Here is a 56,373-nt window from a genome sequence, read left to right as displayed (position 1 = left end):
CCTCGCCGTGCGTCGCGCGACCGACGTCGACCCAGCCCAGACCCTTGCCGTCGCCCTCCGTCACGTAGGGGCGCGTGTCGCTGAGCTGCCCGACCATGCCCCGGCCGATGCCTTCCTGACCGATCGCGGGTTCGCCCGCGGCGCCGAGGAAACGGTCGAAGTAGGCGCGCTCGCGGGCCAGATAGCCGGACTTCTTGACGTTGCCCTTCCAGTTCAGGATGTCGAGGGGGCGGTGCCCGACGTTGAGGTCACCGGTGACGAGCGCGAGGGCGCCGTCGGCGCCGAGCTGCGACATCCGCCGTTCCATCGCGTCGAGGAACTTCCACTTCTCGATCTGCTTCGGGGTATCGGCCTCGCCGGAGTGCACGTAGGCGCTGACGACGGTCAGCGGAACGCCGCCGAGGTCGAAGTCGGCCTCGAGCCAGCGGCCCGCCGAGTCGAAGTCGTCGGAGCCCAGCGCGGTGCGCGAGGCGACGGCCGGCTCGCGGCTGACGACCGCGACACCGGCGCGGCCCTTCGCGCTCGCGACGTCGTGCAGGATCGACCAGCCGGGGAAAGCCGCCTCGACGTGCTCGTCCTGCGCGCGCACCTCCTGCACCGTGAGGATGTCGACTCCGGCATCATCCAGCCAGCCGTGCATCCCGTTGCGGACGGCGGCACGGATGCCGTTGACATTGACCGAGGCGATACGCAGGTGAGGCATCCACCAAGCCTATCGACGGGGGCGGACATCCCCTTCCGCAGCGGCCGCCTCGCGCTTCGGCGCGGGGGAGAGGAAGCCCTTCTTCGGCGCGGGTGCTGGCGGCGCGGCCTCCTCCACCTGCTTGAGCTCCTCCTGCGCGTCGTGCAGAGCGCGGTCGGCCGCCCAGCGGCGGTACCAGGGTGCGCTCGCGCGCTCATCGACCGCGGTGCGCAGCCGCACCTGGGCGGCCAGCAGCAGCGCCGCATGCTCCTTGGCCAGCCGCTCGGCCTCGGTCTGCGGAATCAGCGCGACGTGGTCGTCGTGTGCGCCGACGGCGATCCAGGATGCAGCGACAAGCAGCACGATGCCGATCAGGCGGAACCACAGCAGCAGCACGATGAAGAAGATGAACGTGACCAGCAGCGTGTTCGTCGGGGTGTACCCGAGGAACAGGCCGAAGCCGAGCTGCAGCACAGTCGTCGCCGCGGCGCCCAGGAACGCACCGGGCAGGATGCGCCGGAACGTGAGCTTCGTGCCGGTGAGGAACCGGAACAGACCTGCCATCAGCGCCGTGTTCACCGCGTAGAGCACAGCGACGGTGACGAGCCACACAGCCACCTTGAACAGCACAGAGGAACTGCTCATGCCGATGAGGCCGAACAGGAAGTCCAGGGAGACCGTTCCCGCCGTTCCGAGCGCGGTGCCGATCAGCAGGCCGGCACCGAACGTGAGCGCCGCGAGCAGGTCGAGGGACTTCAGGAGGAAGTAGTTGCGTCGGTCCGGCGCGATGCCGAACACGCCTCGAACGGCGCGACGGGCGAACGAGATCGCTCCGATCGCAGTCCAGATAAGGGTGCCCAGCGCGATCGCACCGGTGATGCTGAGGGTCCCGGCGGAATCCGTCGCGATCTGGGTCACGTCCTCGACGCTGGCCAGGCCGTTCTCGCTGATCAGGTTCGGGACGTAATGGTTGATGACGTCGACGAGACCGTCGACGGCGTCCTGGTCGTTGCCGAGCCACAGACCGGCCAGAGCGAAGACCACGTACACCGCGGCGAAGGTCGCGAACAGCGTCTGGTAGCTGATGCCCGCGGCGAGCAGGAAGCCCTCGTGCTGCAGGAAGTTGCGCCACACCCGCACGGGGAACCACGCCAGCGTGCGCCGCGTGAGCTTCGTCGCGCGCGAGATCGGCTCGTCGAAGCGCTCGCGCAGACTCTCCTGAGTGGCCTCCCAGCGCTCACGCAGATGCTGCTCCTCGCGGACGGCCCGCGCAGCCGCCCCGCGCTTCGCGCGGGCGCTGGGCGCGGGCGTGTTCGAGGCCTCCGAGTCGGTCACGATCTCAGAGTAGCGAGGGGATCAGCGTCCGCCGCGCAGCACCGCCTGCTTGACCTCGGCGATGGCCTTGGTGACCTCGATGCCGCGGGGGCATGCCTCGGTGCAGTTGAAGGTCGTGCGGCAGCGCCACACACCCTCCTTGTCGTTGAGGATGTCGAGGCGCACGTCGGCGTTGTCGTCGCGCGAGTCGAAGATGAAGCGGTGCGCGTTGACGATCGCGGCGGGGCCGAAGTACTGGCCATCGGTCCAGAACACGGGGCACGACGAGGTGCACGCGGCGCACAGGATGCACTTGGTCGTGTCGTCGAAGATCGCGCGGTCGGCGATGGACTGGATGCGCTCCTTGCCCTTCTCGGGAGTGGAGTTCGCAACCAGGAACGGCTGCACCTCGCGGTAGGAGGCGAAGAACGGCTCCATGTCGACGATGAGGTCCTTCTCGAGCGGCAGACCCTTGATGGCCTCGACGTAGATCGGCTTCGAGATGTCGAGGTCCTTGATCAGCGTCTTGCAGGCCAGGCGGTTGCGTCCGTTGATGCGCATCGCGTCGGAGCCGCAGATGCCGTGCGCGCAGGAGCGGCGGAAGCTCAGCGAGCCGTCCACCTCCCACTTGATCTTGTGCAGGGCGTCGAGCACACGGTCGGTCGCGTACAGCTCGACGTCGTAGTCCACCCAGTGCGGCTCGGCGTCGGTCTCGGGGTCGAAACGACGGATGATGAACGTGACGAGGAACGACTGCACGCCGCTGTCTGCGGCCGCGTCCGCGGCTTCGGCCGCGGCGTCGAGCTCGGGTGCCACGAGAGCGTCGGACATCAGTACTTCCTCTCCATCGGCGGGTACCGCAACTCGCCGTCCTCGTTCTTGGTGAACACGACGGGCTTCCAATCCAGCCTGATGTGGTCGGCCGGCGTCGACGAGTGCGGGTCCCCGGTCAGGTACGCCATCGTGTGCTTCATGTAGTTCTCGTCGTCGCGCTTCGGGAAGTCGTCGCGCATGTGTCCGCCACGGCTCTCCTCGCGATTCTGCGCGGCGTAGACGACGACCTCGGCGATGTCGAGCAGGAAGCCCAGCTCGACGGCCTCGAGCAGGTCGGTGTTGAACCGCCGGCCCTTGTCATCGACGTGAACGTTCTTGTAGCGCTCGCGGAGCTCCTTGATGACGCCGAGGACGTGCTCGAGCGACTCGTGGGTGCGGAACACCTGCGCGCCCTTGTCCATCTCGTCCTGCAGCTTCTTGCGCAGCACGGCGATGCGCTCGGTGCCCGCGTTGTTGCGCAGGCCCTCGATCATGTCGCGCACGCCGTTCACCGCGTCATCCGGCAGCGGCACGAAGTCGGCGGTCTTGACGTACTCGACCGCGTTGCGGCCACTGCGCTTGCCGAACACGTTGATGTCCAGCAGCGAGTTGGTGCCCAGTCGGTTCGAGCCGTGCACCGACACGCACGCGCACTCGCCGGCAGCGTACAGGCCGGGGACGATCGTGTCGTTGTCGGCGAGGACTTCGCCGTTGTTGTTGGTCGGGATGCCGCCCATCGCGTAGTGCGCGGTCGGCATGACGGGCACGGGCTCGACGACCGGGTCGACGCCCAGATAGGTGCGCGCGAACTCGGTGATGTCGGGGAGCTTGGTCTCGAGCACCTCGGCGCCCAGGTGGGTGCAGTCCAGCAGCACGTAGTCCTTGTGCGGGCCGGCGCCGCGGCCCTCCGCGACCTCCTGCACCATGCTTCGGGCGACGATGTCGCGCGGCGCGAGGTCCTTGATCGTGGGGGCGTAGCGCTCCATGAAGCGCTCACCCGAGGCGTTGCGCAGGATCGCGCCCTCGCCGCGGGCTCCCTCGGTGAGAAGGATGCCGAGGCCGGCGAGACCCGTCGGGTGGAACTGGAAGAACTCGAGGTCCTCGAGCGGCAGGCCCTTGCGCCACACGATGCCGACGCCGTCACCGGTGAGAGTGTGCGCGTTCGAGGTGGTCTTGAAGATCTTGCCGAAGCCGCCGGTGGCGAAGATCACGGCCTTGGACTGGAAGACGTGGAGCTCACCGGTGGCGAGGTCGTAGGCGACGACACCCGCGATCTGGGTCTTCCCCTCTGCGTCCTTCACGGTGACCAGGTCGAGCACGTAGAACTCGTTGAAGAAGTTGATGCCGAGCTTCACGCAGTTCTGGAACAGCGTCTGCAGGATCATGTGACCGGTGCGGTCGGCGGCGTAGCAGGCGCGGCGCACCGGCGACTTGCCGTGCTCACGGGTGTGACCGCCGAACCGGCGCTGGTCGATCTTGCCCTCGGGGGTGCGGTTGAACGGCAGCCCCATGTTCTCGAGGTCGATGACCGCGTCGATCGCCTCCTTGGCGAGGATCTCGGCGGCGTCCTGGTCGACGAGGTAGTCACCGCCCTTGACGGTGTCGTAGGTGTGCCATTCCCAGTTGTCGTCCTCGACGTTCGCGAGGGCCGCCGCCATGCCGCCCTGCGCGGCACCGGTGTGCGAGCGCGTCGGGTACAGCTTGGAGATGACGGCCGTCTTCGCGCCGGGGCCGGCCTCGATGGCCGCCCGCATGCCGGCGCCGCCGGCGCCCACGATGACGATGTCGAACTGGTGGTAGTGCACACCGTCGCGGACGACGGAATCCTGGGTCTGCGCAGTCACTCGTATGCCTATCTCTTACGCTCTGATCAGTTGCCGACGGCCTGGCAGGTCTCCCACATGACGCCGTCCTGGAGGACGCCGTTGCAGGGGTCGAAGGTGAACACCACGAGGGTGCCCAGCACGATCAGCAGGGCGGCGGCGAGGCCGATCGCCCAGACGAGCGCCTTGCGGGCGCCCTCGTGCGTGACGTAGTCGTTGACGATCGTGCGCATGCCGTTGCCGCCGTGGATCAGGGCGAGCCAGAGCATCAGCACGTCCCACCACTGCCAGAACGGCGTGGCGTACTTGCCGGCGACGAAGCCGAAGTCGACGCCGTGGATTCCCTCACCGACCATGAGGTTGACGAACAGGTGGCCGAAGATCAGCACGATCAGGACGACACCGGAGAGGCGCATGAACAGCCATGCCCACTTCTCGATGTTGAATCCGCGGCGCGTGCGGGCCGGTGCGGGAGCTGCGGTGGTGGTCATCAGTTGCCTCCGAACGCGAGCATGAGGTGCCTCGGGACGAAGCCGGCCATCAGTACGACCCAGACGCCGAGGACGCCCCAGAACATCTGCCGCTGGTAGCGCGCGCCCTTCGACCAGAAGTCGATGAGGATGATGCGCAGGCCGTTCATGGCGTGGAAGACGATGCCCGCCACCAGGACGACCTCGCCGACCGCCATGACCGGGTTCTTGTAGGTGCCGATGACCGCGTCGTACGCCTCGGGCGAGACGCGGATCAGTGACGTGTCGAGCACGTGCACCAGAAGGAAGAAGAAGATGGCGACGCCGGTGATGCGGTGAAGCACCCAGGACCACATGCCTTCGCGGCCCCGATAGAGGGTTCCGCGCGGGGTCTTGGATGTCGTCTCCGAAATCGACGGTGTCAAGCGAGTGCTTGCGGACACGTTCGTCCTCCCTGATCGATCCTGATCGATGTGACTCGGGGCGCGCCACAGCGGGCACGCGTGGTCGACTCCATCCTATTCCTGTTCGTTCGCTGGGAGCGAGCAAGGCAGACCTAACTATCTTGATGTCAAGATTTCTCCTCGCCGGTAGCCTGGAGTGCATGAGAGAGCCCATCGAGGACTTCTACGCGGTGATCCCCGCCGGCGGCATCGGCAGCAGGCTGTGGCCGCTGTCCCGTGCGGATGCGCCGAAGTTCCTGCACGACCTGACCGGATCGGGGCACTCCCTGCTGCGCGACACCTGGGATCGGCTGGAGCCGCTCGCCGGCGCGGACCGCATCGCGGTGGTCACCGGGCGCGCGCACCGCGCCGCAGTGGAGGAGCAGCTGCCCGGCATCCCGGACCACAACGTGTTCCTCGAGTCCGAGCCGCGCGAGTCGGCGGCTGCCATCGGCCTTGCGGCCGCCATCCTGCACCGTCGCGACCCCGAGGTGATCATCGGGTCGTTCAGCGCTGATCACGTGATCCGCGGGTCGCGCGTGTTCGAGTTCGCCGTGCGGGATGCCGTGGAGGTGGCGCGCGAGGGGTACATCTGCACGATCGGCATCTCGCCCACCGAGCCGGCTGTCGGCTTCGGCTACATCAAGCGCGGGGCCGAGCTTCTCGTCGAGGGGGCCCGCGAGGCGGCTCTCGTCGAGCGCTTCGTGGAGAAGCCGGACCTCGAGACCGCCAAGGGCTACCTCGCCGAGCGCACCTACCTGTGGAACGCGGGCATGTTCATCGCCAAGGCGAGCGTGCTGCTCGACGAGCTCGCGCTGAACGAGCCCGAGCTGCACGCCGGGCTGATGGAGCTCGCAGAGGCGTGGGACGACCGCGAGCGGCGCGGCCCCGCCGTGGACCGCATCTGGCCGCGGCTGAAGAAGATCGCGATCGACTACGCGGTCGCGGAGCCCGCCGCAGAGCGCGGGCGACTCGCGGTGGTACCAGGCCACTTCGACTGGGACGACGTGGGGGACTTCGCCTCGCTCACCAAACTGATCACGAACGGCCGCAAGAACGACCTCGCGGTGCTCGGGCCCAAGGCCCGGGTGCTGAGCGATGCCGCCAGCGGCATCCTGGTCAGTCAGACCTCGCGCGTGATCAGCCTGGTCGGCGTGCAGGACATCGTCGTCGTGGACACCCCCGACGCGCTGCTGGTCACCACGGTGGAGCACGCGCAGCGGGTGAAGGGCGTCGTCGAATCGCTGAAGCTCACCGGCCGCGGCGACGTGCTCTAGTGGGGCCCGCCCAACGGATCGGGGCGGGCATCATCTCAGATTTGTAACCTTTCGCCACCCGATACCGTGGTGTGTTCGAAACAGTAGGTAACTTTGATCGATCCGCGATGGGCGCGGATCTTTCCCGGGAGGCTCGAGTGACCATCTCCACCACCAAGAAGCTCATCGGCGCTACCCTCGCCGCGGGCGTCGTCTTCGCACTGGCCGGCTGCGGCCAGGCGCCGGAGGACAAGCCGGCAGGCGACGGCGCGAAGAACAGCGACTTCGTCCCCTGCATCGTCTCCGACGCGGGCGGCTTCGACGACAAGTCCTTCAACCAGCTCTCCTACGAAGGTGCCAAGAAGGCCGCCGACGAACTGGGCGTCGAGCTGAAGAAGGCAGAGTCCAACGCCGAGACCGAGTACGGGCCGAACATCGACAACATGGTCTCGGCCGGCTGCAACGCGATCGTCTCGGTCGGCTTCGCGCTGTCGAAGGCCACCGTCGACGCCGCCAACGCCAACGCCGACATCGACTTCATCCTCGTCGACGACGCCGCCGACAACGACTTCGACGGCAAGAAGGACGCCGAGAACGTCAAGCCGCTGCTGTACGACACCGCACAGGCCGCGTTCCAGGCCGGCTACCTCGCCGCCGGCTACTCGAAGGCCGGCAAGGTCGGCACCTTCGGTGGCATGGAGTTCCCGACCGTGACGATCTTCATGGACGGCTTCAAGCAGGGCGTCGACTACTACAACAAGGAGAACGGCACCAACGTCGCCGTCGTCGGCTGGGACGGCAAGACCGGCTCCTTCACCGGCGGCTTCGAGGCCAACCAGGGCGCCAAGACCGTCGCGAAGAACATCATCGACCAGGGTGTCGACGTGATCCTCCCGGTCGGCGGCCCGATCTACCAGTCGGCCCTGCAGGCCATCAGCGAGTCCGGCCGCGACGTCGCGCTGATCGGCGCCGACGCCGACCTGTTCGTCACCGACCCCACCACCCAGGACGTCGTCCTCACGTCGATCCTCAAGGCGATGGACCTCTCGACCTACCAGGCCGTGATGTCGAGCGCCGAGGGCGAGTTCGACCCCGAGGCCTACATCGGCACGCTGGAGAACGAGGGCGTCGGCATCGCCCCGCTGCACAACTTCGAGAGCAAGGTCGACCCGGCCCTGGTCGAGAAGGTCGAGCAGATCAAGAAGGACATCATCGACGGCAAGATCACCGTCACCTCCTACCTCAGCAAGTAAGAGGACCCCGCAGACGGGGAGGCCGGCTCGCACCGGCCTCCCCGCTGTCGTCTGCCCGGGCGATCCCTGGGCGAGGCGGCAGGTGATGAATAGGATCGGACACATGAAGCTCGAGTTGCGCGGCATCACGAAGAGGTTCGGCGCGCTGACGGCCAACGACCATATCGATCTCACTGTCGAACCCGGTGAGATCCACTGTCTGCTCGGTGAGAACGGCGCGGGCAAATCCACCCTGATGAACGTGCTCTACGGCCTGTACCAGGCCGATGAGGGGCAGATTCTCATCGACGACGAGGTGCAGCGCTTCGCTGGCCCCGGTGACGCGATGAAGGCGGGCATCGGCATGGTGCACCAGCACTTCATGCTTGTGCCGGTGTTCACCGTCGCGGAGAACGTCATGCTCGGTCACGAGCAGACGCGATTCGGAGGGCGCCTGGACCTGGCCGCCGCACGCAAGCGCGTGCGGGAGATCTCCGATCGGTTCGGGTTCGACGTCGACCCGGATGCCGTCGTCGAGGACCTCCCGGTCGGTGTGCAGCAGCGCGTGGAGATCATCAAGGCGCTCTCGCGCGATGCCCACATCCTGGTGTTCGACGAGCCCACAGCGGTGCTCACGCCACAGGAGACCGACGAGCTGATGACGACGATGCGTCAGCTCAAGGAGCAGGGCACGGCGATCGTGTTCATCACCCACAAGCTGCGCGAGGTCCGCGAGGTCGCCGACCGCATCACGGTGATCCGGCTCGGCAAGGTGGTCGGCGAGGCGTCGCCCACCGCGTCCAACGCGGAGCTCGCTTCGCTGATGGTGGGCCGCGCCGTCGAGCTGACCGTGCACAAGGACGCGCCGCAGCTGCGCGACAACGCGCTCGTCGTCGAAGGCCTGACCGTGCGGGATGCCACAGGCACCGTGCTCGTTGACGACGCATCCTTCGAGGTGCACGGCGGTGAGGTCCTCGCGATCGCCGGTGTGCAGGGCAACGGCCAGACCGAGCTCACCGAGGCCCTGGTGGGCCTGCAGGACCATGTCCGCGGCAGCATCCGCCTGAACGGTGAGGAGCTCGTCGGCCGCAGTGTCAGGCAGATCCTCGACGCCGGCGTCGGGTTCGTGCCGGAGGACCGCGGCGTGGACGGCCTGGTCAAGGAGTTCTCGATCGCGGAGAACCTCATGCTGGACCGTTCGTCCGGTGCGCCGTTCGTGAAGGCCGGGGCACTGCAGCTCGCCGCGCTCGATGCCTTCGCGCGCGAGAAGATCAGCGAGTTCGACATCCGCACCCAGGGGCCGGCCCAGCCCGCGGGACGACTGTCCGGTGGCAACCAGCAGAAGGTCGTGCTGGCACGCGAGCTGAGCCGCGACCTGTCGCTGTTCGTGGCGGCCCAGCCGACCCGGGGCGTGGACGTGGGTTCGATCGAGTTCATCCACAAGCGCGTCGTGGAGACGCGGGATGCGGGAGTCCCCGTGATCGTCATCTCCACAGAACTCGACGAGGTCGCCGCTCTCGCCGACCGGATCCTCGTGATGTACCGGGGCCGGATCGTGGGCATCGTGCCCGGCGACACCCCCCGTGAAGAACTCGGCCTGATGATGGCAGGCGCCGTGAATGAAGGAGCCAGCGCATGACCGCCGCGCAGACCCTGCCGCCGGAGACCTCCGCCGCGCCGCCCGCGCCCTCGAAGTGGCATGAGGCCTGGCAGCGGGTCGTCACCGGCAACGCGATCATCTCGGTGCTCGCGGTCGTCGCCGCCGTCGTGGTCGGCTCGATCCTCATCGCGATCACCGACCCGGACGTGCAGGAGGCGGCGTCGTACTTCTTCGCACGGCCGATGGACACCATCGCCGCGATCTGGCAGTCCGTCGCCGGAGCCTACGCCGCGATGTTCCGCGGCGCGGTGTACAACTTCAACGCCGACTCGTTCGCAATCGGCATCCGCCCGTTGACCGAGACGCTGAAGTTCGCCACTCCGCTTATCGCGGCCGGTCTCGGCGTCGGCCTCGCGTTCCGCGCCGGCCTGTTCAACATCGGTGGCCAGGGACAGATGCTGATGGCCGCGGCCGCGGCGGGCTACGTCGCCACGGCCATGGACATGCCCTTCCCGCTGCACATGCTCGCCGCCGTCGTCGCCGGTGTCCTCGCGGGCGCGATCTGGGCGGGCATCGCCGGCTTCCTCAAGGCGCGCACTGGCGCGCACGAGGTGATCGTGACGATCATGCTGAACCACATCGCCGTGTACCTGCTGGCTTGGATGCTGGCGACGCAGGGCGTGCTGCAGCAGCCGGGCTCGAGCAACCCGAAGACCGCGCCGATGGCCGATTCCGCGGTGCTGCCTCCGATCCTCGGCCCGACGTACAAGCTGCACCTCGGCTTCATCCTCGCGCTGGTCGCGGTGGCGGTCACCTGGTGGCTGCTCGAGCGCTCCAGCCTCGGCTTCCGCTTCCGTGCCGTGGGTGAGAACCCCGCAGCCGCGCGCACCGCCGGCATCTCGGTCGGGCGGATGTACTTCCTGGTCATGGTCATCGCTGGTGGCCTGGTCGGCCTCGCCGGTGTCAGCCAGGTGCTCGGCACCGAGCCAGGCGGCTTCGCCGGCGGCATCGACGCCGGCATCGGATTCGACGCGATCACGGTCGCGCTGCTCGGCCGCTCGCGTCCGCTGGGCATCCTGTGGGCCGGCATCCTGTTCGGCGGCTTCAAGACCGGTGGATTCACGATGCAGGTGTCAGAGGGCATCCCGATCGAGATCGTGCTCGTCGTGCAGTCGCTGATCGTGCTCTTCATCGCGGCACCGCCGCTGGTGCGTGCCATGTTCGGCCTGCCGCAGCCCGGCAAGCCGAGCCGCAAGCAACGTCGTATAGAAGCGAAGCGACGTCCTGAGCCTGTCGAAGGGAAGGAGGTGTCGGCATGAGCACCACGATCGATGCTCCCGAGATCGGTGCACCGCGCACCGTGACCGTCGTCTCCTGGAAGACCCCGATCATCTTCGTCGTCATGACGGCGCTGTTCGCACTGCTTCCGCTGCTCGCCCCGCGCGAGGGCGACAGCACCTTCCGCTTCGGTTCCGGCCGCGATGCCATCGCCATCCCCGACCTGGTGGTTCCGGCCACGGCCACTGCGTGGGTGTGCGCCGTGATCATGGCCGCGATCACGGTCGTCGCCGTGCTGCTCGTGTCCCGCCGTCGTACGGTTCCGATGTGGCTCACCGCGATCTACGTGCTCGTGCTGATCTTCGGGTTCCTGGCCTGGGCGGCCGCCGGCAGCGGCAGCGTGCCGATGGTCGGCCTGCTCAGCGGCGCGCTGGCGCTGGCGACTCCGCTGATCTTCGGCGCCCTGGGCGGCGTGATCGGTGAGCGCGCCGGTGTCGTGAACATCGCGATCGAGGCGCAGCTGCTCGCCGGCGCGTTCTGCGCCGCGATCGTCGGCTCGGTCACCGGCAGCCCTTGGGCCGGGCTCGTGGCGGCCATGGCCGCCGGCCTGCTCGTGGCGCTGGTGCTCGGCGTCTTCGCCATCACCTACTACGTCGACCAGGTGATCGTCGGTGTCGTGCTGAACGTGCTGGTGGTGGGCGTGACCACGTTCCTGTTCCGGCAGGTTCTGGCGCCGAACCAGGCCACGATGAACACGGTCACGCCGTTCAAGGCAATCGCGATCCCGGGTCTCAGTGAGATCCCCGTGATCGGCCCGATCCTGTTCCGCCAGACGGTCGTCGTCTACCTGATGTACATCGTGGTCTTCGCAGTGTGGTTCGGCATGTACCGCACCCGCTGGGGCCTGCGCATGCGCGCCGTCGGCGAGCACCCGCAGGCCGCCGACACCGTGGGCATCAACGTCGCCCGCACGCGCTACATGAACGTGCTGATCGCAGGCGCGATCGCCGGCATGGGCGGCGCGTTCTACACGCTGGTGTCCGTGCCCCGGTTCAACCCCGAGATGACCGCCGGTGCGGGCTTCATCGCACTGGCCGCCGTGATCTTCGGAAAGTGGGATCCGATCCGCGCGACGCTGGCCGCACTGCTGTTCGGGTTCGCGACGAACCTGCAGGGCGTGCTGAGCGTCATCGGGTCTCCGGTGCCCAGCCAGTTCATGCTGATGCTGCCCTACGTCGTGACGATCTTCGCGGTCGCAGGGCTGGTCGGCCGATCGCGTCCGCCGGCAGCGGACGGCGATCCCTACATCAAGTCCTAGGAGGACGGAAAGACATGACCGACATCGACTGGGACGACCTGCGTCAGGTCGCGACCGAAGCGATGCAGAAGGCGTACGCGCCGTACTCGCGCTACAAGGTGGGTGCCGCGGCGCTGGTCGACGACGGCCGCGTGGTCGCCGGATGCAACGTCGAGAACGCCTCCTACGGCGTGACGCTGTGCGCGGAGTGCGCGATGGTCGGCGACCTGCACATGTCCGGCGGCGGCAAGCTGGTCGCGTTCGTGTGCGTGAATGTGGAGGGGAAGACGATCATGCCGTGCGGCCGCTGCCGTCAGCTGCTCTCCGAGCACGCCACACCGGGGATGCTGCTCGAGACGGTGTCCGGCATCCGCACGATCGACGAGGTGCTGCCCGACCGCTTCGGTCCCGCCGATCTGGAGGACGTCCGATGACCGCGGTCGAGCCGTTCGACGCCGTCGATGTCATCCGTGCGAAGCGCGACGGCGGCTCGGTCCCCGAGGACGCACTTCGCTGGATGGTGGACGCCTACACGCGCGGCTATGTCTCGGACGCGCAGATGGCGTCGTTCGCGATGGCCGTGTTCCAGCGCGGCATGGAGCGCGACGAGATCCGGGTTCTCACCGACGCGATGATCGCGACGGGAGAGCGGATGAGCTTCGCCTCGCTCGGGAAACGCACCGTCGACAAGCACTCCACCGGCGGCGTGGGCGACAAGATCACGTTGCCGCTCGCCCCGCTGGTCGCGGTGTTCGGCGTGGCGGTGCCGCAGCTCTCGGGCCGCGGCCTCGGCCACACCGGCGGCACGCTGGACAAGCTCGAGTCGATCCCCGGGTGGCGCGCGGCGCTCTCGAACGAGGAGATGTTCGCGCAGATGAAGTCCGACGTCGGCGCGGTGATCTGCGCCGCGGGCTCGGGGCTCGCCCCCGCGGACAAGAAGCTGTACGCGCTGCGCGACGTCACCGGCACGGTGGAGGCGATCCCGCTGATCGCGTCCAGCATCATGTCGAAGAAGATCGCGGAGGGCACCGACGCACTCGTGCTGGACGTGAAGTTCGGCTCCGGCGCGTTCATGCAGGACATCGACCGCGCTCGCGAACTGGCGCGCACGATGGTCGCACTCGGCACCGACTCCGGTGTCGCCACGACCGCGCTGCTCACCGACATGAACGTGCCGCTCGGTCGCGCCATCGGCAATGCCAATGAGGTGCGCGAGTCCGTCGAGGTGCTCGCCGGCGCCGGGCCCGCCGACATCCGCGAGCTCACCGTCGCGCTGGCGCGCGAGATGCTCGCATTGGCCGGGCAGCCGGACGCCGACGTCGAGGCGGCACTGGATGACGGCCGTGCGATGGATCAGTGGAACGCCATGATCCGCGCGCAGGACGGCGATCCGGATGCTGCGCTGCCGACCGCCCGCGAGACGCATGTCGTCACCGCGACGGAATCCGGCGTCGTGACCCGTATGGAGGCACTGCCCTTCGGTATCGCCGCCTGGCGCCTGGGCGCGGGACGCGCACGGGCGGAGGATCCGGTCATCCACGCTGCCGGCATCGACCTGCACGTCAAGCCCGGCGAGGCCGTGGCCGCCGGACAGCCGGTGTTCACGCTCTCCGCCGAGGATCCTGCACGGTTCGCCCGTGCCCTGGAGGCGCTGGAGGGCGCCTGGGCGGTCGGTGCCGAGGCCCCGGCGGCCGGCCCGCTGGTGCGCGAGCGCATCACCGCCTGAACCACGTCTCTCTGAACTGAACGCACACCTGGAGGACCGATGACCATCGACCAGAACGGCGACGTCCGCGTGCAGGGCGCTTCGCTGCGCGGCCTGCCCAAGGTCTCGCTGCACGACCACCTCGACGGTGGTGTGCGTCCGGAGACGATCCTCGAGCTGGCGGATGCGCACGGCGTGAACACTCCGGCATCCGATCCCGCCGCTCTGCGTCGCTGGATCGCGAAGCAGAGCGATTCCGGTTCGCTGCCGAAGTACCTCGAGACGTTCTCGCTGACGACCGCGGTCATGCAGAGCGCCGATGCGCTGGCGCGCGTGGCGCGCGAGTTCGTCGCCGACCTGGCGGCTGACGGTGTGATCTACGGTGAGGTGCGCTGGGCGCCGGAGCAGCACGTGGCCGGCGGCCTGTCCCTGAGCGACGCGGTCGACGCCGTGCAGCGCGGCATCGAGGAGGGCGAGGACGAGGCGGATGCCGCAGGCCGCAGCATCCGCGTCAGCCAGATCCTGTCTGCGATGCGCCACGACGATCGCACCCGCGAGATCGCCGAGCTGGCGGTGTCGTACCGCGGTCGCGGCGTCGTCGGTTTCGACATCGCCGGCCCTGAGGACGGCTTCCTGCCCGCCGCGCACCGTGAAGCCTTCGACTACCTGGCCGCCGAGTTCTTCCCGGTGACCGTGCATGCCGGCGAAGCGGCAGGCCCGGCATCGATCCGCTCCGCGCTGCTGGACGGGCGCGCCCTGCGTCTCGGGCACGGCGTGCGCATCGCCGAGGACCTGCAGATCATCGATCACGAGGGCGACGAGGTGCAGGTGCAGTTCGGCGATCTCGCGCGCTGGGTCCGCGATCGGGAGATCCCGCTCGAGCTGTCGCCGTCGTCGAACCTGCAGACCGGCGCCTCGGCGCTGTGGGGCGACGACCTCGCCGACCACCCGTTCGACCTGCTGTACCAGCTGGGCTTCGCAGTGACGGTGAACACCGACAACCGCACGATGAGCGGCACCTCCCTGACCCGGGAGCTGGCCCTGCTGGTGGACGCCTTCGGGTACGACCTGGAGGACCTGGAGACGTTCCAGTTCAACGCCGCCTCCGCAGCCTTCCTTCCGGTCGAGGAGCGCGAGGAGCTCGTCGAGATCATCGCGGAGGGCTTCGAGCGGTAGGAGCGAAAACCACCTCCACCAGGTCGCGCACGGCCCCGGTGACCTTCCGGTCACCGGGGCCGTGCGCTGTGGAAGCGGTCAGTCGTCCTGACCGGCGACGAACCTGACCGTCTTCGTCTCCGATCGGTTGCCGTACATGTCGACCGCCGTCACGTCCGCGATGTACTCGGTGCCCTTCGTGAGCGTCAGGAGCGGGGCATCCGCCTGCCGCCCGTTGCGGATCGCGAGCGGGATGTCGAGGACGCTCGGGCGCGGCGCCATCTGGAAGTCGGCGAGCACCTTGGCGCCGGCGCGGATCGGCAGGGCCGCCGCACCGGTGGCGGCGTCGCGCACGCGCACGTCGTAGCCGTAGACCGACTCGTCGTCAGTCGCCGCGGTGACGCGCAGCACGTCGCGGCCGCCCGTGTCGACCATGTGCTTCGGCTTCCGGGTGAGTACCGGCGCCACGGCGTCGCGGGCATCGGAGGTGTAGTCGAAGTTCGCACGCACTTCGTCCGCGGTGTCGCCCTCGAGGCGCACCGTCCATGTGGGGCCGGCGAGCGTGCCGGCGCTGACGAACGGGAACGCGGACTGGTACGTTCCCCACTTCCCGTTCGTGTACGTGCGCTCGTTCTCGGCGGCGAAGTCGATCCGCTCGATCTCGGTGCGGTCGCCGTAGACCTCGACGTGCAGTGCCTGCGCCGTGGGAATGGTGTACTCGTCCCACAGCGCGTCGCCGTAGATCTGATAGGCGTCGTGCGGGGTCTCGGTGTACGACATCGAGCCGTCGTTGACCGCGGTGAACGCGCCCTGCCAGATCGAGCGCTCGTCGTTCAGATTCAGGTGCGAGTGTCCCGAGAAGTACACGACCTGCGGGTGCCCTGCGAGGTCGGCGGTGAGCGTGGGGTTCGACGCCTGGGCGCCGTCGTGGACGGTGCTCGCGGTGGGACGGTGCCCGATCACGAAGACCGGCTCGGTCAGCGCGTCCGGGCGAGCCGACAACTCTGAGAGGCGGGTGCGCAGCCACTCGCGCTGTGCACCCGAATACCGCTCGGTGTCGATCACGAGGAAGGTGTGGTCGCCGATGGTGCGCTCGTAGTACCCGCCGGCGGAGTTGGGGAACCAGTCGCCGTAGTACCGTGCCATATCGGCGTTACCCACGTCGTGGTTGCCGTGCGACATGAGCACCGGGGTGTCTTCGATGCCGAGACGGGTCATGTTCTCGTCGAAGATCGTCTTCACGACCAGGTGGTCGGGTGCCGTGTTGCCGTAGTTGTCGTTGATCTGGTCGCCGTTGGAGATGATCAGGTCGGGATCGGGGTCGATCGCCGCGAGCGTGTCGAAGTGGCTCGCCCAGATTCCACGGTTCTTGTCGCTGAGCGACGAGGTGTGCACGTCGCTCATAACGAAGAACGACAGCAGCGGCTTCTCCTCGCTCTTGACGATGTATCCCTCGATCTCAGCGGGCGAGACGCGGTTGCCACGGAGCGTGACGGCGGCGAGGTCGGTCGTCTCGTCGATGACGATCGGCGCCCTGTACAGCGGGCTCTGGCGGGTGGGTGCCGAGCCATCGAGCGTGTAGCGGATCTGCGTTCCGGCCGGGGCGGTGAGTTCGACGGTGGTGGGTCCGGTGAACCGGCCGCCCTGCTGGCTGAACACGGGAGCCGGCAGGTCTTCGGCGCCGGTGACGCTCGCACCGGCGGCGCCGGGCAGAGCCACGGCCGTGGCGACGGCGGCCAGGGCGCACGCCCCGGCGATCTTTCGCTTCATCACTTCTCTCCAAGTTGTCTATCTATGTAGCCCGATACCAGGCGTGATAGGCACACTAGGCATCCGACGGGACCGAGCAGGGACGAAGAAGAGAACACCAGGAGAACAAGTCGTGCGGCCTGGCGCGATTGCGGGCGTGGAGTTGTGAAGACAAGGTGAACGACGGCACGTCAGTGACGGGTGCGCTGCGCGGATACGCCAGAATCGAGGGATGCATCACATCTCCGTCGTCGGCGCCGTCTCCTGGAACACCCTCGTGCTGCTCGATGAGCTGCCGGCTCCCGTGCCGCACATGCAGTACGCGCAGGACGACTGGCAGACCCTTGGCGGCACCAGCGCGGGCAAGGCGCTCGCGCTGGCGGCGCTGGGCGACCGGGTGCGGCTGCGTGCGGGCGTCGGGGATGACGCCGAGGGGGAACGGATCCGCATGGCGCTCACGGGCGTCGGCATCGACCCCTCCGACCTCGTGGTCGCTGACCGTTCGGAGCGCCACCTCAACCTGATGACTCTGGAGGGGGAACGGGTCTCGCTGTACCTCGCCAGTCCGGAGGCCCTCGCCGAGGCGGATCCTGCGGCTCTCGACGAGTTCTTCGACGGTGCCGAGGTACTCGTGGTGGATCTCTCGGCCGAGGGCCTCGCCGCGCTTCCCGCCGCGCAGCGCTCCGGCAGGCCGATCTGGGTGGACGTGCACGACTACGACGGCGAGGCGGAGTTCCACCGGCCGTTCCTGGCGACGGCGGATGCGGTGTTCTGCAACGCCGACCGGCTGGCGGACCCGGTCGCCTTTCTGCGCTCGCGTGTCGACGCGGGTGCGTCGTTCGCCGTCTGCACGCTCGGCGCCGAGGGTGCGGTCGCGGTGGATGTCGCCGGTGACGTGCACCGGGTCGCCGCTGTGCCCGTCGAGGTGCTCGACACCAACGGCGCCGGCGACGCGTTCCTCGCAGGCGTGCTGCACGCGCATCTTGACGGCGCGGTGCTCCCTGAAGCCCTGGCTGCGGGCGCACGCTCCGCATCATCGGTGCTGGGCACTCGTCACCTGCATCCGCTGCTGGACGACGTGCTCGGCTGAACACGAACGGCGTGAGCGCCGCTCAGCGCAGGGCGTCGACGAACGACCCGATGTGCTCGGTCAGCTGCGCGCGCATGTCCTCGTCCGAGATCGTCGGGGTGCCGTCGCCGGCCTGCGGACCGTAGTCACCGAACGACGCGTGCGAGGCACCGGGGATCTCCACCATCTCCGCGTCGGAGGGCAGCAGGTCCCGGGCATCCGCGATCTTCTGCGGCGTGGAGAGGCCGTCCTCACTGCCGGACAGGCTCAGCACCGGCAGGCCGGACTCCGCAAGTTCGTTCGCGCAGTACGAGGCGAACAGCACCAGCGCGTCGGCATCCTCCGCCAGCTGGCACGAGCGCACTCCGCCGAGCGAATGCCCGCCGACCATCCACGCGTCCACGTCGGGCGCGGCGGATGTGAAGGCATCCATTCCGCGCAGGTCGAAGAACGCCAGGTTCAACCAGGGACGGGTGATCACGACGGTGATGCCGTCCTCTGCGGCGAGGTCCTGCAGTTTCGCGATGTACGCCTCCGGTTGCACCTTCGCGCCGGGGATGAACACGAGGCCCACGTCCGAGCCGCCGTCCGCGGGGGAGAGCACGATGCCCTCGGGGGCGGCGTCGTCAATCGTCAGACCGGGGTTCTGCTCGGCTTCCGCGAGCGGTCCCGGCTCGGCGGCCATCACACCGACCTGACTCCAGATCAGAGTCCCGCCGACGATCAGGACGAGGAGTGCGAGCAGGCTCCACAGCACCCAGCGGAGGACCCGCCTTCCGCGCTTCTCAGGCATGGTTCCAGGCTATCGTCGCGCGACGCCCGGATGCGTGCGCAGGTACTCCTCGAACGCCTCGCGCGTGCTCAGCGTGGGGGTGTATCCGAAGTCGCGCTTCAGCCGCTCGTTCGCGAGCACCGGACGCCAGCGCAGGAACGGGACCTTCTCCGGGCCGTGCTCGGTCAGGCGCAGCATCCGTCCGATCCGCAGTCCGGCCGACAGCGCCCACGCCGGGATCGTGAGCATCCCCTTGCCGAGCCTGGCCGCGATCTCGGGCACGGTCATCCGGCCGTCGCCCGCGACGTTGTAGACACCGGCGGGGCCGCCGGTCGCCGCCCGCACCATCGCACCCGCCACGTCGTCGACCCAGACGAACACGAAGGGCGAGTCGGAACCGGCGATGCGCAGCAGGCGGTCGCCGTCCCAGAGCGCGGTGATCTGGTTGCGCACGGTCGGCCCGAGGATGGTGCCGATCCGGAAGATCACCTGTTCGAGCTGCGGATGCGCGGTGCGGGCATCCGCCAGCATCTCCTCGACCAGGCGCTTGTGCCGTGAGTACGGGAACGCGTCGTTGCCGCGCAGTTGCTGATCCTCGCTGATCCACTCAGGGTTGTCAGCGTGATAACCATAGGCTGCGCCGGACGACGAGACGACCAGGCGGCGTACGCCGGCCTCGACGCAGGCTGCCAGCACGTTCGCCGAGCCGTCCACATCGACCCGGTACTCCAGGGCGACGTCGCGACCGGGATTCACGATCGCCGCCAGATGCACGACGGTGTCGATCGCGTGCCTGCGCAGAGCGGGGGCCAGCGAGGACGGATCCGTCACGTCGAACGGCTCCGACTCGACGCCGGGTACCTCCGACGTGCGCAGGTCGCCGCTGACGACGAGCTCCACGTCAGGGTGCGCGGCGAGCAGACGGGTGACGTGGGAGCCGAGGAAGCCGGCGCCGCCGGTGACGAGAACGCGGGTCATGCGGGGTCCCCCGTCGCCGTGAGGGCGTGGCGAGAGGCGTCACCGGTCGCGGTCCCGGTGCGGCGCCTGGTGTGCGCCGCCCACAGCGTGGCGACGATCAGCCCGGCGATGATGTCCCACACGCCCCACCAGCCGGCGACGACCGCCATGCCACCCAGCCCGCCGAAGAACGTGAACACCAGCCCGAGCCCCAGACCGGCGTTGCGGATGCCCACCTCGAAGGTCATCGCCTTGCGCTCGCGGGTGCCGAGGCCACCGAGTACGGCGGTGCCGTAGCCGAGGCCGAGCGCCACCGCGTCGTGTGCGGCGACGACCAGCAGCACCGTGCCCAGCACGCTGATGAACACGGCCCAGTTGCCCACCAGTGCGCCGACGATGAAGCCGAGCAGGGCGATCAGGCTGAACCAGCGCACGAACGGCTGCACCCTGGCGGCGAAGCGCGGCGCCTTGGCGCGCAGGAGCAGGCCGACAACGAACGGCAGGCCGATGATCAGCACGATCTCCATCAGCATCTGCCACGGATTCAGCTCGACCGCATGCAGCAGGGTGCGCGCCTTCGGGTGCAGCGAGCCCCAGAAGGCGATGCTGAGCGGCATCGCGACGATGTAGATGAGGTTGCCGACCGCTGTCAGCGACACAGACAGCGCGACGTTGCCGCCGGAGCGGTGCGTCAGCACCTGCGAGATGTTCCCGGGAGGGCAGCATGCCACCAGAAGCATGCCGAGCGCCATCGACGGCGTCACCGGCAGCACCAGGGTCAGGACGAATGTCACGACCGGCAGCAGGAGCAGCTGTGCGAGGATCGCGATCACGAACGGCTTCGGGTGCTTCGCCACGACCCGGAAGTCTCGCGGCGCGGTGTCCAGCGCGATGCCGAACATGATGAGCCCCAGCACGACGTTGAGGATCATCAGGGTGCCGGGAGTGAAGTTCAGGACCACCTCGTCGATGTTCATGCCTTCTCCAGGGTGCTCTTCTGCTTACGCACCGCGGTGCGATACGCGTGCTTGTTCACGTAGTACGCCATCCGGTCGAGCCCGAGGTAGCGGTACCCACCGGTGAGGTCCGGCCACGGCGATCCGGTGACGCGCTCGCGGAACCGTCGCGCGCGCTCGGGGGAGCGCTCCTCAGCGGCGAGGTAGGCGGCGACCAGTTCAGCCTGCTCGTACCGGCCCTGCCAGCCGATGCCGGATGCCTCGATCATGCCCATCACGTACAGCCCGTTGAACGACGGAGGGAAGACGTTGAGGAACAGCTCCGGCGCCGGACCCTGCCAGTGCAGGTGCTCGCGGTCGACGAAGGGGTAGTCCAGCGTGTACCCGGTGGCGAGCAGGATCAGGTCGTAGTCGCCGGAAGAGCCGTCGGCGAAGCGCACGGTGTCACCGTCGAAGCGGTCGATCCCCGGACGGATGCGGAGGTCGCCCTGCCCGAGGTGGTTCAGGATCAGCGTGTTCACGATCGGGTGCGATTCGTAGATCCGGTAGTCCGGCTTCGGGAACCCGAAGTGCACCGGATCGCCGGTGAAGGCCTTCAGGACCCGGGTGTCGATCGCCTGCTTGATGCGGGCGGGCAGCGGACGCCCCTGGTTCAGCAGATCGCTGGGCCTGCCGAACAGGTACCGCGGCACGAAGTAGTAGCCCCGGCGCACGCTCATGTCGATGGATGCCGCATGGTGCACGGCATCCACGGCGATGTCGCATCCGGAGTTGCCTGCGCCGATGATGAGCACCCGCTTCCCGGCGAGCTGCGCCGCGCGCTTGTAGGCGCTGGTGTGCATGATCTCCCCGGCGAACTCGCCGGGGAACGTCGGGATCTGCGGTTCGGCGAGGGTGCCGTTGGCGAGGATGACTCCGTCATAGCGGACGGGATCCAGCCCGGCGGCGTAGAGCATCCACCCGCTGTCGGCGACGGGCTCGAGACGTTCGACCTTCGTGTCGAACCGGAACAGCTCGCGCAGGCCGAACTCGTCCGCGTACGCGCCGAAGTAGTCCTTGAGCACCCGGTGCCCGGGGTAGTCGACGTCGGAGTCCATGGGGAACTCGGTGAACTCGGTCGTGGTGCGCGACGAGATCAGATGCGCGGACTCGTACATCGTGCTGCGCGGGTTGCTGATGTCCCACAGGCCGCCGACGTCGTGCGACGCCTCGTAGCCCTCGACGGCGATGCCCTGTGCCTGCAGCGCTCTGGCTGCGGCGAGTCCGGAGGGGCCGGCGCCGATGACGGCGTATCTCTTCATTTCTCTCCCGCACGACGACGTGCTGCGTTCTGTCGCCCCCCGGTCTCAGCGATCCTAACCCGGCGGGAATCCGGTTCCGAAACCGGTGGCACTCGGAACAGGTCAGGAGAACACTGCCACGACGCCGCGGATCAGCACGACGACCGTGCCCGCCCACGCGCACAGCAGCATGATGCGGCGCGCCAGCGCGACGGGGATGCGCCGGGAGAGCCACCCGCCCAGCAGCATTCCCGCCGCCGTGCACACGCCCAGCAGGATGAGGTCGGCGGGCGGGGACGAGGGCAGGCCACGGAGAGCCACGGACACCAGCCCGTAGCCCAGGAAGATCACCTGGGCGCTCGCGGCGAACCGTCGCTGCGGCCACTCGTCGCCCAGCGCGTAGGACGCGAGCGCGGGACCGGACAGGCCGCTCGAGGCGTGCATGAAGCCGGCGAGGGCTCCGGCGCCGATCGCGCCGCCCCGCCCCCGGAGGCGCCTGGCGACACTGCCGAGCCGCTGGGCGCTGAGCGCGAGCAGCCCCATCGCACCGATGAGCAGCAGCAGCGCGGCATCCGGCAGCAGCAGCGCGGTCAGCGCGCCGAGAGGAGCCGCCACGACGCCGGCACCGAGCAGCCACCGGGTGGGCGGCCAGTCCACGTCGCGCCAGGCGCCGGGCAGCGCGAAGAGCGAAGCGATCACGGCGAGCAGCACGGCGATAGTCACGCCCTCGACGGGACCGTAGACAAGGACGACCGGGCCGATCAGCACGAGCACGAAGGCGAGCCCCGTGACACGCTGGATGACCGCGGCGATCACGGTGACCGCCGCGGTCAGGGCGAGCAGCACTACGAGCGCTCCTCCAGCAGGGCACGGACGGCGGCTTCGAGCTCGGCGACGGCGGCGCGTGCGGCAGCCGCGTCGACGGCCCTGGCATCGATGTACACCTTGAGCTTCGGCTCGGTGCCACTGGGGCGCACGATCACGCGCGACCCGTCGGCGAGGCGGTAGCGCAGCACGTCACCCGCGGGCATGCCGGATGCCCCGGCGGCGAGGTCCTCGGCGGACGCCACGGACCGCTGCCCGAACGCTGCGGGCGGCGTCCGCCGCAGCGAGGCCATGAGCCCCGCGATCACGGAGAGGTCGTCCACACGGATCGACACCTGACCGCTCGCGAACCAGCCGATCTGCTCGGCGAGCTCGTCCAGGAGTCCGGCGATCGTCGTGCCGCGCACGCGGGCGTCGGCGGCGAGACCCAGCAGCGCGACGGCGGCGGAGATCCCGTCCTTGTCGCGCACGGTGTCGGGGTTCACCAGGTAGCCCAGCGCCTCCTCGAAACCGAAGGCGATGCCAGGGGCGCGGGAGATCCACTTGAACCCGGTCAGGGTCTCGTGGAAGTCCAGGCCGTGGGCTGCGGCGATCGCGCCGAGACCGGGGGAGGAGACCAGCGAGCACGCCAGCGACGCCCCCGCCGTGCCCTGAGCGGCCTTCGCGGCGCGCAGACCCAGCAGCAGTCCGACCTCGTTGCCCGTCAGGCGGCGCCAGCCGCCCTCGGCCGAGGCGTCCGGGATCGCGACCGCGAGGCGATCCGCATCAGGGTCGTTCGCGATGACGAACTCTGCATCCGCGGCGCGGGCGCGCTCGAACGCGAGGTCCATGGCGCCTGGCTCCTCGGGATTCGGGAACGACACCGTGCGGAACGTGGGATCGGGCTCGCGCTGCTCGTCGACGACGCGAGGTGCCGGGTAGCCGGCCTTCTTCACCACGCGTGAGAAGGTCTCCCAGCCCACGCCGTGCATCGCCGTGTACACCCAGCGCATCTCCTGTACGCCCAGCGGCGCGGGGGCGACGGCGGCGGTGGCGACGACGTAGGCCTCGACCAGGTCCTCGCCCGCGGTCTCGTAGGCGTCCGAGCGCGGCAGCGCGGTGACGTCACCGGCATCCGCCACCCGCTGGATCTCGGCGGCGATCTCGGCGTCGGCGGGTGCGACGATCTGCGATCCGTGGTCGGCGCCTCCGAGGTACACCTTGTAGCCGTTGTCGTTCGGCGGGTTGTGGCTGGCGGTGACCATCACCCCGGCATCCGCGCCCAGGTGCCGCACCGCGAAGGCGAGCACCGGGGTCGGCAGCAGGCGGGGGAGCAGGATCGCACGCAAGCCGGCGCCCGCGAACAGCTCGGCGGAGTCGAGAGCGAACCGGCGCGAGTTGCGGCGGCCGTCGTAGCCGATCACCACGGTGGGTGTGCCGGCCGAGCGGTTCTTCAGGTAGGCGGCGAAGCCGGCCGCCGCCTGCGAGACCAGCACCCGATTCATCCGGTTGCTGCCGGCGCCGAGGGCGCCGCGCAGACCGGCGGTGCCGAAGGCGAGCCGGCCGGCGAACCGGTCCGAGAGGTCCGCGATCGCGGCGGCGTCGCCGGAGGCGGCGCGCGTGATCACGCCGGCGAGCTCGTCGCGCGTCTCGGAGTCCGGGTCCTGCCGAAGCCAGGCGCGGGCCGTGGCCAGCAGCTCGGCGTTCACAGCGCCTCGATCACTCGGGCCAGCAGCGCCGAGATCACCGGCTCGGCGGCCTGGCCGGCCTCGATCACCTCGGCGTGGCTGAGCGGAGTCTTCTGGATGCCGGCGGCGAGGTTGGTGATCAGCGAGAAACCGAGGATCTCCATGCCCGCCTCACGGGCAGCGATGGCCTCGAGCGCGGTGGACATGCCGACGATGTGCCCGCCGATGGTCTTCGCCATCTGCACCTCAGCCGGAGTCTCGTAGTGAGGGCCGCGGAACTGCGTGTACACGCCCTCGTCCAGCGAGGGGTCGACGGTGCGCGCGACGTCGCGGAGACGCTGCGAGTACAGGTCGGTGAGGTCGATGAACGTCGCGCCCTCGAGCGGCGAGTCGGCGGTGAGGTTGATGTGGTCGCTGATCAGCACCGGCTGCCCGGGCTTCCACGTCTCGCGCACGCCGCCCGCGCCGTTGGTGAGGACCATGATCGCAGCTCCGGTGGCGGCGGCGGTGCGCACCGAGTGCACGACCCGGCGAACGCCGTGGTCCTCGTAGTAGTGCGTGCGCGCGCCGATCACGAGGACGTTCTTGCCGTCCGGGGTGCGGATGCTGCGGAGCGTCCCGACGTGACCCTCCAGAGCGGGCTTCGAGAATCCGGTGACCTCGGTGGCCGGAACGGTCGCGACGGTCTCGCCGATGAGCTCGGCGGCCTTGCCCCAGCCCGATCCGAGCGTGAGGGCGATGTCGTGGTGAGAGACCCCTGTCAGCCGCGCGATGTCGGCTGCGGCCTGGGCGGCGACCTCGAACGGGTTCGCGCTCGGGTCGTCGAGGGGGTTCGTGAGAGTGTCTGGCATGAGACCACTCTAGGAACGCGCGGGCCGCACTGCCAGCTTGGGGCTGTGTGCGGGCTCCTGTCCGTCCTGCGAGAATGGTACCCATGGCTCATTCCCCCTTCGCGAACAGGCAGAGCGTCGCCGTCCTCGGTGGCGGCCCCGGTGGCTACGAGGCGGCGCTCGCCGCGGCCCAGCTGGGGGCTGATGTCACCCTCGTCGAGCGCGTAGGGGTCGGCGGCGCCGCCGTCCTCACCGACGTGGTGCCGTCGAAGAGCCTGATCGCCACGGCCGACGCCGCCGTCGCGATCTCCGAGGCATCCGATCTCGGTGTGCAGTTCTACGCCAAGGGCGAGCACGGCAAACCGCTCAAGCCCGAGATCGCGATCAACCTGGCCGCGGTGAACAAGCGGCTGATGGCTCTCGCCGGGCAGCAGTCCGAGGACATGCGCACCGCGCTGCTGGATGCCGGGGTGAAGATCCTCTCCGGCCACGGACGTCTCGACGGGCACAATGCGATCGTCGTGTCGACCGCGGTGGGCGGGACCGACTTCGACCGCGTGGAGGCCGACACGATCGTCGTGGCCGTCGGCGCCGCACCGCGCGAGCTGGACTCGGCCAAGCCAGACGGCAAGCGCATCCTCACCTGGACGCAGCTGTACGACATGAAGGCGCTCCCCGAGCACCTCATCGTGGTGGGATCCGGTGTCACCGGTGCGGAGTTCGCCTCGGCCTACATGAACCTGGGTGCGAAGGTCACGCTGATCTCCAGCCGCGACCAGGTGCTCCCGGGCGAGGACCAGGACGCCGCTGCGGTGCTGGAGCGGGTGTTCAAGCGCGGCGGCATGCAGGTGCTGTCGAAGTCGCGCGCCGACAAGGTCGAGAGGACCAAGGACGGCGTCGTCGTCACCCTCTCCGACGGCCGCACGGTCGAGGGCAGCCACTGCCTGCTCGCGGTGGGATCGATCCCGAACACGCACGGCATCGGGCTCGAGGAGGCCGGTGTCGAGCTCACCGAGTCCGGGCACATCCGCGTGAACAAGGTCGCGCGCACCTCGGTGTCGAACATCTACGCCGCGGGCGACTGCACGAACTTCTTCCCCCTGGCCTCGGTCGCCTCGATGCAGGGCCGCACCGCGGTGTTCCACGCCCTCGGCGACATCGTGATCCCTCTGGAGCAGCGCCGGATCACGGCGAACATCTTCACCGCCCCGGAGATCGCGACGGTCGGCTACTCCGAGAAGGACGTGCAGGAGGGTGTGATCGAGGGCATCGTGCACAAGCTGCCGCTGGCGGCCAACCCGCGGGCCAAGATGATGGGCATCAGGGACGGCTTCGTGAAGCTCATCGCCCGGCGCGGCTCTGGCACCATCATCGGCGGAGTGATCGTCGCGCCGAAGGCCTCCGAGCTGATCTACCCGATCGCGGTGGCGGTGGAGCGCCGTCTCACCGCCGACCAGGTCTCCCGCGTGTTCGCGGCGTACCCCTCGCTGTCGGGCAGCATCACGGATGCCACCAGGGCCATGCATCAGGTCGCGATCTCCTGACCCATAACGCAGAAAGGGCGCCCCGCGGGGCGCCCTTTCGCATGTCTGGGATCAGCTGATGGTGAGCAGCTGGTGCCCGGCGGACACCGTCGCACCGGCATCGGCGTTGATGTTGCCGATCACGCCGTCCTTGTGCGCCTGCAGCGGCTGCTCCATCTTCATCGCCTCGAGGACCACGACCAGGTCGCCCTTGACGACCTGCTGGCCGTCCTCGACGGCGACCTTCACGACAGTGGCCTGCATCGGCGACTTCACTGCGTCACCGGAGGCTCCGGAGTTCGCGGTGGTCGCATGGCTGCGGCGGGACGGCGGCACGGCGGCCGGGCGCCCTGCTGTGCCGGATGCCACGGCGACGCGGTCGGGCAGGCTGACCTCGAGGCGCTTGCCGCCGACCTCGACGACCACGGTGTGACGGCCGGGGGCAGTGGCCGGATCCTCGAGCTCGCCGTCCCAGGCCGGGATGTCGTTCACGAACTCGGTCTCGATCCAGCGCGTGTACACGCCGAACTCGCCGTTCTCGGCGGTGAAGGCGGGATCGCGCACGACCTTGCGGTGGAACGGCAGCACGGTGGGCATGCCGGACACCTCGAACTCGTCCAGGGCGCGACGCGCGCGCTCCAGAGCCTCTGCGCGGTCGCGGCCGGTGACGATGATCTTCGCCAGCAGCGAGTCGAAGGCCCCCGAGACCTGGTCGCCGGCGGTCACGCCGGAGTCGAGACGGATGCCGGGGCCTCCGAACGTCTTGAAGACGTGGATGGGGCCGGGCTGGGGGAGGAACCCGCGACCCGGGTCCTCGCCGTTGATGCGGAACTCGAAGGAGTGCCCCTGCGGCTCCGGGTCGGCGTAGTCGATGGTGCCGCCGGCCGCGATACGGAACTGCTCGCGCACCAGGTCGATGCCGGTGACCTCTTCGGAGACCGGGTGCTCGACCTGCAGGCGGGTGTTCACCTCGAGGAACGACACGGTGCCGTCTGCACCGATGAGGAACTCGCAGGTTCCGGCGCCGACGTAGCCGACCTCCTTGAGGATGGCCTTCGACGCGGCGTACAGCTGGTCGTTCTGCTCCTTCGTGAGGAACGGCGCGGGGGCCTCCTCGACGAGCTTCTGGTGCCGGCGCTGCAGGGAGCAGTCGCGGGTGGAGATGACCACCACATTGCCCTCGGCATCCGCCAGGCACTGGGTCTCGACGTGGCGGGGCTTGTCGAGGTACTTCTCGACGAAGCACTCGCCACGCCCGAAGGCCGCGACGGCCTCGCGGGTGGCGGACTCGAACAGCTCGGCGACCTCGTCGAACTCGCGGGCGACCTTCAGGCCGCGTCCGCCGCCGCCGTAGGCGGCCTTGATGGCGATGGGCAGGCCGTGCTCCTGCGCGAAGGCGATGACCTCGTCGGCGCCGTCTACGGGACCGGGGGTGCCCGGCGCGAGCGGCGCGCCGACCTTCTCGGCCACGTGGCGGGCGGTGACCTTGTCGCCGAGCGCCTCGATCGCCTCGGGGGACGGGCCTATCCAGGTCATGCCCGCGCCGATGACGGCTCGGGCGAAGTCGGCGTTCTCGGCGAGGAAGCCGTAGCCGGGGTGCACGGCGTCGGCGCCGGCGCGGCGGGCGACCGAGAGGATCTTGTCGATCTGCAGGTAGGTCTCCGCGCTCGTCGCACCCTCGAGGGCATAGGCCTCGTCGGCGAGTCGCACGTGCAGAGCGTCGCGGTCCTGGTCGGCGTACACGGCGACAGAGGAGATCCCGGAGTCCCGGGCGGCGCGGATGATGCGTACGGCGATCTCGCCGCGGTTCGCGATGAGCACCTTGGCGATATCAGGCATGGGTTTCAGCCTAGCGAGTGTCGGACCGATCTATTTGACGACTCTCCACAAGAAAACCTCGAATTCATGTCGGGATGCGTCAACGTGGTGGGTCACTGAGGCTGTCGAGGCGTCCACAGGTCGGTCCAGACGACTCCGAGTTGGCCGGCCAGCCGGCGCAGCGTCGACAGCGACATCCCCACCACCGTCGAGGGGTCGCCGTCCACGCGGGTGATGAACGGTCCGCCCAGGCTGTCCACGGTGAAGGCGCCCGCGACGTGCAGCGGTTCGCCGGAGGCGATGTACGCGTCGATCTCGGCATCGGTCACATCGGCGGCGAACGTGACGGCGGCCTCCGCGACGGCATGCGCCTCGACCGGTATGGCGCCGGGCCTCACCCGGAACACCGAGTGACCGGAGTGCAGGACGCCGGTCTCTCCCCGCATACCCCGCCAGCGCCGACGCGCCTCCTCCGGCGTGTACGGCTTGCCGAGCACCTCACCGCCGATCTCGAACATCGAGTCGCCGCCGATCACCAGACCGTCGAAGTCCGGGGCATCCGTCTGCAGCCTGTGCACGACGTCCGCCGCCTTCGCGCGACCCAGCAGCAGCACCAGTTCAGCAGGAGCGAACGGCGCTCCGCGTTCCGCCTCGGCTGCTGCGGCGACCGCGTCCTCGTCGACGCCGGGGGAGAGGGTCTCTGGTTCGATGCCCGCCTGCCGCAGCAGCATGAGGCGGGCAGGGGATGTGGAGGCCAGGAGCACGCGCATGCTACCCAGTATCTGGGAAGATCGAGGGATGACCTCTTCCGCGGGCGAGCTGCTCGATCTCGACATCACCGGTTTCGCGCACGGCGGCACCGCCATCGCCCGTCATGAGGGCCGTGTCGTGTTCGTCGCCGACGCCATTCCCGGAGAGCGGGTGCGCGTGCGCGTGGCAGATGCGTCGAAGCCGTCGTTCTGGCGCGCCGACGCCGTCGAGGTGCTCGAGGCCTCCCCGCACCGCGTGCCCCACATCTGGCCCGAGGCGGACATCTCGCGCGACCCGGCCGACCGCGTCGGCGGAGCCGACCTCGGCCACATCGAGCTCGGACACCAGCGCGTGCTCAAGCGCCAGGTGCTGCAGGAGGCGCTGGACAAGTTCGCGGGCGCAGGACTCAACGCGCCCGAGGTCGCCGGCCTCGACGACAGCGACGGCACCGGCTGGCGCACGCGCATGACGCTGCACGTCGACGACGCCGGTCGCGTCGGACCGTACGCGGCGCGCAGCCACCGGGTCATCGAGGTCGGCTCGCTCCCGCTTGCGCGGCCGGAACTGGCCGAGGCCGCCGGAGCCCTCGTCGGCACCCCCTCCGCAGGGCGCATCGTCTTCGTCGAGCCGGCCGACGGCCGTGCCAGGGTGCTGCCGCGACCGGACCGCCCGACCCGTTCGCGACGCGGAGCGCGCGCTCACCGGCGGGAGCCGGAGGTCATCGTCGAGAAGGTCGGTTCGCGGGAGTTCCGTCTCGACGTGGACGGCTTCTGGCAGGTGCATCCGCTGGCCGCCGCCACGCTCGACGCCGAGGTGCGTGCGGCTCTCGAGGGACGCGTCGATCCCGATGCCACGCACTTCGACCTGTACGGCGGGGTGGGACTGTTCGCCGCAGCCCTCGCCGATCTCGGCGCCACCGACGTGGTGACGGTGGAGTCGGACGCCCGCGCCACCGCGCACGCGGAGCAGAACCTCGCGCCACTGGACGTGCACGCCGTCACCGCGCGGGTCGACCGCTTCCTGGCATCCGGCCCCGCGGGGAGCCGGGCCGGCACGATCGTGCTCGACCCGCCGCGCGCCGGTGCGGGCAAGGCTGTTGTCGAGGCGGTGCACGGTCTCGACCCCGAGGCCATCGTCTACGTCGCCTGCGACCCCGTGGCGCTGGCCCGCGACCTCGGCACCTTCCGCGCCCTCGGATGGGAGGCGGACAGCCTGCGCGCCTTCGACCTGTTCCCGCATTCGCACCACTTCGAGACCGTGGTGCGGCTGACGCGCTGATCGGCCCGACCCTCTGAGTATCCTGAATCCATGAGCACCGTCGCCCTCATCGACGATCACGAGTCGGTACGTCTGGGCCTCGAGGCCGCCTGTCTGCGCGACGGGGAGCAGCAGGTCGTGTTCTCCGGCGGCACCGTGAAGGACTTCCTGCTGTGGCGGGCATCGGCCGGAGCGCCGCCCGTCGACGTCGTCGTGCTCGACCTCACCCTCGGCGACGGCACCACCGTCACCGAGAACGTCGCCACCCTCGTCGCCGACGGGGCGAGCGTCGTGATCCACAGCGTCGCCGACCGCCCTGCCGCCGTCCGAGAGGCGCTGGTCGCCGGAGCTGCCGGCGTCGTGAGCAAGTCGTCCGCGCTGGACGACGTTCTCGACGCGATCCGCACCGTCGCGCGCGGTGACGCCCTGAACAACGTCGAGTGGGCCAGTGCGGTCGACGGCGACCGCGAGTTCGCCGACGCACAGCTCTCCACACGCGAGCGCGAGGTGCTCCGGCTCTATGCCGCCGGACTTCCGCTGAAGGTCGTCGCCGAGCGTCTCGGAGTCGCGTACTCCACGGCCAAGGAGAACATCACCCGCATCCGCGTGAAGTACGTCGAGGTGGGCAGGCCGGCGCCGACCAAGGTCGACCTGCTGCGCCGCGCGATGGAGGACGGCATCGTCGCCCCGGACGGGGCCTCGCGTGGCGGTTGACGCCCGCGGCATCCGGGAGGCGTGGAACCAGATCCCGTCGCCGGGTGCGGCAGGCTCCGGTCTGGAGCGGTTCACCGGCAACCGGATGGAGCGCATCCTTCAGATCGTGATCGCGCTGGGCTCCGCGGCGCTGGGCGCGCAGGCGTTCCTCGGCGCCATCGGCACGATGTCGAGCGTGGATGCCGCGCACCTGGCGATCCTGAACATGGTGTTCCTGCCGCTGGTGTGCATGATCGTGGCGTGCCTGGCCGGACGTTTCGTGCGGGTGGCCTGCGGCAGCTTCGCCGTCTCGTACATGTTCGCGCTGCTGCTCTGGCCCGTCGTGGTGATCTCCGCGGGGCGCGGAGCGTCGGAGCAGCCGTGGATCTTCTTCCTGGTGAACATCGGAGTGGTGGCCGCCGTCGCGGCGTTCCCGTTCGCCCTGCAGTTCGTCTGGGCCGCGGCACTCCCGCTGGTGTATGGCTGGGTGCGGCTGGTGCAGGGCGGATTCTCGCAGGAGTACTGGATCACCACGGCCTTCGATGTGACGTTCACCCTCATCCTCGGCATGGTCCTCGTCTCGCTGGCGTGGATGTTCCGCTCCGTCGCGGCCGGCGTCGACGAGGCGCGCGCGAAGGCGGTCGACACCTATGCCTCCGCCGCCGCCGCGACCGCTGCGGAGGAGGAGCGCGTCGCGCTCGCCGCGCTCATGCACGACAGCGTGCTCGCGGCACTGATCGCCGCGGCCAGGGCCGAGAGCGAGCGCGAGCAGGATCTGGCCGTCGGCATGGCGCGGGAAGCGCTCACCCGTCTCGCCAACACCGAGGCGTCGGTGGCGCAGGAGGGCAGCGACGAGCCGGTGAGCACCACCGGGATCGTGTCCGAGCTGCGGCGCACGCTGTCGGAGCAGGGCGCGGACGCCGTCGTCGAGGAGCGCGGCGAACCCGGTGCGGTACCGGGCAAGGTGGCCCGTGCGCTGGTGCTTGCAGCGCGTCAGGCGATCGGCAACGCCCTGACGCACGCGGCGGGTCGGGGACTGCACGTGGTCGTGGAGGAAGAGGATCCCGGCATCCGGATCGTCGTCAGCGACACGGGTCCCGGGTTCGACCTCGAGCACATCGGTGAGGACCGGCTGGGTATCCGCGCGTCGATCCTCGCGCGCATGGCCGCGGTCGCGGGAACCGCGGACATCTCATCCGGAGACTGGGGCACGGTCGTCACGCTTGGTTGGGACGGCGCATGAGACTCACCGTACGCAGCATGGCCACCGGGTTGGCGCTCGGCTTCGCCGTCTACTTCGCGGCCCGTGGTGTGTGGTGGACGCCGGTGCAGCCGGAGGTGCCGCTGTTCATGGTCGCCGCGATCGGCCTGTACGTCGCCACCATCCTCACCGCTGTGCTGGCCGGCACCGATCGGGACGTGCGGATGCCGCTGTGGTGCGGCATCCTCGCGATCGTGACCTCGATCGCCGTGCCGCACCTGGTGTCGGTGTCGCTCATCGACGCCGACCGCGTCGCGCCGTTCGCCACCTGGTACATCGGGGCCACCGGACTGCTGGGCGTGGTGTGCATCGTGCGGCGCCGGTTCCTGATCGGCTGGCTGATCCTGCTGGTGCTCACGATTTCGTCTTGTGCCCACATGGGGCCGCAGAACGCGTTCACCCTCGGCCTGGTCGGCTCCATGACGTGGGTGGCCGTGGCCCAACTGCTGGTGCTGTTCTGGGACCGTGCGGTGCGTGACACCGAGCGCCTCGCCGACATACAGCAGGCGGTGTCGGCCTGGCACGCCACCCAGCAGGTGCGGCAGAGGGAACGGCGGATGCGGGTGCAGTTGGCGCTCGCGGTGGCGGGACCACTGCTGGCCAGGACGGTCGCCGAGCGCGGCGCACTGGACCCCGAGGAGAAGATGCGCGCGCGCATCGCAGAGGGCCGCCTGCGCGACGAACTGCGCGGTGCGAGCCTGCTCAACGACGCGGTGCGCGAGGCCATCGCGGACGCCCGCAGCAGAGGTGTCGCGGTCACGGTCTTCGACGAGGGCGGGCTGGACAACGTCGACGAGCCGCGCAGGGACGAGATTCGCGACGAACTGGCCGGTGTGCTGGCTCAGGTGAGCACCGACCGGGTGATCATCCGCGCGGGCAGCGACGAGGTCATCGCGGTGACGGTCGTCGGTCGCGGCGGTGCCGGCGGGTCGCGCGATGAGGACGAGGTCGATCTCTGGCATGAGATCCCGCGCGAGGCGCCGAAGCGCTGAACCCTCCGGAGCCGGAGACCCTGCGGTCTCGGGAAGAGAAAGGGCGAGGGGCGGCGAAGCCGCCCGCCCCTCGCCAACGCGGACGAGTTACCCGAAAACTGTCCGCATGTGGACGGTGATTCGCTTGCCTACCCTGGGACAAGGAGACCGTCTAACGCGAAGCGTTGCATCCAGTCTGCCGGGCAGGAAACATGCTGTCTGTAGGTATTTCGGGGGACAAATCCCGCCTTTTCTGGCATTTCGGAGTCGAAACGCCAGAAATCAGCCCGAGAACCGGCCCCAGGGGATGTCGCGGCGCAGCGGCGTGCGCATCGGACGACGCGTGCTCATCCACGCCGAGACGCGGGTCTCGTCGGCGACGGCCGCAGCGACCTCGGACGTGTACGCCTCGCTGACGATCGCGACCAGCGCGGCGAGCTCCTCGTCGGTCGGGTTGCCCCGCACGACCTCGACGATCGGGACCTCGTTCTGCTCGGGCTGCTCGGTCACAGCGGGATGTTCCCGTGCTTCTTGGGCGGCAGCTCGGCCCGCTTGCCCTTGAGGGCGCGCAGGGACTTCGCGATCGCCACGCGGGTGTTCGCCGGCTCGATGATGCCGTCGATCTCGCCGCGCTCGGCGGCGAGGAACGGGCTGGTCACGCTGTACGTGTACTCGTTCGCGAGGCGCGTGCGCACGGCGGCGACGTCCTCTCCGGCCTCCTCAGCGCGCTTGATCTCACCGCGGTACAGGATGTTGACGGCGCCCTGGCCGCCCATCACAGCGATCTCCGCGGTCGGCCAGGCGAGGTTGACATCGGCGCCGAGCTGCTTCGAGCCCATCACGATGTACGCACCGCCGTATGCCTTGCGCAGGATGACGGTCACCAGCGGCACGGTCGCCTCGGCGTAGGCGTAGATGAGCTTCGCGCCGCGGCGGATCACACCGGTCCACTCCTGATCGGTGCCCGGCAGATAGCCGGGAACGTCGACGAGCGTGACGATCGGGATCGAGAACGCGTCGCAGAAGCGCACGAACCGGCTCGCCTTCTCGCCGGCCTCGATGTTGAGGGTTCCTGCCATCTGCGACGGCTGGTTGGCGATGATGCCCACCGAGCGCCCCTCGACGCGGCCGAAGCCGATGAGGATGTTCGGGGCGAACAGCGGCTGCACCTCGAGGAAGTCCCCGTCGTCGACGATGTGCTCGATGACGGTGTGCATGTCGTAGGGCTGGTTGGGGGAGTCCGGGATGATCGTGTTCAGCACACGGTCGGAGTCGGTGGTCTCGAACTCGAAAGGCGTGTCGTAGCCGGGGATCTCCGCCATGTTGTTGTCCGGCAGGAAGCCGAGCAGCGTGCGGGCGTAGTCGATCGCGTCGTCCTCGTCGTCGGCGAGGTAGTGCGCGACACCGGAGCGGGTGTTGTGCGTGTACGCGCCGCCGAGCTCCTCCATGCCGACGTCCTCGCCGGTGACGGTCTTGATCACGTCGGGTCCGGTGACGAACATCTGGCTGGTCTTGTCGACCATGATGACGAAGTCGGTGAGAGCGGGGCCGTACACGGCGCCGCCGGCGGCCGGGCCCATGATGATCGAGATCTGCGGGATGACGCCTGAGGAGCGCGTGTTCATCTTGAAGATCTCGCCGTACTTCGACAGCGCGAGCACACCCTCCTGGATGCGGGCGCCGCCCGAGTCGAGGATGCCGATCACCGGCATCCCGCTGGTGAGGGCGAACTCCATGATCTTGATGATCTTGTCGCCGGAGACCTCGCCGAGCGAGCCGCCGAAGGTGGTGAAGTCCTGTGAGTAGACGGCGACGGTGCGTCCGTGGATGGTGCCGATGCCGGTGACGACGGAGTCGCCATACGGGCGGTTGCGGTCCATGCCGAAGGCGGTGGTGCGATGCCGGACGTACTCGTCGAACTCGACGAAGCTGCCGGGGTCGACGAGAAGCTCGATACGTTCCCGGGCGGTCATCTTGCCCTTGGCGTGCTGCTTCTCCTGGGCTTTCTTCTCGGGGTCGACGACGGCCTCGGTGTAGCGGGCGCGGAGGTCCGCGATCTTGGCTGCGGTCGTCGAGAGGTCAGGCGTGTCCGTCACGTTTCCACACTAGTGCCGGGCGCCGGGGCGCCGTTGGATGCTCGCCACAACGGATTCGCCGATCCTTTGGCTGATCGGTTCTCCTGCTCGGCCAGTTCTTCGGGGTCCAGTTGCCGCCGTCACACCACGAACCGCCAGACGTACTCCAGACCGTCGTCCGGGCGGAACCACGCCAGCGTGACCACGACGTCGTCCAGATCGGCAGCGCACAGGCACAGCTCGAGCCTCTCGGCCGGCAGCACCTGACCCCACAGATCGGTGACGATGCCGGTGGCCGGAACGTCGTGGAACACCCGCACGAAGTCGACCGGCTCGTCGCCGCCGTTGACGACGACCGGGTGCGCGCGCTCGTCCCGCAGGACACGCCAGGGCACGCGGTAGGCAGGGACGGATGGCGGGAGCTGGGGGAGTCCGAGAGTCATGCCGCCACGCTAGGAACGGCTGCGGACAGGGTTGCCGGCTCATGGGCATCCGGTGCCGGGCCTGTGCAGGAGCGCCTGCTATTCGTCTGCTGTGGAGAGGATCTCGGGATCCGTCTCCGCGTCTCCCACGTCCAGTGCGGGCCGGCGACGCACTGCATCCGTCACCTTGCGCCCGGCCCAGCCCACTCCGCGCACGGCGGTGCCCGCCGCGCTCGCGGCGGCAGCGCCGACGAGACGCGCGCCGTGCAGCATCCGCAGCTCCAGTCGCTGTGCGCCGGGCACCGGTTCCAGCTCGGCGGGAAGCTCCGACGGCGCCTGGCCGAAGGCCTTCCGTGACGCGGTCAGTACGCGCCGGCCGAGGACATGGTTGCCGGCGCCGCCGATCGCTGCGCCGATGCCGAACGGCAGCGCCTTGCCCAGGAACGACGCACTGCCGTTGACGGCGAACTGCTTGATGAACATGCCCTTGAGCCGATCGACGAGCGGCCCGACCGCCGCCCGCGGCAGGGACTTCGTCACCAGCTCACCCCAGTACGCCGAGCGCGTGCCGCCCTTGCCGACCGCCTGCTTCGCCAGCTGAGAGACCAGGTCGACGCCCTCCTTGCCGAGCATGAGCGTCATCACCAGTGCGCGTGCACGGTCGGGATTCTCGATCGGGATGCCGTGCACCTCGGCCACCGACTGCGCGAACAACGCGGTCGACTCCACGAAGCCCAGTGTCTCGACCCCCGACAGGGTGAGTGTCACGCCGGTACCGATGCCGGGAACCACAGCCGTCGCGCCGACGGCCGCGCCGCCCGCGGTCACGGCGGCGAGATAGCGCAGCTCGAGGATGCGCACGATCTCGGCCGGCGTCGCGTTCGGGCTGCGCAGGCGGATGCTGCGGATGTGGGCGATCACCAGCGGACGCTGCACCGCGAGCACCCGGTCGACGCCGCGAATCACGAACGGATGCTCGTCAGAGCCCGCCGGCGGCAGGCCGGTGTCCCAGGCGGAGTCCGCGGGGAGCGAATGGATCTTGTGCACCTTCTCGCGCATGCGCCGATCCTATGGAATCACGCCGCGAGAAAGCCGAAAGCCCGGCCCCACGAGGGGCCGGGCTTTCGAAGGAAGCGGAGTCAGACGAACAGGTTCGCCCGCTCGAGGTCCTCGGCGAAGTCGATCTCGACCGCGTACAGGTCGGACACATCCATCGGCTCGATGAGCACGCCGTCCTCGGCGATCGCCAGCTCGAGGCCGCGCTCGAAGTAGTCCTGGTCCTCGACTCGCTGGAGCTGGCGCATGAACGCCTTCTTGTGCGTGGAGGAGATGTAGTTGATGCCGACCGCCTCGCCGAGACCGCCCTTGACGGTCTTGGACAGCTCGTTGATGAAGCCCTCGGAGGTGACGGTGTACTTCACCTCTTCATCGCTGACCTTGGACGTGTTCACGGTGACGAACGACTGGTCGCGCTCGATGAGCTCGATCGCGCGGCCCAGGATGCGCGGGTCGAAGACGACGTCGCCGTTCATCCAGAGCACGCCGCCGCGGCCGGTGACGCTGAGTGCGCGCAGCAGGCTCTTCGACGTGTTGGTGACGTCGTAGCGCTCGTTGTGCACGTAGTTGACGTCGGGGAAGGACTCGATGATCGTCTCGGCGCGGTAGCCCACGACGGTGGTGATCCTGGCGTCGCCACCGAAGGCGGCACGGATGTTCTCGTGCTGCTGCTGCATGATGGTGCGGCCGTCGTGCAGCTCGGTGAGCGGCTTGGGGAGGGCACGCCCGAGGCGCGAGCCCATGCCTGCGGCCAGGATGACGGTCTGAAGAGTCACGAATGCTCCTAAAAAGTATCTGTGTTCACTGTCGATTCATCGACGGGACACCTCTTCGTGCCGATCACATGTTAGCGAAACGCCCTGGGAGAGCCCCGGGCCAGGGAGTCGGCGTTGCCGTTTCGTGATCGAGTACACACCGGACACTCAGGATCGGTCATGGCGCGAAATACCGCAGTTCGCGGACCCCGGAAAGCACGAGGTCGGTTGATAGCGTAATAGATGTGACTGCTTCTTCCCCCTCTCCCGGAGACGACCCTGTGAAGGCCCCAGCTGCGTCGGAGGATGCCCCGGCGTCAGGGAAGAAGACCGGGACGGCGAGGAAGACGACCACGACGAGGAAGGCCACGCCCGCGAAGAAGGCGACGTCTGCAGAGACGGCGGCGGCGAAGAAGGATGCCGCGCAGCAGGCCGCGGCGAAGACGGCGGCCGTCAAGAGCGCGGCGCGTACGACGGCCGCGGCGAAGACGGCGGCGGCGAAGAAGACCTCGACGGCGGCCGCCGCCAAGACCGCGGCGGCGAAGACCGCGGCGGCGCGCACGACCGCGGCGAAGTCCGCGGCGAAGACGACCGCGGCTCAGGCAGCGGCGAAGAAGACCGCTGCGGCCCGGACGGCGGCCGCCTCCCGCGATGAGGAGTCGACGGCGACGAGCGCGAAGACGCCCGCAGTGCGGAAGACGGCTGCGAGGAAGTCCACTGCCGCGACGGCCGCGAAGACGACTGCCGGCTCGAAGACGACTGCGGCGAAGGCGGCGGCCGGCTCGAAGACGACTGCGGCGAAGGCGACGGCCGGCTCGAAGGCGACTGCGGCGAAGTCTGCGACAGCGGCCAAGAAGCCTGCGACGAAGACGTCCACCGCCAGGAGCACCACGGCCAAGGGGGCCGCGGCGGCCGGCGCGACGGCGGCCAAGAAGGCTCCGGCGAAGAAGTCTCCCGCGAAGACGACTGCGGCGAAGGCGACCGCCGCTGAGACAGCGGCGGCGGCATCCGCGGACATCCCCGCGGAGTCCGGGGCGACGACACGCCCCGCCGCGAAGATCGCAGCAGTAGCCGCGGCGGCCGGTGTGGTGGAGACTGTGGCTGCAGATGCCGCGACGACGGGTCCTGGGGAACCCGCTGTGAAGGAGGTCATCGTGACCGAAGAGACTCCGCAGACCGAGGCGCCGCCGCGGGACGACACCGTCGTCGTCCCCGCGGAGGCCGTCACGGTCGCGGTCGCGCCGGAACCCGAGTCCGCCGCATTCGCGCCGGAACCCGAGTCCGCCGCATTCGCGCCGGAGCCCGAGTCCGCCGTATCCGAGCGGGAACCCGAGCCCGTCGCATCGGCGCCGGAACCCGCCGAGCCGTGCCCCGAGCCGGCACCCGCGCAGGTGCCGCAGGCGCCCCGCGCGGCACCGCTGGACGAGGACGCCGTGCCGGCCGTGATGATCCGCGGCCTGGTCAAGCACTTCGGCGACACGCGCGCGGTCGACGGGATCGACCTGACCGTGCCCGCGGGCACCTTCTACGGGATCGTCGGTCCGAACGGCGCGGGCAAGACGACCACGCTGTCCATGGTCGCCGGCCTCCTGCGCCCGGACGGCGGCAACATCATCATCGGCGGCGTCGACCAGAAGGCCGAGCCGGTCGCCGCGAAGCGCGCGCTCGGCGTGCTGCCCGACCGGCTGCGCACCTTCGACAGGCTGACCGGTCGCCAGCTGCTCTACTACTACGGGCTGCTGCGGGGGCTCGACTCCGGCGTGATCGAGAAGCGCGCGGCCGACCTCGCCCGGGCCTTCGACCTGACCGAGGCACTGAGCCGCGTGGTCTCCGACTACTCTGCGGGAATGACCAAGAAGGTCATGCTCGCCGGTGCGATGATCCACTCGCCGCGCGTCCTCGTCCTCGACGAGCCCTTCGAATCGGTCGATCCGGTCTCGTCCGGCGTCATCCTGGACATCCTGCGCGCGTACGTCGACCACGGCGGCACCGTGATCCTGTCCAGCCACGGCATGGACCTCGTCGAGCGGGTCTGCTCGCGAGTCGCCGTCATCGTCGGCGGCGAGGTGCTCGCCGAGGGCACCATCGACGAGGTGCGGGGCGGACAGTCGCTGGAGGCGCGCTTCGTCGAACTGTCCGGCGGAAACGCCGAGGTGGAGGGGCTCGAGTGGTTGCACACGTTCTCCGCCTGAGGCTCGCGCTCCTGGCGGGATCGGTGCGCACCGGTCGTCCGGTGCGCACGGTCCTCGGTCTGCTGGTGGTCGCCGCGCTGACGGTCGCGACCTGCGTCGCGGTGCTCAGCCTCAGCGACGGCACGCTGGAGACCGCGCGCTCGGTGATCGTCCTGGGCGGCGCCGCCGTCTTCCTCGCGTTCCTGCTGGGGCCGGTGCTGATCGGCACCAGCGACCAGCTCGATCCGCGGAAGTTCGCGGTGTTCGGCGTCGACGAGCGGCGGATGCCGTGGATGCTGGCCCTGGCGTCGGTGATCAGCATCCCGAGTGCCGCGCTGATCGCCGTCGGCGTCTGCGTGACGATCGTGGGCGTCGGCTTCGGTGCGCCCTGGCCGGTCGCCGCGCTCTGCACCCTCCTCGGCGTCGCGGTGACCATCGTCGCCGCTCGGATCGGGATGGCCGTGAGCGCGCTGCTCCTCCCGGAGCGTCGCTCGCGTGAGCTGACAGCCCTGTTCGCGCTCGCGCTGATCGTCATCGCGTTCCCGGTCGCCGTGTTCTTCGCCTCGATGGCGTGGGACGGCGCGGTGCCGGCCGCCGTCGCCACAGCCACCTCCATCATCGGCGTGACCCCCCTCGGCGCCGCGCAGGGGTTCCTGTTCTCCGTCGCCGGCGGAGACACGGCCGCTGCGTGGCTGAGCGCGGTCGTCGGCGTCCTCACAGCAGTCGGGGCCGCCGTGCTGTGGGCGTGGCTCGTGCGCCGGCTGCTGACCACCGTGGAGCGCCCGGTGGCAGCGCGCGAGCGCTCCGGGCTGGGCTGGTTCGCCGTACTGCCGTCGAACGCCTTCGGAGCGGTCGCCGCACGCAGCCTGGTCTACTGGCTGCGCGACCGTCGCTACATCGTGAACGTCATCGTGGTGCCGATCGCCGGCATCCTCACCGTGCTGCCGCTGGTCGTCGCCGGCGTGCCGATCGCGATCGCCGCGTTGATACCGGCGCCGCTGATCGCACTGTTCCTCGGCTGGCTGCCGCACAACGACGTCGCATACGACTCGACCGCGATCTGGGTGCACATCGCCAGCGGCATGAAGGGCGTGGCCGACCGGCTCGGACGCCTGGTTCCGATGGTGCTGCTCGCACTGCCGCTGCTCGCCGTCGCCGTGTCGATCACGCTCGCCGTCGTGGGGGATTGGTCGCTGCTGATGCCGTTCACCGGGGTCGTGGCATGCCTGTTCCTGAGCGCGCTGGGAATGTCGAGCCTCTCGTCGGTCATCGCGCCGTACGCGGTGTCGCGCCCGGGTGACAGCCCGTTCCAGCAGCCGCAGCGCTCCGCGTCCTACGGTTCGTACGGCGCGGCGCTCTCACTGCTCGCCGCGCTGGTGCTCACCGTCCCGGCGGGCTGGCTCTTCGTGCTCACGCTGCTGGAGGGCGACCAGCACGGACCGGCGACGTTCTGGACCGGCATCATCGTGGGCGTGCTGGCGCTCGCGGCCGGCGTATCGCTGGGCGGGCGCATCTTCGAGCACAGCGGTGAGCGTCTGATGGAGTTCGCCGAGACCACCTGATCGTCACGAGGGCGCCCTGGCGCCGTCGACGACGATTAGAATCACCGTCATGAGTACTCCGCTGGACAGCCCCGATCAGGGCGGCGTGGCAACGCTTGATCGCGAACTCGAGGAACTCCTCAAGGAAGAGCACTTCGAGCCGGGCGACCATGAGCGCTTCTCGCACTACGTGAAGAAGGAGAAGATCCTCGAGTCCGCCATCACCGGCAAACCGGTGCGGGCGCTGTGCGGCAAGAAGTGGACCCCGGGCCGTGACCCGGAGAAGTTCCCGATCTGCCCCACGTGCAAGGAGATCTACGAGTCGATGGTGGGCTGAGCCCGCCCTTCGGCAGGTTCAGGCCCCCAGGGTCAGACCGCGTCGACCCACAGGGTCGGGATCGCCGGATCCGACTTGCTGAGTGCGAGTGCACGGATCGGCAGCTCCTCGCGCACGCGCAGGTGGTGCGCGCGAGCGGATGCCGTTCCCTGTGCGCCTTCGAAGGACGTGTCGATCTCGCCGTTCTCGACGAGCACGACCTGCAGCGCACGCGCATCCGGGTGCTCGGCGGGTACATCGACCTCGTCGAAGCCCGCCGACACGGCGATCGTCTCGGCGCTCGCGGTGCCGTCCTCGAGGGAGCGGAACGCGGCCTTCCTCCCGCCCTTCGACGCCTTGTCGGCGGAGGCCTTCGCGACCGGGACCCAGGATCCCGCGGCATCCTGCCGGGCGACGAGCTTGTAGACCATGCTCGCGGTCGGGTATCCCGATCCGGTGACGACCGATGTGCCGACGCCGTAGGCGTCGACCGGCGAGGCGGCCAGGGCCGCGATCGCGTATTCGTCCAGATCGCTGGTCACCGTGATCCGGGTGCCGGTTGCGCCGAGCTCGTCGAGCTGGGCGCGCACCTCGGCGGCCACGATCGGCAGGTCGCCGGAGTCGATGCGCACGCCGCCCAGCGACGTGCCGGCGACGCGGATGGCGAGTTCGACGCCCGCGCGGATGTCGTAGGTGTCCACGAGCAGGGTGGTGTCGGTGCCGAGTGCCTCGATCTGCGATCGGAAGGCCGACTCCTCGTCGTCGTGCAGCAGGGTCCACGAGTGCGCGGCCGTGCCCATCGTCGGGATGCCCCAGCTGCGACCGGCCTCGAGATTGCTGGTCGCACCGAAGCCGGCGATGTACGCGGCTCGGGCTGCGGCGACGGCGGAGTGCTCCGCGGCGCGGCGCGAGCCCATCTCGGCGAGCGGACGATCGCCGGCCGCGATGCTCATGCGAGATGCCGCGGTGGCCACTGCCGAGTCGTGGTTGAGCACGCTCAGTGCCAGAGTCTCGAGCACGACAGCGTCGGCGAAGCTGCCCTCGACCGTGAGGATGGGGGAGCCGGGGAAGTACAGCTCGCCCTCGCGGTAGCCGCGGATCGTGCCGGTGAAGCGGTAGTCCTCCAGATACGCCAGTGTCGTGGCATCCACCACGTCGTTGTCGCGCAGGAACCGCAGCTCGTCCTCACCGAATCGGAACTCGCGCAGCAGCGCCAGCAGGCGCCCGGTGCCGGCGACGACGCCGAAGCGGCGGCCGCCGGAGAGCCGGCGTGAGAACAGCTCGAACACGCATGGGCGGGCACCCGTTCCGTCACGCAGCGCCGCGGCCAGCATGGTCAGTTCATAGCGATCGGTGTACAGCGCCGTCGACGTCGTCATGAGGACGAGCTTAGTGATCGCGGGGGTGCGGCTCCGGCTCATGAAAGTTATTTGCGCGGACGCCTAATTTAATGAATACTACTTCCAGGTTCGGGATCGCCCGTGACTGCTCAAGGAAGAACAGGGAAGCAAATGAAAACTCGCGTGATCTCCGTCGTCGCGCTGGGCGCGGTCGCCGCGCTGGCCCTCGCCGGATGCTCCAACGGCAGCTCCGGGGACTCCGGCGACGCCGTCGACGGCAAGGGCAAGACCATCACCGCCTGGGTGATGCAGGGCACCAACCCCGACTCGTCCGCCTACCTCGACGCCGTCTCGAAGGCCTTCACCGAGAAGACCGGCGCCAAGGTGAAGTTCGAAGAGGTCCAGTGGGCCGACGCCCACCAGCGCTTCGTGACCGCCATCGCCGGCGGAACCTCGCCCGATGTGGCGGAGACCGGCACGACCTGGACCCCCGAGTTCGCAGACGCCGGCGCGCTCGTCCCGATCGACGACTACGTCGCCGAGGAGAAGGGCCTGAAGGACGACCTGGTCAAGGGCCTCGCCGAGGCGGGCACCTACGACGACGAGCTGTACGGCATGCCCTGGTACGCCGGCGTCCGCTCCATCGTCTACCGCGCCGACATCTACGAGGAGCTGGGGCTTGCAGCCCCGACCACCTGGGATGAGATCGTCTCGAACGGCGAGAAGATCAAGGCCGCGCACCCCGAGATGGCGGCGTTCGTGGTTCCGGGCAACGCCGAGTTCGGCGTCTACCCGTGGGTCTGGGGCGCTGACGGAGAAGTCGCCGTGAAGGACGGCGACAAGTGGAAGTCCGAGCTCGACTCCGAGAAGTCACAGGCGGGCCTCACGTTCTACACCGACCTGGCGCTGAAGCACGGCTTCTCGACCCCCGGTGCGACCACCTGGAAGGAGACCGACGTCCGCGACGCCTTCACCCAGGGCAAGGTCGCCACGATGCTCTCCGGATCGTGGACCCCGAAGTCGCTGATCGAGTCGAACCCCGAGCTCGAGGGCAAGCTGGGCGTCGCAGTGATCCCCGGTGAGGACGGCGGCATCTCGCCGTCCGTGCTCGGCGGATCGCACCTGTCGATCTTCGCGGACTCCAAGGAGCCCGACCTGGCCTGGGAGCTGGTCAAGCTGATGACCGTCGGCAAGTTCGCCACGCAGTGGGCGGATTCGACCGGTTACTTCCCGGGCCTCGAGTCGCTCATGAAGGACGCGCTGGAGTCGACCGACCCGCTGATCGCCCCCTTCGCTGAGCAGATGGTCGACGGCGGTGCCTCCGTGCCGGTGACTCCGCAGTTCGGTGCCGTCCAGGCCAAGCAGACGACCAACACGATGATGCAGGAGATCCTCAGCGGGCAGAAGACCGTCGCCGAGGCGTCGAAGGACGCTGCTGCTGAGATGACCGACCTGCTGAACGCCAAGTAGGACGCATCTTGACCACGTCGCTCCCCGCGACGATGTCCGCGCCGGAGAAGGAGACTGCTCCTTCTCCGGCCGGCGGGCGTCGTCAGAAGCTCTTCTCGATCGCCCGGACGCGGCCCTGGCTGCTGCTCGGGCCCGCACTGATCGTGCTCGGCGTGCTGCTGCTGTGGCCGCTCATCCAGGTCGTGCTGCTGTCGTTCCAGGACTACGGCCTCCGTGAGATCCGGCGGGGTACGACCAACTTCATCGGCTTCGACAACTACGTCGAGGCGCTCACCGACCCCCAGCTCTGGGCGGTCGTCGTGCCGAACACCGTCGGCTTCGCCATCATCTCGGTGTTCACCACCGTCGCCTTCGGCACGCTCGTCGCGCTGCTGCTTGCGCGGCTCAACATGGCCTGGCGCACCATCGTCGGCAGCGCGATCATGATCGCCTGGGCGATGCCCGCCGTCACCGGCACCTACGTCTGGACCTGGATCTTCGACGCCGACCGCGGCGTGTTCAACGCTGCACTCCAGTCGATGGGTCTGATCGACGGCCCGGTCAACTGGTTCACCAACCGCTGGGCCTTCTACGCGATCGTGCTGCTGAACGTCGTGCACCACGGCTTCCCGTTCGTCGCGATCACCGTGCTCGCCGGCCTCCTCGGAGTGCCGAAGGAGATGCTGGAGGCAGCCGAGATCGACGGTGCCGGCGCGTGGCGACGGTTCTGGAAGATCGTGTTCCCGACCCTGCGCCCGGTCTTCTCGGTCGTCATCATCCTGTCCACGATCTGGGACTTCAAGGTGTTCACCCAGGTGTTCCTGATGCCGGGAGGCGCGGGGTCGAACAGATCCGTGCTCAACCTCGGTGTGTGGTCGTACGTGGAGTCGTTCGGCCAGAACAGATACGGATTCGGATCGGCGCTGGCCGTGCTGCTCACGCTCGTGCTGCTGGTGATCACCGTGGTCTACATCCGCACCCTGCTCAAGGAGGACCAGCTGTGAGGAAGTCGTCGCCCCTGGGCCGGTTCGGCATCGTCGTAGCGGTGATCGGCCTTCTGCTGTTCACCCTGTTCCCGGTGTACTGGATGATCATGAGCTCCTTCGACAAGAAGGCCTCGAGCGGTGGCGGCAACCTGCTGCCCCGCGAGTTCACCTGGGACAACTTCGCCTACGTGCTCACTGACGGTGGCTTCGACGTGTTCCTGCGCAACTCCGCCATCGTCGCGATCGTCACGGTGCTCGCCAGCGCCCTGCTCGCGCTGCTCGCCGCGGTCGCGGTCACCCGCTTCCGCTTCAAGTTCCGCACCTCGATGCTGCTGATGATCCTGGTCGTGCAGATGGTGCCGCTTGAGGCGCTCGTCATCCCGCTGTTCATCCAGATCAAGAACCTCGGCCTGCTGAACACGCTCATCGGACTGATGATCGTCTACGTCGCGCTGTCGCTGCCGTTCGGTATCTGGATGCTGCGCGGATTCGTCGCCGCCGTCCCTGTCGAGCTCGAGGAGGCCGCGTACATCGACGGCGCCTCCTGGTGGCGGATGTTCCGCTCGGTGCTCTTCCCGCTGGTGATGCCCGGACTGGTCGCCACCAGCGTGTTCTCGTTCATCACCGCGTGGAACGAGTTCATCTTCGCAATGACGCTGCTCGGCGGCGAGGTCGGACAGTACACTGTGTCGATCGGGCTCCGTCAGTTCTTCGGTGAGCACTCCAACGAATGGGGTTACATCATGGCGGCCTCGACGCTGATCACCCTTCCGGTGATGGTGTTCTTCGTGATCGTTCAGCGTCGACTCAGCGACGGTCTCGTCGCCGGCGCTGTGAAGGGATGACCGTGGTCGATGACCTGACACGCCTGGCCAACGGGGTCGTGTGGCCCGGGTTCCTTGGTGACACCGTTCCGCGCTGGCTCGAGCGCGAGCTCGTCGACGGCCTCGCCGGAGTGGTGTACTTCGCGCAGAACCTGGACGGCGACACCGCGGCGCTGAGCGCGAGGATCCACGAGATCGCGCCCGGCGCGCTGATCGGCATCGACGAGGAGGGCGGCAGCGTCACCCGGCTGGAATCCGCGACGGGTTCGACGGTCCCCGGTGCGGAACAGCTCGGCTTCGTCGACGACCTGACGGCCACCAGGGCGACGGGGGCCGAGATCGGACGCCGTTGCGCCGCGATCGGTGCCGATGTCGTGCTCGGCCCGGTCGCCGACGTGAACACCGACCCGCGCAATCCGGTGATCGGCACCAGGGCGTTCAGCGGCGACACCGAGGTGGTCTCCCGCCACACGGCTGCCGAGGTCGCCGGCATCCAGTCGACCGGTCTCGCGGCGTGTGCGAAGCACTACCCGGGTCACGGCGACACCCACGTCGACTCGCACCACGACCTGCCGCGGATCGAGCTGACCGCGGAGCAGATCGAGGCCGACCATCTGCCGCCGTTCCGCGCCGCGACCGAGGCCGGCGTGCAGGCGATCATGACCGCTCACATCGTTGTGCCGGCGTGGGGCGAGGAACCTGCGACGCTCAACCCGCGGGTGCTGGGCGGGCTGCGGGACGCCGGATTCGACGGCGTGATCATCACCGACGCCCTCGACATGGCCGCCATCCGCGAGACCGTCGGCCTCGGCGGCGGTGCCGTCCGCGCCCTCGCAGCAGGAGCCGACCTGCTGTGCGTGGGCAACCCGACCAACCCCGGCGCCGCGATGCTGCCCGACCAGGACGAGCGCGACTTCCATGCGGTGCGTGACGCCATCGTCGCGGCGCTCCGCTCCGGCGAACTGTCCCGTGAGCGCGTGGAGGAGGCCGCAGGCCGCGTCGCGCGGATGTCCGCTGCCGTGACCGCGCGCGCGGCCGTGCAGCCGGCCGACTTCGACGCGGCATCCGTCGTACGGCGGGCAGTGACCGTCGTCGGCGACCTGGTGCCGCTCGCGGATGCGCCCACCACAGTGATCGACGTCCGCCGGAGGTCGTCCCTGGCGGTCGACAGCGCGGCAGGGCACGTCGCCACCGCGCTCGCGGCCGAAGGCGAGATCGTCCGCCTGGACGCAGAGCAGGCGCAGGAGCCCCAGATCGTCGCTGCGGAGCAGCGTGCGGCCGCAGGCCGCAGCATCCTGCTCGTGGACCGGCTCGACGAGCAGTCGCCGCAGCGGGCGCTGGCACAGCGGATCCTCGGGGCCGATGAGGGAACGGTGATCGTCGACGTCGGCTTCGGCCCCGCCGTGATCGAGGGCGCGCCGACCGTGCAGGTCCGAAGCGCGAGCCTGATCGGGGCGCAGGTCGCACGCCAGACGCTGATCGGACAGTGACATGAGGGTGTGCGCGCTGCAGTCGGGGACTTCAGCCGACGGCATCGACGTGCTCGTGGTGGACGTGGAGGACGAGGGCGACGTACTCATTCTCCGGACTGTCGACTGGCGCACGGTGCCGTGGTCGCAGGACCTGCGGCGCAGCATCCTCGATGTGACGCACGGCGCGGCGATCGACGCCGCGGCCTGGTGCGCCCTGGACTGGCGGCTCGGCGAGGCCTTCGCCGATGCCGTGCGCGGTTTCGGCGACCTCGACCTCGTCGTCTCGCACGGACAGACCGTCTACCACTGGGTCGAGGACGGGCACGCCCGCGGCACCACCCAGCTGGGGGAGCCCGCTCCCATCGCCGAGGCGGCCGGAGCCCCGGTGCTCTCGCACCTGCGCCACGCGGACATCGCCGCCGGCGGGGAGGGAGCGCCGCTGATGGCGCTGTTCGACCGGCTCTGGCTCGGTCCGCTCGCAGCGGAGACCGGCGAGAGCATCGCGACCGTCAACATCGGCGGGATCGCCAACGTGCAGGTGGTGCATCCGGACGGCCGGGTGGACGCCTGGGACAGCGGGCCGGGCAACGCGCTGCTCGACGCTCTGGTGGAGCGCGCGACGGACGGCAGTGAGGCGTACGACCGTGACGGGGCGCTGGCCGCTGCGGGTACGGTGCTCCCGGAGCTGATGCGGGTGCTGCGTGCGCATCCCTACTTCGGCCTCCCCGCCCCGAAGACGACCGGCCGGCACGAGTTCCATCTCGGTCTGCTCGACGATGCGGTGCGATCGACGGGCGGGGCGGTCTCGGATGCCGATGCCGCGGCCACTCTGGTCGAGCTGACGGCCTGGAGCATCGCAGAGTCGCTGCGGGGCTCCGGCGCGACGAGGGCGATCGTCTCGGGCGGTGGCGTGCGCAATCCCGTGCTGATGAGCCGCGTCGCGGAGCTCGCGAGGCCGGTCCGGATCACCTCGAGCGCAGCGCACGGCGTGGATCCGGACAGCAGGGAGAACCTGATGTTCGCCGTGCTCGGAGTACTGTCGTGGCACGGCATCCCGGTCTCGCTCACGACCGCGCGATCGCGGATCGCCGGCCGATTCACTGCGGCCGCTGCGCCGCTCGCGCCGCCGCGGCCGCGGCAGGCGTTCGCCCGGCTGGAGGTACGAAGATGACCCATGACGACGACCTGCGAGCATCGCTGCGGACGCTCTCGACCGAGAGCGCGGATCCGGCCTACGCCGACCTCGACGTGCGCAGCACGGGTGAGCAGGTGGAGGTCATGCTCACGCAGGCCGCGCAGGCCGCAGCGGCGGTCGCAGGCAGCGCGGACGAGATCGCCGCAGCGGTGGACGGCATCGTCGCGCGGCGCGCCAGAGGTGGCCGCCTGATCTACATCGGCGCCGGCACAGCGGGCCGGATGGGCGTGCTCGACGCAAGCGAGATCCCGCCCACGTACGGCACCGCTCCTGAAGAGGTGGTCGGCCTGATCGCCGGGGGAGAGGTCGCCGTCCGCGGAGCCGTGGAGAACGCCGAGGACGACGACGTCGCTGGAGCCGAGGCCGTCGAGCGCATCGGACTCACCGCCGACGACGCGATCGTCGGCATCTCGGCATCCGGCCGCACCCCGTACGTGTCGGGTGCACTGGAGCGCGCGCAGCGGATCGGCGCGTTCACGATCAGCCTCGCCGGCAACACGGATGCCGCGATCTCGCGCGGTGTGGACGTGGCGATCGAGATCGACGCCGGCCCCGAGGCGGTGGCCGGGTCCACGCGGCTGAAGGCCGGAACCGTTCAGAAGCTCGTCCTCAACACGCTCTCGACTCTCGCGATGGTGCAGGAGGGCAAGGTCCTCGGCAACCTCATGGTCGACGTCCAGGCGACCAACGAGAAGCTGCGGGTGCGCGCCGAGCGCATCGTCATGCAGGCCACCGGATGCGATCAGGCCACGGCGGCGGATGCGCTCCGCCAGGCCGACGGTTCCGCGAAGGTCGCGATCCTCATCGCCTCCGGAGCGGATGCGGATGCCGCGGCCGAACTTCTCGCCGAGTCCCGCGGGCGCCTGCGCCCCGCGCTCGCCGCCCTGGACGCGCGCTCTGGAGGGATCGAACCCGCGTGACGGACCCGCTTGCCGCACTGCGCGTCGACCCGTCGGGTCTGAGCGCGGCAGAAGTGCGGCTGGTGCGGCGCATCTCCGCGGATCCGACGATCGTCGTCGACCTGGCCATCACCGACCTCGCCGTGCTCTGCGAGACCTCACCGGCGACGGTGGCGCGCTTCGCGCAGACCCTGGGGTTCACCGGCTACCGGCAGTTCCGCATGGAGCTGGCCCAGGCACTCAGCCGGGAACAGGCCGAACGGGAGAGGTTCGGCATCGACGACGAGGACATCCTCGCCGATGACGACGCCGGCAGCGTCGCGTCGAAGATCGCGTACCAGGAGATGCGGGCGATCGAGCAGACCGCGCACGGACTCGATCCGCTGGAGATCGACGCCGTGGCGGCGCTGATCGGCTCGGCCGGCCGGACCGACATCTTCGCCATGGGGGCGTCCGCGCTCGCCGCCGTCGATCTGCACCTCAAGCTGGTGCGCATCGGCCACACCGCCTGGCACGGTTCCGATGTGCACCTCGCCCTCGTGCAGGCAGCGCAGCGCGGCCCCGGTGACGTCGCGGTCGGGATCTCGCACAGCGGCAGCACGCGCGAGGCGATCGAGCCGCTCGCCATCGCACGGGCGGGAGGGGCGACCACCGTCGCGATCACCAACGCGGCGGACTCGCCGATCACCCAGCACGCGGACCATGTGCTGCTGACGAAGGCGAGGGAGTCGCCGTTCCGGATCGGCGCGATGGCGAGCCGCATCGCCCAGCTGGCCGTCATCGACATCCTGTTCACCCGCGTCGTGCAGGCGCGTGGAGATTCGGTGCGTAACGCGCTGCAGCGCACTCGCGAGGTCATCGAGACGCACAACGCGTCAGCGGACTGACCGGAGCCCTCAGCCCAGGTGATCCCTGGTGCTGGACATCACGCGGGTGGCGAGCCGGTTGGCGCGCGCCAGCGATCCCTCCAGCGACAGCCCGCTCACCAATCCCGCGAGGAAGCCGGCGGCGATGGCGTCCTCCGCGCCGATCGGCTCGATCATGCGGAAGCCGATCGGGGGCGCCTCCGCGCGGGTGTTCCCGTCGAAGGCCGTCGCGCCTGTGGGGTGGATGACCACGAGATGGCGCGGCTCAGGCAGCAGCGCGCGCAGCGCGCCGGCATCCGTCGCGCCGAACACGCTGAGGGCGTCGGCCTCCGACACGAAGACGACGTCGGCGCCGCGGGCGAGGCCGGTCAGCGCTGCGCGCCCGACGTCCTCCCTGCCGAGCCAGAGCGGTGGCCGCCAGTGGACGCTGAAGGACCGGATGCCGGACCCGCCGCGCGTCAGGAACAGCTCCTCCTGCGCGCGCAGCGCGGAAGCGGACAGCGCGGACGTGACACCGGTGGTGTGCACGACCCGGGCCTGTTCGATGAGGGCGAGCGCTGCGGGGGTCGCGAGCGTGTCGGGGGAGAGCAGGCTTCCGGCGGACGAGCTGCGGTAGTAGTGCATCCGATCGGCGATGCCGGAGGCCTCCGGTGAGATCTCCTTCACGTACAGGCCGGTGGGTGCGTGCGGATCGCGCTCGATCGCGGACGAGTCCACTCCGTAGCGGCCGAGCTCTGTGAGCAGGAAGTCGCCGAAGCCGTCGTCGCCGACGCGGCCGATCACTGCCGAGCGCACCCCGGCGGTCTGCAGGGCGATAGCGACGTTCAGTTCGGCTCCGCCGAGGGAGCGCGCGAACGTCTGGGCTTCGGCGAGCGGACGCGGCGGTTCGGGTGTGAACACCACCAGGCCCTCGCCCACGCTGACGACGATGACGTCGGATGCTTCGGGCACGTCTCAGACACTACGGCCAACGGGCCCGGCACAGCAATCGCGGTAGGCTGGATCATCATGAACGACGCTCCGATCGGCATCTTCGATTCCGGGGTCGGCGGACTCACCGTCGCGAGGGCCATCCGGGCCCAGCTGCCGCAGGAGTCGATGGTCTACATCGGCGACACCGCGCATTCGCCGTACGGTCCCAAGCCGATCGCCGACGTCCGTCGCTATGGCCTCGAGGTGCTCGACACTCTCGTCGAGCAGGGTGTCAAGATGCTCGTGATCGCCTGCAACACGGCATCGTCCGCCATGCTGCGCGACGCCAGGGAGCGGTACGACGTGCCCGTCGTCGAGGTGATCGGCCCCGCCGTGCGCCGTGCCGTCTCGACGACGCGCAACGGCCGGATCGGCGTGATCGGCACGGTCGGCACGATCGGGTCGCGCGCCTACCAGGACATGCTCGAGGTCAACGAGCGTCTTGAAGTGTTCGCCGCGGCCTGCCCGCGTTTCGTCGAGTTCGTCGAGGCAGGCATCACCGGCACACCGGAAGTGCTCGCCACCGCTGAGGAGTACCTGGCGCCGCTGCGCGAGGCCGGCGTCGACACCCTGGTGCTGGGATGCACCCACTACCCCTTCCTGCGCGGCGCCATCAGCTACGTCATGGGTGACGGCGTGAGCCTGGTCTCCAGCGACGACGAGACCGCGGCCGACGTCTACCGGCAGCTCGTCGCCGGCGACCTGCTGGCCTCTCCCGACGCCCAGCCGACGCACGTCTACGAGGCCACCGGCGATTCCGCCGACGACTTCACCGCGCTGGCGAACCGGCTGATGGGTCGCGAGGTCCGCGACGTGCAGCTCGTTCAGACCGGCGTGATCACGCTCCCGCATCTGTCCCTGGAAGGAAACAATGTCTGACATCACCCGCGCCGACGGCCGCACCGCCGATCAGCTCCGCGAGATCACCATCGAGCGCGGCTGGAGCGCACAGGCCGAGGGGTCGGCGCTGATCAGCTTCGGCGGCACGAAGGTGCTGTGCACGGCATCCTTCACCAACGGCGTGCCGCGTTGGCTCACCGGCAAGGGCAAGGGGTGGGTCACCGCCGAGTACGCGATGCTGCCCCGCGCGACCAACTCGCGCAACGACCGTGAGAGCGTGAAGGGCCGCATCGGCGGACGCACGCACGAGATCTCCCGTCTGATCGGCCGTGCGCTGCGTGCCGTGGTCGACACCAAGGCTCTGGGCGAGAACACCATCGTCATCGACTGCGACGTGCTGCAGGCCGATGGCGGCACGCGCACCGCGGCGATCACCGGCGCCTACGTCGCGCTGGCCGACGCGATCGAGTGGGGCCGCGAGAAGAAGTTCATCGGCAAGAACTCCACGCCGCTGCTCGACTCGGTCGCCGCGGTGTCGGTCGGCATCATCGACGGCGAGCCCATGCTGGATCTGGCATACGTCGAGGACGTGCGCGCCGAGACCGACATGAACATCGTCGTCACCGGCCGCGGCCTGTTCGTCGAGGTGCAGGGCACGGCTGAGGGCGCGCCGTTCGACAAGCGCGAACTCGACGCGCTGCTCGACCTGGGTGTAGCCGGCTGCGCCGAGCTGAAGGACCTGCAGCTGAAGGCGCTCGCGTGAAGGTCGTCCTCGCCACGCACAACCCGCACAAGATCGAGGAGTTCCGTGCGCTGGTCAGCAGCGTGCGGCCCGACATCGAGATCGTCGGCTACGACGGCCCCGAGCCGGTCGAGGACGGCGTCACGTTCGCCGAGAACGCGCTGATCAAGGCCCGCGCCGCGGCGGCGCACACCGGCCTTCCCACCGTCGCAGACGACTCCGGCATCTGCGTCGACGTGCTGGGCGGTTCGCCCGGCGTGTTCTCGGCATACTGGGCCGGGCAGAAGAAGGACGCGGCCGCCAACCTCGAGCTGCTGCTGGACCAGCTGCGCGACATCGCCGACCCGCACCGTGCGGCGCAGTTCCATGCGACGATCGCGCTGGTCGTCCCGGGCGGCGCGGAGCAGACCGTCGAGGGTGTGTGGCCCGGACGCCTCGCGCACGCGGCAGCCGGACCCGGCGGCTTCGGCTACGACCCGATCTTCATCCCGGACGGACAGGACGCCGGCGCCGAGCGCACCGTGGGCGAGTACACCGACGCGGAGAAGCAGGCCGATTCGCATCGCGCGCGGGCGTTCGCCGCGATCCTGCCGGTGCTCGAGAAGCTCTAGAGGCTACTGGGAATCATCCTCATTCCCGACTAGGCGAAAAGGCGCTTCACCAGGGAGTTCCCGGCCTACTCTGGAGGCATGCACGATCACGCGCCCACCGACCTCCGGTCGTCGAGCAATCGCCGACTGCTGACGATCTCGCTGTGCCTGACGGCGACGGTGATGGTCGTGCAGATCGTCGGAGCGATCCTCAGCGGCTCGCTCGCGCTGCTCGCCGACGCGGCGCACATGTTCACCGATTCATCGGCGCTGGTGATCGCGCTGATCGCGAGCGCCGTGGCCATGCGACCTGCCGACGACCGGCGCACCTTCGGTTATCAGCGCGCCGAGGTGTTCGGCGCGCTGATCAACGCCATCATCCTCATCGTGCTGATGGTCGTCGTGGCGGTGCAGGGCATCTCTCGGCTGATCGAGCCGGGAGAGGTCGAGGTCGCGGGTCCTCTGATGCTGACGGTCGCCGTGATCGGCATGGTCGCCAACGGCATCTCGATGTGGTTGCTCAGCTCCGCGCAGAAGCACAGCATCAACGTGCGCGGCGCCTACCTCGAGGTGATGGGCGATCTCATCGGATCGGTGATGGTGATCATCGCCGCGATCGTCATCGTGACGACCGGATGGATGCCGGCGGACGCGATCGCGTCCCTTGTGATCGCGGTCATGATCCTGCCTCGCGCGCTCTCGCTGCTGCGCGAGGTGTTCTCGGTGCTCGCCGAATCGGCGCCCAAAGGCACCCAGGTCAGTGAGATCCGTGAGCACCTGCGCGGCTACGAAGGCGTCGTCGACGTGCACGACGTGCATGTCTGGCAGCTCACCCGCAGTGCACCGGTGTTCACCGCGCACGTGCAGGTCGACCCCGTCGTGCTCACGAACGGCCGGGCAGCGACCCTGCTGGATGAATTCCACACCTGCCTGTCCGATCACTTCGACGTCGAGCACTCCACCTTCCAGCTCGAGCCGGCCGATCGCTCCGAGTGCGAGGCCGCACACGACTAGGTCTCCGTGCGATCACTGCGGGGTGTGGATCGAGACGACGGTAGGTTTGGGAAGTGGCAAGAAGCACAGCAGAGACCGTCCGTGGTTTCTTCCAGCACGTCCGCAGCGGTCGTTCCCCGGAACGTGCCGAGGAGTTCATGGCTCCGGTCGTCCTCGCGCATCAGATCCGAGCCGGTGCCACGCAGGTCATCGACCGCTCACCGGCCAACTACGCTGCGCACGTGCGAGAGATGATCGAGACGTTCGGGGCGTTCTCCCTCACGATGGACGAGATGCTCGTCGACGGTGACAAGGCGTACGTGCGATGGACTCAGCACGGCAGTCACCTCGGCGCGGTCGATGGGCACGCGCCGACAGGACGCCCGCTCGAGACGGTGGGAAGCGCGGTCTACCGCGTCGAGGACGGGATGATCGCGGAGTACTGGATCCAGCAGGATGCTGCCGGCCTCGCCGACCAGCTCGCGTCGCCTCGCTGATCAAGGGAGTGCCGGCTCATCTGCGTCGGCGTTCGCCCCCATGTGCCCATTCCTTGGACGGAACGACGCTCAGACGACTCAGCTCTCGAGACGGATCTCGGGCACGGACTTGTCCGGGCGCAGGCCGCGCCAGCGGGCGTGGCGCAGGATGCCGCCCGGCGTCCAGTTCGCGAACTCCACCTCTCCGACCAGCTCGGGCTGCACCCAGAGCGCGTCGGAGGCCTCCAGAGGCGGTACTTCGACCGGCGGCTCGTCGACACGCAGCGGCTGCAGCCGTGCGAGGACGTCGCGCAGCATCCGGTCGGTGAACCCGGTGCCCACCCTGCCGGCATAACGCAGACCGCCGCGCTCGTCGGGCACCGCGAGCAGCAGCGAGCCGAAGGTGCCTGCGCGGTCGCCGTTGCCGGGGCGGATGCCGATGATCGCGACCTCCTGGGTGCGGGTGAGCTTGAGCTTCAGCCACGCCGATGAGCGCGTCCCAGGCCGGTAGGACGAATCCGGATCCTTGGCCACCACGCCCTCCAAACCGAACTCGCTGCTTGCAGCGAGGGCGGCGTCGACGTCGTCGAACACCGGCGTGACCTGCACCGGTGCGTCGAGTCCCTCGGCGAGCTGCTCCAGCAGCTCTCGCCGCTCGCGCAGCGGAGCTCCGGTGAGATCGTGACCGTTGAGCCGCAGCAGATCGAACAGCAGGTAGACGACGGGGGTGCGCACCACCTCGCGTTCGATCTCGCGCGCCTTCGTGAGGTGCATCCGGTTCTGCAGGCGGCTGAAGCTCGGCCGGCCATCCCCGTCGAAGGCCACGATCTCGCCGTCGACCACGGCGTCGTCTGCGGGCAGGTGCGGCGCCCCGTCGGCGGTCAGTTCGGGGTACCGTGCGGTGACGTCGGTGCCGCTGCGCGCGTGCAGCAGCATTCGTCCTCCGG

53 protein-coding genes (2 of these 53 running past the window's edge) are annotated in these 56,373 nt (G+C 69.3%); 29 read left to right on the top strand and 24 right to left on the bottom strand.

Annotation, left to right across the window (positions count from 1 at the left end):
* The 6 genes in view from GON06_RS02905 to sdhC are tightly spaced (at most 26 nt apart) and all read right to left on the bottom strand, a layout consistent with a single transcriptional unit that may run on beyond the window.
* Positions 1–703, bottom strand: the 5' portion of a protein-coding gene (locus GON06_RS02905) for an exodeoxyribonuclease III (protein ID WP_157310791.1). The gene continues 191 nt to the left of window position 1, outside the view; the window shows 703 of its 894 coding nt (coding positions 1–703); its start codon is at positions 701–703; its stop codon lies beyond the left edge, outside the window.
* A 9-nt stretch (positions 704–712) separates the two neighbouring features.
* Positions 713–2,017, bottom strand: coding sequence for a YihY/virulence factor BrkB family protein (locus GON06_RS02900; RefSeq protein ID WP_332837112.1), 1,305 nt, complete (start codon positions 2,015–2,017; stop codon positions 713–715).
* 21 nt (positions 2,018–2,038) lie between these two features.
* Positions 2,039–2,827 (bottom strand): succinate dehydrogenase iron-sulfur subunit, encoded by a 789-nt coding sequence (locus GON06_RS02895; protein ID WP_157310790.1) that lies wholly within the window; start codon positions 2,825–2,827, stop codon positions 2,039–2,041.
* Positions 2,827–4,653, bottom strand: a complete 1,827-nt coding sequence (gene sdhA / locus GON06_RS02890; RefSeq protein ID WP_332837111.1) for a succinate dehydrogenase flavoprotein subunit — start codon at positions 4,651–4,653, stop codon at positions 2,827–2,829. The genes GON06_RS02895 and sdhA overlap by 1 nt, the downstream gene beginning before the upstream one ends.
* 26 nt (positions 4,654–4,679) lie before the next feature.
* On the bottom strand, positions 4,680–5,123 hold the full coding sequence (locus GON06_RS02885) for a succinate dehydrogenase hydrophobic membrane anchor subunit (RefSeq protein ID WP_157310789.1): 444 nt from the start codon (positions 5,121–5,123) through the stop codon (positions 4,680–4,682).
* Positions 5,123–5,545 carry a succinate dehydrogenase, cytochrome b556 subunit gene (gene sdhC, locus GON06_RS02880; RefSeq protein ID WP_332837110.1) on the bottom strand — a complete coding sequence of 141 codons (423 nt, stop codon included), beginning with the start codon at positions 5,543–5,545 and terminating at the stop codon, positions 5,123–5,125. The genes GON06_RS02885 and sdhC overlap by 1 nt, the downstream gene beginning before the upstream one ends.
* 161 nt (positions 5,546–5,706) lie before the next feature.
* Between sdhC and GON06_RS02875 the strand changes: the two genes are divergently transcribed.
* The 8 genes from GON06_RS02875 (at position 5,707) to GON06_RS02840 (ending at position 15,089) form a co-directional block, all read left to right on the top strand.
* Positions 5,707–6,822 (top strand): mannose-1-phosphate guanylyltransferase, encoded by a 1,116-nt coding sequence (locus tag GON06_RS02875; RefSeq protein WP_157310788.1) that lies wholly within the window; start codon positions 5,707–5,709, stop codon positions 6,820–6,822.
* A gap of 137 nt (positions 6,823–6,959) precedes the next feature.
* Positions 6,960–8,054 (top strand): BMP family lipoprotein, encoded by a 1,095-nt coding sequence (locus GON06_RS02870; RefSeq protein ID WP_378735805.1) that lies wholly within the window; start codon positions 6,960–6,962, stop codon positions 8,052–8,054.
* Between the two features lie 103 nt (positions 8,055–8,157).
* Positions 8,158–9,672, top strand: a complete 1,515-nt coding sequence (locus tag GON06_RS02865; protein ID WP_157310786.1) for an ABC transporter ATP-binding protein — start codon at positions 8,158–8,160, stop codon at positions 9,670–9,672.
* A complete protein-coding gene (locus GON06_RS02860; protein WP_157310785.1) occupies positions 9,669–10,952 on the top strand; it encodes an ABC transporter permease in 1,284 nt (427 codons plus the stop codon). Before GON06_RS02865 ends, GON06_RS02860 begins: the two co-directional genes overlap by 4 nt.
* The gene (locus GON06_RS02855; protein ID WP_157310784.1) at positions 10,949–12,229 is read left to right on the top strand and encodes an ABC transporter permease; all 1,281 of its coding nucleotides are present in this window, start codon (positions 10,949–10,951) and stop codon (positions 12,227–12,229) included. Before GON06_RS02860 ends, GON06_RS02855 begins: the two co-directional genes overlap by 4 nt.
* Before the next feature lie 14 nt (positions 12,230–12,243).
* Positions 12,244–12,642 carry a cytidine deaminase gene (locus GON06_RS02850; RefSeq protein WP_157310783.1) on the top strand — a complete coding sequence of 133 codons (399 nt, stop codon included), beginning with the start codon at positions 12,244–12,246 and terminating at the stop codon, positions 12,640–12,642.
* A complete protein-coding gene (locus GON06_RS02845) occupies positions 12,639–13,934 on the top strand; it encodes a thymidine phosphorylase (protein ID WP_157310782.1) in 1,296 nt (431 codons plus the stop codon). Before GON06_RS02850 ends, GON06_RS02845 begins: the two co-directional genes overlap by 4 nt.
* A gap of 39 nt (positions 13,935–13,973) precedes the next feature.
* Positions 13,974–15,089, top strand: a complete 1,116-nt coding sequence (locus GON06_RS02840; protein WP_157310781.1) for an adenosine deaminase — start codon at positions 13,974–13,976, stop codon at positions 15,087–15,089.
* A gap of 78 nt (positions 15,090–15,167) precedes the next feature.
* Here the strand turns inward: GON06_RS02840 and GON06_RS02835 are convergent, their stop codons facing one another.
* Complete coding sequence (locus tag GON06_RS02835) at positions 15,168–16,838, bottom strand: chitobiase/beta-hexosaminidase C-terminal domain-containing protein (RefSeq protein WP_157310780.1); 1,671 nt, start codon at positions 16,836–16,838, stop codon at positions 15,168–15,170.
* Positions 16,839–17,049: 211 nt separating this feature from the next.
* Here GON06_RS02835 and GON06_RS02830 point away from each other — a divergent pair, with 211 nt between their 5' ends.
* Positions 17,050–17,907 (top strand): carbohydrate kinase family protein, encoded by an 858-nt coding sequence (locus GON06_RS02830; protein ID WP_157310779.1) that lies wholly within the window; start codon positions 17,050–17,052, stop codon positions 17,905–17,907.
* A 22-nt stretch (positions 17,908–17,929) separates the two neighbouring features.
* On the opposite strand, the gene GON06_RS02825 is transcribed toward GON06_RS02830, so the two are convergent.
* From GON06_RS02825 to GON06_RS02795, 7 genes are all read right to left on the bottom strand, one after another.
* The gene (locus GON06_RS02825) at positions 17,930–18,679 is read right to left on the bottom strand and encodes an alpha/beta hydrolase (protein ID WP_157310778.1); all 750 of its coding nucleotides are present in this window, start codon (positions 18,677–18,679) and stop codon (positions 17,930–17,932) included.
* 9 nt (positions 18,680–18,688) lie between these two features.
* Positions 18,689–19,636: an SDR family oxidoreductase gene (locus GON06_RS02820; RefSeq protein WP_157310777.1), complete on the bottom strand. Its 948-nt coding sequence runs from the start codon at positions 19,634–19,636 to the stop codon at positions 18,689–18,691.
* The gene (locus GON06_RS02815; protein WP_157310776.1) at positions 19,633–20,592 is read right to left on the bottom strand and encodes a bile acid:sodium symporter family protein; all 960 of its coding nucleotides are present in this window, start codon (positions 20,590–20,592) and stop codon (positions 19,633–19,635) included. Before GON06_RS02815 ends, GON06_RS02820 begins: the two co-directional genes overlap by 4 nt.
* Complete coding sequence (locus GON06_RS02810) at positions 20,589–21,872, bottom strand: flavin-containing monooxygenase (protein ID WP_157310775.1); 1,284 nt, start codon at positions 21,870–21,872, stop codon at positions 20,589–20,591. The genes GON06_RS02815 and GON06_RS02810 overlap by 4 nt, the downstream gene beginning before the upstream one ends.
* Positions 21,873–21,974: 102 nt before the next feature.
* Positions 21,975–22,697, bottom strand: coding sequence for a TSUP family transporter (locus tag GON06_RS02805; protein WP_157310774.1), 723 nt, complete (start codon positions 22,695–22,697; stop codon positions 21,975–21,977).
* A complete protein-coding gene (locus GON06_RS02800) occupies positions 22,697–24,364 on the bottom strand; it encodes a phospho-sugar mutase (protein ID WP_332837109.1) in 1,668 nt (555 codons plus the stop codon). The genes GON06_RS02805 and GON06_RS02800 overlap by 1 nt, the downstream gene beginning before the upstream one ends.
* Complete coding sequence (locus tag GON06_RS02795; protein ID WP_157310773.1) at positions 24,361–25,194, bottom strand: purine-nucleoside phosphorylase; 834 nt, start codon at positions 25,192–25,194, stop codon at positions 24,361–24,363. The genes GON06_RS02800 and GON06_RS02795 overlap by 4 nt, the downstream gene beginning before the upstream one ends.
* Before the next feature lie 83 nt (positions 25,195–25,277).
* Between GON06_RS02795 and GON06_RS02790 the strand changes: the two genes are divergently transcribed.
* Entirely contained in the window at positions 25,278–26,717 is a 1,440-nt protein-coding gene (locus tag GON06_RS02790; protein WP_378735792.1) for an NAD(P)H-quinone dehydrogenase, read from the top strand.
* 51 nt (positions 26,718–26,768) lie between these two features.
* Here GON06_RS02790 and GON06_RS02785 read toward each other — a convergent pair whose 3' ends face one another.
* Complete coding sequence (locus tag GON06_RS02785) at positions 26,769–28,535, bottom strand: acetyl/propionyl/methylcrotonyl-CoA carboxylase subunit alpha (protein ID WP_157310771.1); 1,767 nt, start codon at positions 28,533–28,535, stop codon at positions 26,769–26,771.
* A gap of 92 nt (positions 28,536–28,627) precedes the next feature.
* Positions 28,628–29,284 (bottom strand): Maf family protein, encoded by a 657-nt coding sequence (locus GON06_RS02780; protein ID WP_157310770.1) that lies wholly within the window; start codon positions 29,282–29,284, stop codon positions 28,628–28,630.
* A gap of 28 nt (positions 29,285–29,312) precedes the next feature.
* Between GON06_RS02780 and GON06_RS02775 the strand changes: the two genes are divergently transcribed.
* From GON06_RS02775 to GON06_RS02760, 4 genes are read left to right on the top strand one after another with little or no spacing between them, the layout of a single operon-like run.
* Positions 29,313–30,542 (top strand): class I SAM-dependent RNA methyltransferase, encoded by a 1,230-nt coding sequence (locus GON06_RS02775; RefSeq protein ID WP_157310769.1) that lies wholly within the window; start codon positions 29,313–29,315, stop codon positions 30,540–30,542.
* A gap of 30 nt (positions 30,543–30,572) precedes the next feature.
* Entirely contained in the window at positions 30,573–31,235 is a 663-nt protein-coding gene (locus GON06_RS02770; RefSeq protein WP_157310768.1) for a response regulator transcription factor, read from the top strand.
* On the top strand, positions 31,225–32,457 hold the full coding sequence (locus GON06_RS02765; RefSeq protein WP_198346584.1) for a sensor histidine kinase: 1,233 nt from the start codon (positions 31,225–31,227) through the stop codon (positions 32,455–32,457). The genes GON06_RS02770 and GON06_RS02765 overlap by 11 nt, the downstream gene beginning before the upstream one ends.
* A complete protein-coding gene (locus GON06_RS02760) occupies positions 32,454–33,467 on the top strand; it encodes a hypothetical protein (protein ID WP_157310767.1) in 1,014 nt (337 codons plus the stop codon). Before GON06_RS02765 ends, GON06_RS02760 begins: the two co-directional genes overlap by 4 nt.
* 261 nt (positions 33,468–33,728) lie before the next feature.
* On the opposite strand, the gene GON06_RS02755 is transcribed toward GON06_RS02760, so the two are convergent.
* From GON06_RS02755 to GON06_RS02735, 5 genes are all read right to left on the bottom strand, one after another.
* Positions 33,729–33,956, bottom strand: a complete 228-nt coding sequence (locus GON06_RS02755) for an acyl-CoA carboxylase subunit epsilon (protein WP_332837108.1) — start codon at positions 33,954–33,956, stop codon at positions 33,729–33,731.
* Entirely contained in the window at positions 33,953–35,542 is a 1,590-nt protein-coding gene (locus GON06_RS02750; RefSeq protein ID WP_332837107.1) for an acyl-CoA carboxylase subunit beta, read from the bottom strand. The genes GON06_RS02755 and GON06_RS02750 overlap by 4 nt, the downstream gene beginning before the upstream one ends.
* Before the next feature lie 119 nt (positions 35,543–35,661).
* Positions 35,662–35,964, bottom strand: coding sequence for a hypothetical protein (locus GON06_RS02745; protein ID WP_157310766.1), 303 nt, complete (start codon positions 35,962–35,964; stop codon positions 35,662–35,664).
* A 78-nt stretch (positions 35,965–36,042) separates the two neighbouring features.
* Complete coding sequence (locus tag GON06_RS02740) at positions 36,043–37,002, bottom strand: hypothetical protein (RefSeq protein ID WP_157310765.1); 960 nt, start codon at positions 37,000–37,002, stop codon at positions 36,043–36,045.
* A gap of 80 nt (positions 37,003–37,082) precedes the next feature.
* Positions 37,083–37,775: a phosphocholine cytidylyltransferase family protein gene (locus tag GON06_RS02735; RefSeq protein WP_332837106.1), complete on the bottom strand. Its 693-nt coding sequence runs from the start codon at positions 37,773–37,775 to the stop codon at positions 37,083–37,085.
* A 224-nt stretch (positions 37,776–37,999) separates the two neighbouring features.
* On the opposite strand from GON06_RS02735, the gene GON06_RS19035 reads away from it, so the two are divergent.
* From GON06_RS19035 to GON06_RS02720, 3 genes are read left to right on the top strand one after another with little or no spacing between them, the layout of a single operon-like run.
* A complete protein-coding gene (locus GON06_RS19035; RefSeq protein ID WP_332837105.1) occupies positions 38,000–39,946 on the top strand; it encodes an ABC transporter ATP-binding protein in 1,947 nt (648 codons plus the stop codon).
* Entirely contained in the window at positions 39,922–41,487 is a 1,566-nt protein-coding gene (locus tag GON06_RS02725; protein ID WP_332837104.1) for a hypothetical protein, read from the top strand. The genes GON06_RS19035 and GON06_RS02725 overlap by 25 nt, the downstream gene beginning before the upstream one ends.
* Positions 41,488–41,536: 49 nt before the next feature.
* Positions 41,537–41,803 carry a DUF3039 domain-containing protein gene (locus tag GON06_RS02720; RefSeq protein WP_157310764.1) on the top strand — a complete coding sequence of 89 codons (267 nt, stop codon included), beginning with the start codon at positions 41,537–41,539 and terminating at the stop codon, positions 41,801–41,803.
* A 32-nt stretch (positions 41,804–41,835) separates the two neighbouring features.
* On the opposite strand, the gene GON06_RS02715 is transcribed toward GON06_RS02720, so the two are convergent.
* Complete coding sequence (locus GON06_RS02715) at positions 41,836–43,161, bottom strand: nicotinate phosphoribosyltransferase (RefSeq protein ID WP_157310763.1); 1,326 nt, start codon at positions 43,159–43,161, stop codon at positions 41,836–41,838.
* Positions 43,162–43,293: 132 nt separating this feature from the next.
* On the opposite strand from GON06_RS02715, the gene GON06_RS02710 reads away from it, so the two are divergent.
* Genes GON06_RS02710 through GON06_RS02680 form a run of 7 tightly spaced genes read left to right on the top strand, consistent with a single transcriptional unit; the run spans position 43,294 to position 50,834 of the window.
* Positions 43,294–44,592: a sugar ABC transporter substrate-binding protein gene (locus GON06_RS02710; protein ID WP_157310762.1), complete on the top strand. Its 1,299-nt coding sequence runs from the start codon at positions 43,294–43,296 to the stop codon at positions 44,590–44,592.
* Between the two features lie 32 nt (positions 44,593–44,624).
* Positions 44,625–45,575 carry a carbohydrate ABC transporter permease gene (locus tag GON06_RS02705; protein ID WP_157310902.1) on the top strand — a complete coding sequence of 317 codons (951 nt, stop codon included), beginning with the start codon at positions 44,625–44,627 and terminating at the stop codon, positions 45,573–45,575.
* The gene (locus tag GON06_RS02700; protein WP_332837103.1) at positions 45,572–46,402 is read left to right on the top strand and encodes a carbohydrate ABC transporter permease; all 831 of its coding nucleotides are present in this window, start codon (positions 45,572–45,574) and stop codon (positions 46,400–46,402) included. The genes GON06_RS02705 and GON06_RS02700 overlap by 4 nt, the downstream gene beginning before the upstream one ends.
* On the top strand, positions 46,399–47,871 hold the full coding sequence (locus GON06_RS02695) for a glycoside hydrolase family 3 protein (RefSeq protein WP_157310761.1): 1,473 nt from the start codon (positions 46,399–46,401) through the stop codon (positions 47,869–47,871). Before GON06_RS02700 ends, GON06_RS02695 begins: the two co-directional genes overlap by 4 nt.
* Position 47,872: 1 nt before the next feature.
* The gene (locus GON06_RS02690) at positions 47,873–49,024 is read left to right on the top strand and encodes an anhydro-N-acetylmuramic acid kinase (protein ID WP_157310760.1); all 1,152 of its coding nucleotides are present in this window, start codon (positions 47,873–47,875) and stop codon (positions 49,022–49,024) included.
* On the top strand, positions 49,021–49,968 hold the full coding sequence (murQ, locus tag GON06_RS02685; protein ID WP_157310759.1) for an N-acetylmuramic acid 6-phosphate etherase: 948 nt from the start codon (positions 49,021–49,023) through the stop codon (positions 49,966–49,968). Before GON06_RS02690 ends, murQ begins: the two co-directional genes overlap by 4 nt.
* A complete protein-coding gene (locus GON06_RS02680) occupies positions 49,965–50,834 on the top strand; it encodes a MurR/RpiR family transcriptional regulator (protein WP_332837102.1) in 870 nt (289 codons plus the stop codon). Before murQ ends, GON06_RS02680 begins: the two co-directional genes overlap by 4 nt.
* Positions 50,835–50,843: 9 nt before the next feature.
* Here the strand turns inward: GON06_RS02680 and GON06_RS02675 are convergent, their stop codons facing one another.
* Positions 50,844–51,764 (bottom strand): sugar kinase, encoded by a 921-nt coding sequence (locus GON06_RS02675; protein ID WP_332837101.1) that lies wholly within the window; start codon positions 51,762–51,764, stop codon positions 50,844–50,846.
* Between the two features lie 57 nt (positions 51,765–51,821).
* Here GON06_RS02675 and murI point away from each other — a divergent pair, with 57 nt between their 5' ends.
* From murI to GON06_RS02650, 5 genes are all read left to right on the top strand, one after another.
* Positions 51,822–52,664, top strand: coding sequence for a glutamate racemase (gene murI / locus GON06_RS02670; RefSeq protein WP_116243293.1), 843 nt, complete (start codon positions 51,822–51,824; stop codon positions 52,662–52,664).
* Entirely contained in the window at positions 52,657–53,388 is a 732-nt protein-coding gene (gene rph / locus GON06_RS02665) for a ribonuclease PH (protein WP_157310758.1), read from the top strand. The genes murI and rph overlap by 8 nt, the downstream gene beginning before the upstream one ends.
* On the top strand, positions 53,385–53,978 hold the full coding sequence (rdgB, locus tag GON06_RS02660) for an RdgB/HAM1 family non-canonical purine NTP pyrophosphatase (protein WP_332837100.1): 594 nt from the start codon (positions 53,385–53,387) through the stop codon (positions 53,976–53,978). The genes rph and rdgB overlap by 4 nt, the downstream gene beginning before the upstream one ends.
* Positions 53,979–54,056: 78 nt before the next feature.
* Positions 54,057–54,971 (top strand): cation diffusion facilitator family transporter, encoded by a 915-nt coding sequence (locus tag GON06_RS02655; RefSeq protein ID WP_157310757.1) that lies wholly within the window; start codon positions 54,057–54,059, stop codon positions 54,969–54,971.
* A 53-nt stretch (positions 54,972–55,024) separates the two neighbouring features.
* Entirely contained in the window at positions 55,025–55,447 is a 423-nt protein-coding gene (locus GON06_RS02650; RefSeq protein ID WP_198346583.1) for an ester cyclase, read from the top strand.
* Between the two features lie 78 nt (positions 55,448–55,525).
* Here GON06_RS02650 and GON06_RS02645 read toward each other — a convergent pair whose 3' ends face one another.
* Positions 55,526–56,373: the end of an ATP-dependent DNA ligase gene (locus GON06_RS02645; RefSeq protein WP_157310756.1), read on the bottom strand. The gene runs 1,546 nt beyond the window's last position; the window shows 848 of its 2,394 coding nt (coding positions 1,547–2,394); its start codon lies off the right edge, out of view — the gene reads right to left on this strand; its stop codon occupies positions 55,526–55,528.

This window comes from Microbacterium sp. MAH-37 (assembly GCF_009758255.1).
GTDB lineage: Bacteria > Actinomycetota > Actinomycetes > Actinomycetales > Microbacteriaceae > Microbacterium.
Note: the sequence above shows the minus strand (reverse complement) of the source record. Positions and strands in the feature narration are given on the sequence as shown.

Excerpts from the sequence above, each read along its gene's own strand:
- GON06_RS02895 (WP_157310790.1), bottom strand. The coding sequence starts at position 2,827 with ATGTCCGACGCTCTCGTGGCACCCGAGCTCGACGCCGCGGCCGAAGCC.
- GON06_RS02885 (WP_157310789.1), bottom strand. The coding sequence starts at position 5,123 with ATGACCACCACCGCAGCTCCCGCACCGGCCCGCACGCGCCGCGGATTC.
- GON06_RS02875 (WP_157310788.1), top strand. The coding sequence starts at position 5,707 with ATGAGAGAGCCCATCGAGGACTTCTACGCGGTGATCCCCGCCGGCGGC.
- GON06_RS02865 (WP_157310786.1), top strand. The coding sequence starts at position 8,158 with ATGAAGCTCGAGTTGCGCGGCATCACGAAGAGGTTCGGCGCGCTGACG.
- GON06_RS02860 (WP_157310785.1), top strand. The coding sequence starts at position 9,669 with ATGACCGCCGCGCAGACCCTGCCGCCGGAGACCTCCGCCGCGCCGCCC.
- GON06_RS02855 (WP_157310784.1), top strand. The coding sequence starts at position 10,949 with ATGAGCACCACGATCGATGCTCCCGAGATCGGTGCACCGCGCACCGTG.
- GON06_RS02850 (WP_157310783.1), top strand. The coding sequence starts at position 12,244 with ATGACCGACATCGACTGGGACGACCTGCGTCAGGTCGCGACCGAAGCG.
- GON06_RS02845 (WP_157310782.1), top strand. The coding sequence starts at position 12,639 with ATGACCGCGGTCGAGCCGTTCGACGCCGTCGATGTCATCCGTGCGAAG.
- GON06_RS02840 (WP_157310781.1), top strand. The coding sequence starts at position 13,974 with ATGACCATCGACCAGAACGGCGACGTCCGCGTGCAGGGCGCTTCGCTG.
- GON06_RS02835 (WP_157310780.1), bottom strand. The coding sequence starts at position 16,838 with ATGAAGCGAAAGATCGCCGGGGCGTGCGCCCTGGCCGCCGTCGCCACG.
- GON06_RS02830 (WP_157310779.1), top strand. The coding sequence starts at position 17,050 with ATGCATCACATCTCCGTCGTCGGCGCCGTCTCCTGGAACACCCTCGTG.
- GON06_RS02825 (WP_157310778.1), bottom strand. The coding sequence starts at position 18,679 with ATGCCTGAGAAGCGCGGAAGGCGGGTCCTCCGCTGGGTGCTGTGGAGC.
- GON06_RS02820 (WP_157310777.1), bottom strand. The coding sequence starts at position 19,636 with ATGACCCGCGTTCTCGTCACCGGCGGCGCCGGCTTCCTCGGCTCCCAC.
- GON06_RS02815 (WP_157310776.1), bottom strand. The coding sequence starts at position 20,592 with ATGAACATCGACGAGGTGGTCCTGAACTTCACTCCCGGCACCCTGATG.
- GON06_RS02810 (WP_157310775.1), bottom strand. The coding sequence starts at position 21,872 with ATGAAGAGATACGCCGTCATCGGCGCCGGCCCCTCCGGACTCGCCGCA.
- GON06_RS02795 (WP_157310773.1), bottom strand. The coding sequence starts at position 25,194 with ATGCCAGACACTCTCACGAACCCCCTCGACGACCCGAGCGCGAACCCG.
- GON06_RS02790 (WP_378735792.1), top strand. The coding sequence starts at position 25,278 with ATGGCTCATTCCCCCTTCGCGAACAGGCAGAGCGTCGCCGTCCTCGGT.
- GON06_RS02785 (WP_157310771.1), bottom strand. The coding sequence starts at position 28,535 with ATGCCTGATATCGCCAAGGTGCTCATCGCGAACCGCGGCGAGATCGCC.
- GON06_RS02780 (WP_157310770.1), bottom strand. The coding sequence starts at position 29,284 with ATGCGCGTGCTCCTGGCCTCCACATCCCCTGCCCGCCTCATGCTGCTG.
- GON06_RS02775 (WP_157310769.1), top strand. The coding sequence starts at position 29,313 with ATGACCTCTTCCGCGGGCGAGCTGCTCGATCTCGACATCACCGGTTTC.
- GON06_RS02770 (WP_157310768.1), top strand. The coding sequence starts at position 30,573 with ATGAGCACCGTCGCCCTCATCGACGATCACGAGTCGGTACGTCTGGGC.
- GON06_RS02760 (WP_157310767.1), top strand. The coding sequence starts at position 32,454 with ATGAGACTCACCGTACGCAGCATGGCCACCGGGTTGGCGCTCGGCTTC.
- GON06_RS02745 (WP_157310766.1), bottom strand. The coding sequence starts at position 35,964 with ATGACTCTCGGACTCCCCCAGCTCCCGCCATCCGTCCCTGCCTACCGC.
- GON06_RS02740 (WP_157310765.1), bottom strand. The coding sequence starts at position 37,002 with ATGCGCGAGAAGGTGCACAAGATCCATTCGCTCCCCGCGGACTCCGCC.
- GON06_RS02720 (WP_157310764.1), top strand. The coding sequence starts at position 41,537 with ATGAGTACTCCGCTGGACAGCCCCGATCAGGGCGGCGTGGCAACGCTT.
- GON06_RS02715 (WP_157310763.1), bottom strand. The coding sequence starts at position 43,161 with ATGACGACGTCGACGGCGCTGTACACCGATCGCTATGAACTGACCATG.
- GON06_RS02710 (WP_157310762.1), top strand. The coding sequence starts at position 43,294 with ATGAAAACTCGCGTGATCTCCGTCGTCGCGCTGGGCGCGGTCGCCGCG.
- GON06_RS02705 (WP_157310902.1), top strand. The coding sequence starts at position 44,625 with ATGTCCGCGCCGGAGAAGGAGACTGCTCCTTCTCCGGCCGGCGGGCGT.
- GON06_RS02695 (WP_157310761.1), top strand. The coding sequence starts at position 46,399 with ATGACCGTGGTCGATGACCTGACACGCCTGGCCAACGGGGTCGTGTGG.
- GON06_RS02690 (WP_157310760.1), top strand. The coding sequence starts at position 47,873 with ATGAGGGTGTGCGCGCTGCAGTCGGGGACTTCAGCCGACGGCATCGAC.
- murQ (WP_157310759.1), top strand. The coding sequence starts at position 49,021 with ATGACCCATGACGACGACCTGCGAGCATCGCTGCGGACGCTCTCGACC.
- murI (WP_116243293.1), top strand. The coding sequence starts at position 51,822 with ATGAACGACGCTCCGATCGGCATCTTCGATTCCGGGGTCGGCGGACTC.
- rph (WP_157310758.1), top strand. The coding sequence starts at position 52,657 with ATGTCTGACATCACCCGCGCCGACGGCCGCACCGCCGATCAGCTCCGC.
- GON06_RS02655 (WP_157310757.1), top strand. The coding sequence starts at position 54,057 with ATGCACGATCACGCGCCCACCGACCTCCGGTCGTCGAGCAATCGCCGA.